Source organism: Bradyrhizobium manausense (assembly GCF_018131105.1).
Taxonomy (GTDB): domain Bacteria; phylum Pseudomonadota; class Alphaproteobacteria; order Rhizobiales; family Xanthobacteraceae; genus Bradyrhizobium; species Bradyrhizobium manausense_B.
On sequence record NZ_JAFCJI010000001.1, the window covers coordinates 3,994,714 to 4,050,747 of the forward strand.

Annotated in this window: 54 protein-coding genes (1 of these 54 only partly in view); 26 read left to right on the top strand and 28 right to left on the bottom strand. The window is 64.1% G+C overall.

The window, feature by feature from the left end; translation table 11 throughout:
- Positions 1-87: 87 nt before the first annotated feature.
- From rsmI to JQ631_RS19075, 7 genes are all read left to right on the top strand, one after another.
- Positions 88-1,038 carry a 16S rRNA (cytidine(1402)-2'-O)-methyltransferase gene (gene rsmI / locus JQ631_RS19045; RefSeq protein ID WP_212328198.1) on the top strand — a complete coding sequence of 317 codons (951 nt, stop codon included), beginning with the start codon at positions 88-90 and terminating at the stop codon, positions 1,036-1,038.
- Positions 1,025-1,423, top strand: coding sequence for a YraN family protein (locus JQ631_RS19050; protein ID WP_212328199.1), 399 nt, complete (start codon positions 1,025-1,027; stop codon positions 1,421-1,423). The genes rsmI and JQ631_RS19050 overlap by 14 nt, the downstream gene beginning before the upstream one ends.
- 10 nt (positions 1,424-1,433) lie before the next feature.
- Positions 1,434-2,378 (top strand): glutathione synthase, encoded by a 945-nt coding sequence (gshB, locus tag JQ631_RS19055; RefSeq protein ID WP_212328200.1) that lies wholly within the window; start codon positions 1,434-1,436, stop codon positions 2,376-2,378.
- Positions 2,379-2,672: 294 nt separating this feature from the next.
- A complete protein-coding gene (gene cpaB / locus JQ631_RS19060; RefSeq protein WP_212328201.1) occupies positions 2,673-3,497 on the top strand; it encodes a Flp pilus assembly protein CpaB in 825 nt (274 codons plus the stop codon).
- Positions 3,498-3,507: 10 nt separating this feature from the next.
- Positions 3,508-5,025 (top strand): type II and III secretion system protein family protein, encoded by a 1,518-nt coding sequence (locus tag JQ631_RS19065; RefSeq protein ID WP_212328202.1) that lies wholly within the window; start codon positions 3,508-3,510, stop codon positions 5,023-5,025.
- Between the two features lie 51 nt (positions 5,026-5,076).
- Positions 5,077-5,811: a CpaD family pilus assembly protein gene (locus JQ631_RS19070; protein WP_212328203.1), complete on the top strand. Its 735-nt coding sequence runs from the start codon at positions 5,077-5,079 to the stop codon at positions 5,809-5,811.
- Positions 5,808-7,097: a CpaE/TadZ family protein gene (locus tag JQ631_RS19075; protein ID WP_212328204.1), complete on the top strand. Its 1,290-nt coding sequence runs from the start codon at positions 5,808-5,810 to the stop codon at positions 7,095-7,097. Before JQ631_RS19070 ends, JQ631_RS19075 begins: the two co-directional genes overlap by 4 nt.
- 49 nt (positions 7,098-7,146) lie before the next feature.
- On the opposite strand, the gene JQ631_RS19080 is transcribed toward JQ631_RS19075, so the two are convergent.
- A complete protein-coding gene (locus JQ631_RS19080; RefSeq protein WP_212328205.1) occupies positions 7,147-7,926 on the bottom strand; it encodes a tetratricopeptide repeat protein in 780 nt (259 codons plus the stop codon).
- Positions 7,927-8,096: 170 nt separating this feature from the next.
- Positions 8,097-8,342: a PilZ domain-containing protein gene (locus JQ631_RS19085; protein ID WP_027534981.1), complete on the bottom strand. Its 246-nt coding sequence runs from the start codon at positions 8,340-8,342 to the stop codon at positions 8,097-8,099.
- Positions 8,343-8,558: 216 nt separating this feature from the next.
- Between JQ631_RS19085 and JQ631_RS19090 the strand changes: the two genes are divergently transcribed.
- The 3 genes from JQ631_RS19090 to JQ631_RS19100 all read left to right on the top strand — a co-directional run bounded on the left by JQ631_RS19090 (position 8,559) and on the right by JQ631_RS19100 (position 13,078).
- Positions 8,559-10,097: a YifB family Mg chelatase-like AAA ATPase gene (locus tag JQ631_RS19090; RefSeq protein WP_212328206.1), complete on the top strand. Its 1,539-nt coding sequence runs from the start codon at positions 8,559-8,561 to the stop codon at positions 10,095-10,097.
- 109 nt (positions 10,098-10,206) lie between these two features.
- A complete protein-coding gene (locus tag JQ631_RS19095; protein ID WP_212328207.1) occupies positions 10,207-10,677 on the top strand; it encodes a hypothetical protein in 471 nt (156 codons plus the stop codon).
- Between the two features lie 175 nt (positions 10,678-10,852).
- Entirely contained in the window at positions 10,853-13,078 is a 2,226-nt protein-coding gene (locus JQ631_RS19100; RefSeq protein WP_212328208.1) for an ATP-binding protein, read from the top strand.
- A gap of 111 nt (positions 13,079-13,189) precedes the next feature.
- On the opposite strand, the gene coaA is transcribed toward JQ631_RS19100, so the two are convergent.
- The 7 genes from coaA to hisB all read right to left on the bottom strand — a co-directional run bounded on the left by coaA (position 13,190) and on the right by hisB (position 17,913).
- Positions 13,190-14,146, bottom strand: coding sequence for a type I pantothenate kinase (gene coaA, locus JQ631_RS19105; RefSeq protein ID WP_212328209.1), 957 nt, complete (start codon positions 14,144-14,146; stop codon positions 13,190-13,192).
- Positions 14,147-14,168: 22 nt separating this feature from the next.
- Positions 14,169-14,489 carry a phosphoribosyl-ATP diphosphatase gene (locus JQ631_RS19110; protein WP_212328210.1) on the bottom strand — a complete coding sequence of 107 codons (321 nt, stop codon included), beginning with the start codon at positions 14,487-14,489 and terminating at the stop codon, positions 14,169-14,171.
- Positions 14,490-14,558: 69 nt separating this feature from the next.
- Entirely contained in the window at positions 14,559-15,335 is a 777-nt protein-coding gene (gene hisF, locus JQ631_RS19115) for an imidazole glycerol phosphate synthase subunit HisF (protein ID WP_212328211.1), read from the bottom strand.
- A gap of 3 nt (positions 15,336-15,338) precedes the next feature.
- On the bottom strand, positions 15,339-16,076 hold the full coding sequence (gene hisA / locus JQ631_RS19120) for a 1-(5-phosphoribosyl)-5-[(5-phosphoribosylamino)methylideneamino]imidazole-4-carboxamide isomerase (RefSeq protein ID WP_212328212.1): 738 nt from the start codon (positions 16,074-16,076) through the stop codon (positions 15,339-15,341).
- Positions 16,073-16,723, bottom strand: coding sequence for an imidazole glycerol phosphate synthase subunit HisH (gene hisH, locus JQ631_RS19125; protein ID WP_212328213.1), 651 nt, complete (start codon positions 16,721-16,723; stop codon positions 16,073-16,075). The genes hisA and hisH overlap by 4 nt, the downstream gene beginning before the upstream one ends.
- On the bottom strand, positions 16,720-17,250 hold the full coding sequence (locus JQ631_RS19130; protein WP_212328214.1) for a DUF2628 domain-containing protein: 531 nt from the start codon (positions 17,248-17,250) through the stop codon (positions 16,720-16,722). The genes hisH and JQ631_RS19130 overlap by 4 nt, the downstream gene beginning before the upstream one ends.
- A 69-nt stretch (positions 17,251-17,319) precedes the next feature.
- Positions 17,320-17,913 carry an imidazoleglycerol-phosphate dehydratase HisB gene (hisB, locus tag JQ631_RS19135; protein ID WP_212328215.1) on the bottom strand — a complete coding sequence of 198 codons (594 nt, stop codon included), beginning with the start codon at positions 17,911-17,913 and terminating at the stop codon, positions 17,320-17,322.
- 201 nt (positions 17,914-18,114) lie between these two features.
- On the opposite strand from hisB, the gene hslV reads away from it, so the two are divergent.
- The 4 genes from hslV (at position 18,115) to JQ631_RS19155 (ending at position 21,839) form a co-directional block, all read left to right on the top strand.
- Positions 18,115-18,675 (top strand): ATP-dependent protease subunit HslV, encoded by a 561-nt coding sequence (hslV, locus tag JQ631_RS19140; protein ID WP_092232686.1) that lies wholly within the window; start codon positions 18,115-18,117, stop codon positions 18,673-18,675.
- A gap of 3 nt (positions 18,676-18,678) precedes the next feature.
- Positions 18,679-19,287 carry a DUF2585 domain-containing protein gene (locus tag JQ631_RS19145; RefSeq protein WP_212328216.1) on the top strand — a complete coding sequence of 203 codons (609 nt, stop codon included), beginning with the start codon at positions 18,679-18,681 and terminating at the stop codon, positions 19,285-19,287.
- 52 nt (positions 19,288-19,339) lie between these two features.
- Positions 19,340-20,644 carry an ATP-dependent protease ATPase subunit HslU gene (gene hslU, locus JQ631_RS19150; protein ID WP_212328217.1) on the top strand — a complete coding sequence of 435 codons (1,305 nt, stop codon included), beginning with the start codon at positions 19,340-19,342 and terminating at the stop codon, positions 20,642-20,644.
- A 73-nt stretch (positions 20,645-20,717) separates the two neighbouring features.
- Positions 20,718-21,839: a hypothetical protein gene (locus JQ631_RS19155; RefSeq protein WP_212328218.1), complete on the top strand. Its 1,122-nt coding sequence runs from the start codon at positions 20,718-20,720 to the stop codon at positions 21,837-21,839.
- On the opposite strand, the gene JQ631_RS19160 is transcribed toward JQ631_RS19155, so the two are convergent.
- From JQ631_RS19160 to JQ631_RS19170, 3 genes are read right to left on the bottom strand one after another with little or no spacing between them, the layout of a single operon-like run.
- Positions 21,836-22,426, bottom strand: coding sequence for a Smr/MutS family protein (locus JQ631_RS19160; protein WP_212328219.1), 591 nt, complete (start codon positions 22,424-22,426; stop codon positions 21,836-21,838). The two genes, JQ631_RS19155 and JQ631_RS19160, sit on opposite strands and share 4 nt — an antisense overlap.
- Positions 22,423-23,922 (bottom strand): murein transglycosylase A, encoded by a 1,500-nt coding sequence (gene mltA / locus JQ631_RS19165; RefSeq protein ID WP_212328220.1) that lies wholly within the window; start codon positions 23,920-23,922, stop codon positions 22,423-22,425. The genes JQ631_RS19160 and mltA overlap by 4 nt, the downstream gene beginning before the upstream one ends.
- Positions 23,900-24,604, bottom strand: a complete 705-nt coding sequence (locus JQ631_RS19170) for a Tim44/TimA family putative adaptor protein (RefSeq protein WP_212328221.1) — start codon at positions 24,602-24,604, stop codon at positions 23,900-23,902. The genes mltA and JQ631_RS19170 overlap by 23 nt, the downstream gene beginning before the upstream one ends.
- Before the next feature lie 397 nt (positions 24,605-25,001).
- On the opposite strand from JQ631_RS19170, the gene secB reads away from it, so the two are divergent.
- Positions 25,002-25,487: a protein-export chaperone SecB gene (secB, locus tag JQ631_RS19175; RefSeq protein WP_212328222.1), complete on the top strand. Its 486-nt coding sequence runs from the start codon at positions 25,002-25,004 to the stop codon at positions 25,485-25,487.
- Positions 25,488-25,496: 9 nt separating this feature from the next.
- On the opposite strand, the gene dnaQ is transcribed toward secB, so the two are convergent.
- Genes dnaQ through JQ631_RS19195 form a run of 4 tightly spaced genes read right to left on the bottom strand, consistent with a single transcriptional unit; the run spans position 25,497 to position 28,332 of the window.
- A complete protein-coding gene (dnaQ, locus tag JQ631_RS19180; RefSeq protein ID WP_349645006.1) occupies positions 25,497-26,252 on the bottom strand; it encodes a DNA polymerase III subunit epsilon in 756 nt (251 codons plus the stop codon).
- Positions 26,252-26,851, bottom strand: coding sequence for a dephospho-CoA kinase (gene coaE / locus JQ631_RS19185; RefSeq protein WP_212328224.1), 600 nt, complete (start codon positions 26,849-26,851; stop codon positions 26,252-26,254). Before coaE ends, dnaQ begins: the two co-directional genes overlap by 1 nt.
- 23 nt (positions 26,852-26,874) lie before the next feature.
- Positions 26,875-27,483: a Maf family protein gene (locus JQ631_RS19190; protein ID WP_212328225.1), complete on the bottom strand. Its 609-nt coding sequence runs from the start codon at positions 27,481-27,483 to the stop codon at positions 26,875-26,877.
- Positions 27,484-27,492: 9 nt separating this feature from the next.
- On the bottom strand, positions 27,493-28,332 hold the full coding sequence (locus JQ631_RS19195) for a pyruvate, water dikinase regulatory protein (protein WP_212328226.1): 840 nt from the start codon (positions 28,330-28,332) through the stop codon (positions 27,493-27,495).
- A gap of 460 nt (positions 28,333-28,792) precedes the next feature.
- Between JQ631_RS19195 and hemJ the strand changes: the two genes are divergently transcribed.
- From hemJ to JQ631_RS19230, 7 genes are all read left to right on the top strand, one after another.
- Positions 28,793-29,227, top strand: coding sequence for a protoporphyrinogen oxidase HemJ (hemJ, locus tag JQ631_RS19200; protein WP_212328227.1), 435 nt, complete (start codon positions 28,793-28,795; stop codon positions 29,225-29,227).
- A gap of 263 nt (positions 29,228-29,490) precedes the next feature.
- Complete coding sequence (gene rho, locus JQ631_RS19205; protein ID WP_027535007.1) at positions 29,491-30,756, top strand: transcription termination factor Rho; 1,266 nt, start codon at positions 29,491-29,493, stop codon at positions 30,754-30,756.
- A 314-nt stretch (positions 30,757-31,070) separates the two neighbouring features.
- Positions 31,071-32,405 (top strand): tRNA uridine-5-carboxymethylaminomethyl(34) synthesis GTPase MnmE, encoded by a 1,335-nt coding sequence (gene mnmE / locus JQ631_RS19210; protein ID WP_212328228.1) that lies wholly within the window; start codon positions 31,071-31,073, stop codon positions 32,403-32,405.
- Positions 32,406-32,823: 418 nt separating this feature from the next.
- Positions 32,824-34,704, top strand: a complete 1,881-nt coding sequence (gene mnmG, locus JQ631_RS19215) for a tRNA uridine-5-carboxymethylaminomethyl(34) synthesis enzyme MnmG (protein WP_212328229.1) — start codon at positions 32,824-32,826, stop codon at positions 34,702-34,704.
- Positions 34,705-34,854: 150 nt separating this feature from the next.
- Positions 34,855-35,487: a 16S rRNA (guanine(527)-N(7))-methyltransferase RsmG gene (gene rsmG / locus JQ631_RS19220; protein ID WP_212328653.1), complete on the top strand. Its 633-nt coding sequence runs from the start codon at positions 34,855-34,857 to the stop codon at positions 35,485-35,487.
- Between the two features lie 30 nt (positions 35,488-35,517).
- Positions 35,518-36,384, top strand: coding sequence for a ParA family protein (locus tag JQ631_RS19225; RefSeq protein WP_212328230.1), 867 nt, complete (start codon positions 35,518-35,520; stop codon positions 36,382-36,384).
- A gap of 144 nt (positions 36,385-36,528) precedes the next feature.
- The gene (locus JQ631_RS19230; protein WP_212328231.1) at positions 36,529-37,416 is read left to right on the top strand and encodes a ParB/RepB/Spo0J family partition protein; all 888 of its coding nucleotides are present in this window, start codon (positions 36,529-36,531) and stop codon (positions 37,414-37,416) included.
- A gap of 139 nt (positions 37,417-37,555) precedes the next feature.
- On the opposite strand, the gene holA is transcribed toward JQ631_RS19230, so the two are convergent.
- The 3 genes from holA to leuS all read right to left on the bottom strand — a co-directional run bounded on the left by holA (position 37,556) and on the right by leuS (position 41,808).
- A complete protein-coding gene (holA, locus tag JQ631_RS19235; RefSeq protein ID WP_212328654.1) occupies positions 37,556-38,584 on the bottom strand; it encodes a DNA polymerase III subunit delta in 1,029 nt (342 codons plus the stop codon).
- A 61-nt stretch (positions 38,585-38,645) separates the two neighbouring features.
- A complete protein-coding gene (gene lptE, locus JQ631_RS19240; protein WP_212328232.1) occupies positions 38,646-39,197 on the bottom strand; it encodes an LPS assembly lipoprotein LptE in 552 nt (183 codons plus the stop codon).
- Positions 39,184-41,808: a leucine--tRNA ligase gene (gene leuS, locus JQ631_RS19245; protein WP_212328233.1), complete on the bottom strand. Its 2,625-nt coding sequence runs from the start codon at positions 41,806-41,808 to the stop codon at positions 39,184-39,186. The genes lptE and leuS overlap by 14 nt, the downstream gene beginning before the upstream one ends.
- 263 nt (positions 41,809-42,071) lie before the next feature.
- On the opposite strand from leuS, the gene JQ631_RS19250 reads away from it, so the two are divergent.
- Positions 42,072-43,049, top strand: coding sequence for a GGDEF domain-containing protein (locus JQ631_RS19250; RefSeq protein ID WP_249160770.1), 978 nt, complete (start codon positions 42,072-42,074; stop codon positions 43,047-43,049).
- A gap of 55 nt (positions 43,050-43,104) precedes the next feature.
- Here JQ631_RS19250 and JQ631_RS19255 read toward each other — a convergent pair whose 3' ends face one another.
- Positions 43,105-44,808, bottom strand: coding sequence for a sensor domain-containing diguanylate cyclase (locus JQ631_RS19255; protein ID WP_212328235.1), 1,704 nt, complete (start codon positions 44,806-44,808; stop codon positions 43,105-43,107).
- Positions 44,809-44,915: 107 nt separating this feature from the next.
- On the opposite strand from JQ631_RS19255, the gene JQ631_RS19260 reads away from it, so the two are divergent.
- Entirely contained in the window at positions 44,916-45,605 is a 690-nt protein-coding gene (locus tag JQ631_RS19260; RefSeq protein ID WP_212328236.1) for a YggS family pyridoxal phosphate-dependent enzyme, read from the top strand.
- A gap of 171 nt (positions 45,606-45,776) precedes the next feature.
- Here the strand turns inward: JQ631_RS19260 and JQ631_RS19265 are convergent, their stop codons facing one another.
- Both JQ631_RS19265 and JQ631_RS19270 read right to left on the bottom strand, forming a co-directional pair.
- Complete coding sequence (locus tag JQ631_RS19265) at positions 45,777-46,562, bottom strand: 2-keto-4-pentenoate hydratase (protein WP_212328237.1); 786 nt, start codon at positions 46,560-46,562, stop codon at positions 45,777-45,779.
- A 6-nt stretch (positions 46,563-46,568) separates the two neighbouring features.
- Positions 46,569-47,162 carry a L,D-transpeptidase family protein gene (locus JQ631_RS19270; RefSeq protein WP_433995511.1) on the bottom strand — a complete coding sequence of 198 codons (594 nt, stop codon included), beginning with the start codon at positions 47,160-47,162 and terminating at the stop codon, positions 46,569-46,571.
- A 179-nt stretch (positions 47,163-47,341) separates the two neighbouring features.
- Here JQ631_RS19270 and JQ631_RS19275 point away from each other — a divergent pair, with 179 nt between their 5' ends.
- Both JQ631_RS19275 and JQ631_RS19280 read left to right on the top strand, forming a co-directional pair.
- Complete coding sequence (locus tag JQ631_RS19275; RefSeq protein WP_007598630.1) at positions 47,342-48,028, top strand: response regulator transcription factor; 687 nt, start codon at positions 47,342-47,344, stop codon at positions 48,026-48,028.
- A gap of 60 nt (positions 48,029-48,088) precedes the next feature.
- A complete protein-coding gene (locus JQ631_RS19280) occupies positions 48,089-48,532 on the top strand; it encodes a cyclic nucleotide-binding domain-containing protein (RefSeq protein ID WP_212328238.1) in 444 nt (147 codons plus the stop codon).
- 19 nt (positions 48,533-48,551) lie between these two features.
- On the opposite strand, the gene xth is transcribed toward JQ631_RS19280, so the two are convergent.
- The 6 genes from xth to JQ631_RS19310 all read right to left on the bottom strand — a co-directional run.
- On the bottom strand, positions 48,552-49,367 hold the full coding sequence (xth, locus tag JQ631_RS19285; RefSeq protein WP_212328239.1) for an exodeoxyribonuclease III: 816 nt from the start codon (positions 49,365-49,367) through the stop codon (positions 48,552-48,554).
- A 78-nt stretch (positions 49,368-49,445) separates the two neighbouring features.
- Positions 49,446-50,204, bottom strand: coding sequence for an outer membrane lipoprotein carrier protein LolA (locus JQ631_RS19290; protein WP_212328240.1), 759 nt, complete (start codon positions 50,202-50,204; stop codon positions 49,446-49,448).
- Positions 50,205-50,356: 152 nt separating this feature from the next.
- Entirely contained in the window at positions 50,357-52,840 is a 2,484-nt protein-coding gene (locus tag JQ631_RS19295) for a DNA translocase FtsK (RefSeq protein WP_212328241.1), read from the bottom strand.
- Positions 52,841-52,849: 9 nt separating this feature from the next.
- Complete coding sequence (locus tag JQ631_RS19300) at positions 52,850-54,064, bottom strand: aminotransferase class I/II-fold pyridoxal phosphate-dependent enzyme (RefSeq protein WP_212328242.1); 1,215 nt, start codon at positions 54,062-54,064, stop codon at positions 52,850-52,852.
- 240 nt (positions 54,065-54,304) lie between these two features.
- Positions 54,305-54,709 (bottom strand): GFA family protein, encoded by a 405-nt coding sequence (locus tag JQ631_RS19305; protein ID WP_212328243.1) that lies wholly within the window; start codon positions 54,707-54,709, stop codon positions 54,305-54,307.
- A 202-nt stretch (positions 54,710-54,911) separates the two neighbouring features.
- A protein-coding gene (locus JQ631_RS19310) for an ammonium transporter (RefSeq protein WP_212328244.1) crosses the window boundary here: on the bottom strand, positions 54,912-56,034 show its 3' portion. The gene runs 326 nt beyond the window's last position; only the last 1,123 of its 1,449 coding nucleotides appear in the window; its start codon lies off the right edge, out of view; its stop codon occupies positions 54,912-54,914.

The following is a 56,034-nucleotide window of genomic DNA, read 5'->3' on the forward strand; positions in this document are numbered from 1 at the left end:
CCGTCCCGGTTCGGTATCGTGGCCCGCACGATCTTTTTCAGCGGACCGGTTCCCAGCCCCGGGGTTGATGCCTAAGTTCGAATCATTATGCGCGCAAAGCCGGCCTCGATAAATACGACTGAAGCTACGGACGCCGCCCCGCGCGGCTTCTCCATCGACGCTCACCGGATTGCCGCGCCGAAGCCGGCGGCCGGCCTCTATCTGGTCGCGACCCCGATCGGCAATCTCGGCGACATCACCCTGCGGGCGCTGCAGACGCTGGCCGGCGTCGATGTCATTGCCTGCGAGGACACCCGCATCACCCGTCGCCTCACCGAGCGTTACGACATCTCGGCGCAGCTCAAGCAATATCACGAGCACAATGCAGAGGCCGCCCGCCCGAAGATCCTGGAGGCGCTGGCGGCCGGCGGCTCGGTCGCGCTGGTCTCGGACGCGGGCACGCCGCTGATCTCCGATCCCGGCTACAAGCTCGTGCGCGAGGTCTGCGCCGCCGGCCATGCGGTCTATGCGCTGCCCGGCCCGTCCTCGGTGCTGGCGGCGCTGTCGGTCGCCGCGCTGCCGACCGACCGCTTTTTCTTCGAAGGGTTCCTGCCGGCGAAATCCGCGGCGCGGCGCGCGCGCCTGGCCGAGCTTGCCCGCATCGATGCAACGCTGGTGATGTTCGAATCCGGCAACCGCGTGCAGGACACGCTTGCCGAGCTCGCCGAGATCATGGGCGCGCGCGAGGCCGCGATCTGCCGCGAACTGACCAAACTGCACGAAGAGATTTCGCGCGCGACGCTGAGCGAGCTCGCGCGCGAAGCAGACACGCTGGAGACGCGCGGCGAATTCGTGCTGGTCATCGCCCCGCCTGCCGCGGATGCCGACGTGCTGACAACGGACGCGCTGGACGATCTCCTGCGCGCGCAGCTCGCCACGAATAGCGTCAAGGACGCCGTTGCGCACGCCGTCGCACTCTCCGGCCGGCAACGGCGCGAAGTCTATGCCCGCGCGCTCGAAATCGCCAAAGGTCTAAGGGGCGGCGATGGCGAAGACTAAGAGCGCGGAACCGAAGATCGCTTCGCCGGAACGCGTCGCGGCGTTCCGCACCGGCATCTCCGCCGAAAGCCGCGCCGCAGCCTATCTGATGGCGAAGGGCTACCGCATCCTGGCAAAACGCTACCGCACGGCGCATGGCGAGATCGACCTCGTCGCGCGCCGCCGTAACCTGATCGCCTTCGTCGAGGTCAAGGCGCGCGCCAGCCTCGATGAGGCCGCCTATGCGGTGACGCCGCGCCAGCAGCAGCGCATCATCGACGCCGCGCAAGGCTGGCTTGCAGCGCATCCCGAGCATGCGGAATTCGAATTGCGATTCGACGCCATGCTGATTGCGCCGCGCTCACTTCCACGCCATGTGTTGGCGGCATTCGACGCCTCGACCTGAAAGGCAGACCATGAAACTGAACGTCGCCGTCCAGATGGACCCCATCGCCCGCATCAACGTCAAGGGCGATTCCACCTTCGCGCTGCTCCTGGAAGCGCAGAAGCGCGGCCACGGCCTGTCTTATTATACGCCCGACAAGCTCTCGATGGTTGGCGACGAGATCGTCGCGCCCGTGCAGTTGCTGACCGTCCGCGACGAGCCCGGAAATCATTTCACCCTCGGCGAGCCCAGGCGCGAGGCGCTGAACGGCTTCGACGTTGTGCTGCTGCGCCAGGACCCTCCGTTCGATCTCGCCTACATCACCTCGACGCATCTGCTCGAGCGCATTCATCCGAAGACGCTGGTCGTCAACGATCCGGCTTCGGTGCGGAATGCGCCCGAAAAGCTGTTCGTGATGAATTTCCCGCAGCTGATGCCGCCGACGCTGATCTCGCGCGACCTCGACGAGATCAACGCGTTCCGCGACAAATTCGGTGCCGTGGTGATGAAGCCGCTGCACGGCCATGGCGGCGCCGCGGTGTTCCGCGTGATGCCGCAGGACATGAATTTCGGCTCGCTGTTCGACATGTTCTCGGTGACCTTCAAAGAGGCCTGGGTGATCCAGCAGTTCATCCCCGAGGTGAAGCTCGGCGACAAGCGCATCATCCTGGTCAATGGCGAGTTCGCAGGCGCCGTGAACCGCGTGCCCGCGACGGACGACCTCCGCTCCAACATGGTACGCGGCGGCGCGGCGAAGGAAACCGAGCTGACCGCGCGCGAGCGCGAGATTTGCGCCACCGTCGGCCCGGCGCTGCGCGAGCGTGGCCTCTTGTTCGTCGGCATCGACGTCATCAACGGCAACCTCACCGAGATCAACGTGACGTCGCCGACCGGCATCCGCGCCATTGCAAAGCTCGGCGGCCCTGACGTGGCGGCGAAGATCTGGGACGTGATCGAACAGAAGCGGGCGAAGTAGGCGCTGGTCCCGTATCCGGGCTACGGACACCGCTGGAAGCACTGCGCGCCCTTCGCTAACGACCCGTTCACCATGACGCCCTGCGTTTCATCCGAACGCAGGAGCGCGCTTGCGTGATTTTACGGAGAGCGGAGCCTGCCGAATAACGCGGCATTCACCATCTGCCTAAAACCCCCACCGTGACCGGCCATCACATTCGGCCTCGCAACACCCCTTATACTTTTACTCCCTACTCATCGATGCGGGGGAACCCGCCACGTGCGGTTCGAGTGCCCCGCGTAAGAGTAGAGGCGTATGAACACCGCACGCATTGTCGTTCTCGTCATCGCGCTGGGCGCCGGCGGCGTCGCTGCCTATCTGGCGAGCCATTACGACAACAAGCCCGCAGCCGCGCTCCCGGTGGCCGAGAAGCTGCCGACGGTCGAGGTGCTCGTCGCCAAGTCGGACATCCAGCTCGGCCAGGCCGTGAAGGCCGAGGATCTGCAATGGCAGGCCTGGCCGCAGGCCACCGCCAGCAGCGCCTTCATCCGCCGCGACAACCGGCCCGACGCGCAGACCCAGATCGCCGGCTCGATCGCGCGCGTGCCGTTGATGCAGGGCGAGCCGATTCGCGAGCAGAAGCTGGTGAAAGCCGACGGCTCCGGCTTCATGGCTGCGATCCTGCCGACCGGGATGCGGGCCGTGTCGACCGAGATTTCGGCCGAGACCGCCGCCGGCGGCTTCATCCTGCCGAACGACCGCGTCGACATCGTCCTGACCCGCCGCCTGAAGAATCCCGACGGCCCCAACAACAACGGCTCGACCGGCGGCAATGACCTGATCCTGTCAGAGGTCATCCTGACCAACATCCGCGTGCTCGCGATCGACCAGGCACCGAAGGAAAAGGAAGGTCAGAACGCCGTCGTCGGCAAGACCGTCACGCTCGAGCTGCGGCCCGACCAGGTCGCCGCGCTCTCGGCGGCACGCCAGGGCGGCACGCTCACACTCGCACTGCGCAGCATCGCCGATGCCAACGCCGCCGACAGCACGCCCGAGGACCAGGCGCTGAAGCGTCCCGGCAACGGCGTCAGCATCATCCGCTACGGCGTGCAGGCACGACAACTAACGTCACAGAAGTGATGGGGACAGCATGAACTATGGGGACTATCGGATGGGCCTGCGCCTTCGGGGGAAGCGCGCCGGCTCGTTCTGGGCAGGGGCAATGCTGATGCTGGGGCTGGTCGCAGCCCCCGATCTCGTTCGCGCCGCGGACGCGGCGGTAGGTGACCAGGCGCCGATGCAGGCACCGGATCTCGGCGTGTCGACGGTCGCGACCATCGCGCCGGCCCGGTCGCGTTCGTTGTCGCTCGGCGTCGGCAAGTCGGTCGTCATCGACCTGCCGCGCGAGGTCAAGGACGTGCTGGTGGCCGATCCCAAGATCGCCAACGCGGTGATCCGCTCGTCACAGCGGGCGTATATCATCGGCGCCCAGGTCGGCCAGACCAACGTGGTGTTCTTCACCGCCGACGGCCAGCAGGTGGCCTCCTACGACATCGCGGTGAAGCGCGACCTCAACGGCATGCGCGCGGCGCTGCGCCAGTCGCTGCCGGGCGTACAGATCGAAGGCGTCGGCGACAGCGTGATGCTGACCGGCTCGGTGTCGAGTCCGGTCGAAGCCCAGCAGGCCGGCGACGTCGCCGCCAAGCTGGTCGGCGGCGCAGACAAGGTCGTCAACAACATCGTCGTGCGCGGCCGCGACCAGGTGATGCTGAAGGTCGTCGTCGGCGAAGTCCGCCGCGACATCGTCAAGCAACTCGGCGTCGACCTCAGCGCCAGCCTGAATGCCGGCACTGCGGTGGTGAATTTCAACAATTCCAACCCGTTCACGGTCTCCGGCGGACCGCTCGTCAGCAGCAACGGGCTCGGCGTCGCCGGCCTCGCCAAGGGTGTCGCCACCGTCAGCGCCACCATGCGCGCGATGGAAAGCGCGGGCGTGATGCGGACGCTGGCCGAGCCGAGCCTGACCGCGATCTCGGGCGAATCCGCGACCTTCATCGCGGGCGGCGAATTCCCGATTCCGGCGGGCTATTCCTGCGATCCGACCACGCATGTCTGCACCACCCAGATCACCTACAAGAAGTTCGGCATCTCGCTGAACTTCACCCCGGTCGTGCTCAGCGAGGGCCGCATCAGCCTGCGCGTGATGACCGAAGTCTCGGAGCTGTCGAACCAGCAGGCGATCACCGTGACGCAGGCGGTGTCGTCGACCGCGAACAACTCCATCACCATTCCCTCGATCCAGACCCGTCGCGCGGAGACCACGCTGGAAATCCCGTCGGGCGGCTCGATGGCGATGGCCGGCCTGATCCAGCAGCAGACCAAGCAGGCCATCAACGGCCTGCCCGGCCTCGACCAGGTGCCGATCCTCGGCGCGCTGTTCCGCAGCCAGGACTTCGTCAACAACGAGACCGAGCTGATGGTGATCGTGACGCCCTATGTGGTGCGCGCGGTCGCCCAGAAGGAATTGGCGCGGCCCGACGACGGCTTCGCACCGTCCTCGGATGCTCAGTCGGCCCTGCTCGGCCGCATGAACCGGCTCTACGGCATCACGGCCCGCGTCGATCCGATCGACGGCGTCCGCGGCGATTTCGGCTTCATCATCGACTGAGACCAACGGTTTGGGGACCGGGGCGAAGAACGGGACAAGGGGGACCAGGCGATGACGAAGGCATCAGATCGACGTCGCAAATTGCGCATCGCGCTCGCGCTGGCGGGGCTGTCCGTCATGCTGGGAGCCTGCAACACCACGGGCGACGTCGTCACCACCCAGACGGTGCCGACCGACTATCGCCTGCGCCATCCGATCGCGGTGCAGGAAGGCAAGCGCTCGATCGTGATCTTCGTCGGCAAGGCGCGCGGCGGCCTTTCAACCCCGCAGCAGGCGGACGTGATGGGCATTGCCCGGGACTGGGTGCGCGAAGGCACCGGCTCCGTCGTCGTCGACGTTCCCATCGACACCGCGAATTCGCGCGCGGCTGCTGCGACCTATCGCGAAATCCGCGCCGTGCTCGGCAGCGGTGGCGTGCCCTCGCGCGCCATCGTCCAGCATCCCTATCGCCCCGAAGATCCCGGCCTGCTGCCGACCATCCGGCTGAGCTATTCCAAGATCACCGCGGTCGCCGGGCCCTGCGGGCTGTGGCCCGAGGACGTGGGACCGTCGATCCTCGATCCCGGCTACAACGAGAACAAGCCCTACTTCAATCTCGGCTGCGCCAGCCAGCGCAACCTGGCCGCCATGATCGACAACCCCGCCGACCTCGAGCAGCCGCGCGCGGAGACGCCGGCCTATACCGCACGGCGCGACATCGCCTTCGACCGCTACCGCAAGGGCAGCTCGACCACGACCACCTATCCCGAGTCTGACAAGGCCAAACTCAGCGACACAGGCAAATGACGGGCATTCACGACGAAGAGGCGGACGATCCGCAGCACCCCGAGGAACACATTGCGCCGGTTCCTCGTATCTCGGTGCAGGCCTTTTGCGAGACCGAGCAGACGCTCGCCGCGATAACCGCGGCCGGGCTGGACCGCCGTCTCGCCAAGGCGCATCTCACGGCGAAAAGCGGCGGCCTCAATGCCGCGATCGACGTCTACGACACGATGCCAACGCCGAACGTCATCGTGATCGAATCCGACGGCACGCGCGACATCCTCGAAGGGCTCGACGATCTCGCCGGTGTCTGCGATCCCGGCACACGCGTGGTGGTGATCGGCAATCCCAATGACACCGCTCCCTACCGCGAGCTGGTGCGCCGCGGCGTCAACGACTACGTGATCGGACCGGTCGAAACCATCGACGTGGTGCGCTCGATCTGCAGCCTGTTCTCGGCGTCCGAAGCCATCATCACCGGCCGCATCATCGCGGTGGTCGGCGCCAAGGGCGGCGTCGGCGCGTCCACGGTCGCGCACAACGTGGCCTGGACCATCGCGCGCGACCTGTCGCTCGATTCCGTCGTGATCGATCTCGACCTCGCCTTCGGTACTGCCGGCCTCGACTACAACCAGGATCCGGCGCAGGGCATCGCCAACGCGGTGCTGTCGCCTGATAGGCCCGACACGGCTCTGATAGAGCGCCTGCTCGCCAAATGCAGTGATCATCTCAGCCTGCTTGCCGCACCTGCCACGCTCGACCGCGTCTACGATTTCGGGGCAGAAGCGTTCGATGCGATCTTCGACACGCTGCGCATGACCACGCCTTGCATAGTGCTCGACGTGCCGCATCAATGGTCGGCCTGGACCAAGCGTGCGCTGGTCAATGCCGACGACATCGTCATCGTCGCCGAGCCTGATCTCGCAAACTTGCGTAACACCAAAAACATGCTGTCGGTGCTCAAGTCGGCGCGGCCCAACGACCGGCCGCCGCTCTACTGCATCAACCAGGTCGGCATGCACAAGCGCGCCGAGATCGACGTCAAGTCCTTCGCCAAGACCATGGAGAGCCAGCCACTCGCGGTGATCCCGTTCGATTCAAAGCTGTTCTCGACCGCGGCGAACAACGGCCAGATGATCGCGGAGGTCTCCAGGAGCCATCGCACCACCGAGCTGTTCCAGAACATGGCCAACCGCCTTGCCGGCCGCGGCGAGGTGAAGAAGCCCAGGCGTTCGCTGCTCGGACCGCTGCTGAAGAAGCTGAAGGGCAAGACGACGCGCGGATCGGCGCCGCATCGCAAGGCGTCTTGAAGGCGAGAATCTTTAAGGCGGAAATCGCGAAGACCGGAAAGAGGGCGGACTATTTGTCCGCCCTTTGCTGTTTCTTGGCCAGCAACTGGCGCAGCGCCGCGATCTTGGCCGCGGCCTGGTCTGGCGGCAAATCTGCCTTCACAAGGTTTTCAGCCTCGGTCTGGCGGCCTTGCAATCCCAGCACGAGCGCGAGATTGGCGCGGACCCGCGCATCGTTCTGGTTGCGCTGATAGGCGCGGCCCAGCACCTGTTCGGCCTTCGGCAGATTGTTTTGCAGCATATAGGACAGGCCGAGATTGGACAGCACCGTCGGCTCGTCGGGCACGATCTTCAGCGCTGCGGCGTAATATTGCTGCGCCTCCTCGTTGCGGCCGAGTTGATCGAGCACTGCGCCCTGTGCCGACAGGATGTGCCAGTCGGGATCTTCAGGCGTGTGCGCGCGGCTCAGCACGTCGAAGGCCTGCTGAAAGTTGCCATTGTCGGCGAGCGCGCGGCCGTAGCCGGCCAGCAACGCCTTGTTGCTGGGATGGGCGAGCACCGCCTGCTCCATCACCGCAACCGCCTGGGCGCGCTGGCCGGTCTCGCGCAACGCCTTGACGTATTCGAGGGCGACATTGGGATCGCTGGGCTTGGCGCGATAGCGCGCGTGCAAGGCGTCCATATTGGACCTGGCGTCCGCCGTGGCCGTGGGTTCGGATTTGTTGCTGGCGCCGAGCGCGCCGGTCACATCGTCCAGGCCGGTGGTCTGGCAGCCACCGAGGGCAAGGACCGCGAGCGCGGGAAGCAGGAGTCTCGCCGGGGAGGCGGCAAGGGACGAACGCTTGGACATACTCTGATCACCGCGGGCGGACTGATCAGAGATGCTTTGCCCATTAACGCTAAAGTCCGGTTAAGGACGCGTCCTTATGCGACTCAATTGTTGGCGCATGATCTCCGCGCAAACGCGTTCCGCGTTCGTCGCGAGGGGAAAGCGGCTTCACACTTTTCCGGATCAAGCGCTCAGTCGGTAAATTCCGCACCGAATTCGCAGCCGATGCGCCAGCGCAGGCGGCACTGACGGGAATAATCCGGCGCGAAGATAATGGTGAATTGCGGCGGCACCTCGAGAAACTCCGCCACCACCTTCACACCCCCGTCCGAGATATCCGTAATCGTGCAGTCCCTCGGCAGCGAGCCGGCGCCAAAATGAATCTTGGCAAGCCGGGTGCAAACCCGTCGTTCGCTTCTGCGGCGATTTGCAAGCATTTGAATTCTTCACCCGTTAGATCACGGCCCATCCCGCAACCCTAGGAGTAGCGAACATGTGTTGGGATGTGCTGAGGAGAGCCGCTCGCATTCGAGACGTAGTGTCTGGAACCCGTTTACGTTTGGTTAGGGCTTGCGGCGCCTGGTTTTCGTTCCCGTATTGTTCTTGCCAGGACGGCCGAGCTCTGCTACCCCTAATTGTGGACGAGGGCAGGCATGGTTCAGCGGGTTTCGACAGTCGCCTTTGAGGGGATCGAGGCCCGCGCGGTCGACGTGCAGGTGCAGGTCGCGCCCGGCCTGCCGGCGTTCACCATCGTCGGTCTCCCGGACAAGGCCGTCTCGGAGGCGCGCGAGCGGGTCCGCTCCGCGCTGATCGCATCCGGATTGGCACTGCCGGCACGTCGGATCACCGTCAATCTCGCACCTGCCGACGTTCCGAAGGAAGGCAGCCATTACGATCTGCCGATCGCGCTCGGGCTGATGGCGGCGATCGGTGCGATCCCGCCGGATGCGCTGACCGGCTTCACCGTGCTTGGCGAGCTCGGCCTCGACGGCTCGATCGCGGCGGTGGCCGGCGTTCTGCCTGCCGCGTTCGGCGCAAATCTTCGCGAGGAGGGCTTGATCTGCCCGGCGTCTTGCGGCTCTGAAGCGGCATGGGCGAGCCCGGACATCCAGATCATCGCCGCAACCTCACTCATTCAGATTGCCAATCATTTCAAGGGCACGCAGGTGCTGTCGCGACCGGTGCCGAAGGTGCATGAGGCCGCCGCCTCGCTGCTCGATTTGCGCGACATCAAGGGCCAGGAGAGCGCCAAGCGGGCGCTGGAGATCGCGGCGGCCGGTGGCCATCACCTCCTGATGATCGGCGCGCCCGGTGCCGGCAAATCGATGCTGGCCGCGCGCCTGCCCTCGATCCTGCCGCCGCTGTCGCCGAGCGAGCTGCTCGAGGTCTCGATGATCGCTTCCGTCGCCGGCGAGATCGAGGGCGGCGCACTGACATCGCGGCGGCCGTTTCGCTCACCGCATCACTCCGCCAGCATGGCCGCGCTCACCGGCGGCGGCGCGCGTGCAAGGCCCGGCGAGGTCTCGCTGGCGCATCAGGGCGTACTGTTCCTCGACGAGTTGCCGGAGTTCGATCCGCGCGTGCTGGATTCGCTGCGTCAGCCGCTGGAGAATGGTGAAGTCTCGGTGTCGCGCGCCAATCACCGTGTCACCTACCCTGCCCGCTTCATGCTGGTCGCGGCGATGAATCCCTGCCGCTGCGGCAACGCATTCGAGCCCGGCTATGCCTGCAAGCGCGGCCGCGTCGACCGCTGTACCGGCGACTACCAGGCGCGCATCTCCGGCCCGCTGATGGACCGCATCGACCTGCGCATCGAAGTCCCGGCCGTAACCGCGGCCGACCTGATCCTGCCACCGCCGACGGAAGGCTCCGCCGAAGTTGCCGCACGCGTCGCGGCGGCGCGCGACATCCAGCTCGCCCGCTACGCGGCTGCGGGCCTGCCCCAGGTCCGCACCAATGCAGAGGCACCGGCGTCGGTTCTGGAGGACATCGCCAAGCCGGATGCCCAGGGACAGAAGCTGCTGCGCGACGCCGCCGAGACCATGCGGCTGTCGGCACGGGGCTATCACAGGGTGCTGCGGGTGGCACGCACGCTGGCCGACCTCGACGGCGCCGAGAAGATCGGCCGGCTGCATCTGGCCGAGGCGCTGTCCTACCGCGCACTCGCAGAAGATGCACGCCAGCTGGCGTGAAGCGAACGCGCATCAACCCGGCGGTAACGAGTTTCCTTTACGCTCTGCAAACCATAAGGCCCACAAGTTCCCGTACGGGCTTTGGCGTGTTCTTGGCGAGTAGAGTGTCATGTTGCGTTTCAAGATCCTGGCCTCAGTGGTTCCCTTGTTGGCGGCCGCGGTGTTCGCCCGGGGCGAGATCGGATCGGTCTCGCATCCCTGCATCGCCATTGGCGACACCTCGGTCGAGCTCACCTCCCTGTTCTGGACGGCCGGCATCCAGATCGCCTTCACCGACGATCCCGCGCAGGCGACAGTCCGGGTGCAAATCACCGACGACGCCGACGCTGCCGACTTTGCCGTGGTCGATGACGGCGCCAGCGACGAAGAAGCCAGCGCCTGCCAGGGCAATCCGTCCACGCAACTGGTCGCGATTTCCGGGCAGGCCGGCGGTGACCGTCCGACGGTTTATCTCAGCACCGAAGGCCCGGCCGACTACCGCATCTATGTCCGCTCGAAGACGTTTTCCCAGAAGGAAGCGGCGGCTCTGATCGTTGGCGCCCGCGGCGGCCGCCGACCTCTCCAGGCCGCCTCGCTTTAAAGTTTGAGCATGATCTCTACGGAAAACCGCTGCACACTTTTCCGGATCATGCTCTGAGGCGTTAACACCTCGTCAACCCAGTTTCGAGGCGACCCGAAAGCCTCAAGCTGTTCGCAAGGTCGGCAAGACATCGTCGCGCACGGCGGTGGCAGGTTTCGAGTCGGGGTCGGTAGCGATGGGTCGGACGTTCCGGATCAAGGTGCGCATGCGCCGCTTCAGGCGACAGCACCCGAAAATCGCCTTCGCGATCCGCTCCTTCATGATCTTCTCGGCGACGTTCGGTGGCGCCTATGGCTTCGTCACCGGCAGCCGCGCGCCAAATTCCGGCTACGATCCCAACGCCTTTGCGATCGGCGCGAGCTTCCTGTTCGCGCTGGCGTGCCTTGGCCTCGCCACGCTCAGCATGCGGCTGCGCTTCGTCAACAAGCGGATGCGCAAGCTCGCCGCCCACAACGAAGCGCTGATCGACCGCAATTGGGAGCTGAAGGAAGCCGAAGAGCGTGCTCGCAGCCTGTTCGAATCCCAGGGCGACCTGATCGTGCTGCGCGACCATCACGGCCGCATCACTTTCGCCAACGACGCCTATTGCGCGCTGGCCGCTCAGGCGCGCGGCGCGCTGGTCGGCACGCGGTTTGATTTCGACGTGCTGGAGCAGGGCGACAGCGCGCGCGAAAGCAACGGCACGCGCATCCACGACCAAAGAATCTCGACCCCGCTCGGCGCGCGCTGGATCGCCTGGCGCGAAGGCTTCGTGCGGCTCGATGCCGGCCAGCCCGCCGAATTGCAGAGCGTCGGGCGCGACGTCACCGACCGCACCGAGAGCGAACGCGCGCTGTCCGATGCGCGCAACCAGGCCGACGCCGCCAACCGCGCCAAATCGCGCTTCCTCGCGATGGCCTCGCACGAGATCCGCACGCCGCTCAACGGCATCATCGGCATGGGCGGCCTCCTGCTCGACACCACGCTGACGCCGGAGCAGACGACGTACGCGAGGGCGGTGAAGACTTCAGGCGAAGCGCTGATGGCGCTGATCGAGGAGCTGCTCGACTATTCCAAGATCGAAGCCGGCAAGCTCGATCTCGACCAGCGCCCCTTTGCGCTCTCGACCCTGATCGAGGAAGTCACCGAGCTGCTGGCGCCGCGCGCGCAGGCCAGGAAGCTCGAGATCGCCGCCTATGTCGACGAGCGGCTCCCGCTCGAGGTCACCGGCGATGCCGCCCGGCTACGCCAGGTGCTGCTGAACCTCGCCGGCAACGCCATCAAGTTCACAGCTCACGGCGGCGTCGCGCTGATCGTCGAGCCCGGCATCTGGCCGAACGAGATCAGCTTCCTGGTCCGCGACACCGGCATCGGGATCGCGCCAGAGGCGCAGTCGCGCATCTTCCGCGAGTTCGAGCAGGCCGACGACCGCGTCGCCCGCACCTATGGCGGCACGGGGCTGGGCCTCGCCATCAGCGAGCGCATCGTCAAGCGCATGGGCGGTCGCATCACCCTGGAGAGCGAGCCTGGCAAGGGCTCGACCTTCGAGGTCGCAATTCCGCTCGCGCCCTCGCAAGGCGACGCCGGGCGAACGACGTTCCCGAGTCCCGATCTCGCCGGCAAGTCGATCCTGCTGGTCGCCGACGGCATCGAAGCATCTCTCATCGCGCGGCGGCTGGAGCGCTGGGGTGGCCAGACCTGCCTGGTCGCGGATGCGACCGCCGCCGAAGCGCTGCTGCCGGAGCGCTCGTGGCATGCGCTCCTCGTCGACCGTGCGCTTGGTCAGGGCATCGCAGATCGCCTGGGCGAGGCCGCCCGCGCCCATGCAACGCAGCGCCTTGTGCTGCTGACGCCGAGCTCGCGTCACGACAAGCTCTCCAGCGCCTTCACCGGCTTTCTGGTGAAGCCGCTGCGCGCAGCTTCGCTCGCTGCGCGTCTCGCGCTGACGCCGGAAGTCGCCTCGCCCGATCTCGCGCCCGAGCCTGTCGAGCCTGCTGCAGTCAGAGCGCCCACTGGCGGCCTCTCGATCCTGGTCGCCGAGGACAACGAGATCAACGCGCTGCTGATGCGGTCGCTGCTGACCAAGCTCGGCCACCGTGTCGTTATCGCCGTTCACGGTGAGGCCGCGCTGGAATCCTGGCTAGCGGCGAGCTCGGCCGGCACGCCGTATGACCTGGTTCTGATGGACATCCAGATGCCGCAGCTCGACGGCATCGAAGCAACCAAACGCATCCGCGCGCACGAGGCCGCCAAGGGCGTCCACCGCACGCCGATCCTGGCGCTGACCGCGAACACGCTGGTGGAAGATCGCTACGCCTGTTTCGAGGCGGGCATGAACGGATTCCTGATCAAGCCGCTCGATCGCGAGAAGCTGGACGAGGCGCTGGCGGGGTTGGCGGCGTCGCGGCAGCTGGCGGTGTAGGACGCGCTTTCTCCCCGTCATCGCGAGGAGCTCCTGCGACGAAGCAATCCAGAGGCCCCTTTGAAACGATCCTGAATTGCTTCGCTACGCTCGCAATGACGAGCGTGTGGACTACAACCTTCTCAGCGCCACGCTCTCCACCACGTGATCCGCACCCTTCTTCAGGATCAGCGTCGCGCGTGGGCGGGTCGGCAGAATGTTGTCCTCGAGATTGGCGAGGTTGGTGCGCTCCCAGATCGCCGTGGCGGTGGCAACGGCCTCGTCGTCCGACAACAGCGCGTAGCGGTTGAAGTAGGACTTCGGGTTGGTGAATGCGGTGTCGCGCAGCGCCAGGAAGCGCTTGATGTACCAGCGCCGGAGCGCCGCTTCGTCGGCGTCGATATAGACCGAGAAGTCGAAGAAGTCGGAGACAACGGGCACCGCCTTGCCGTCACGCGGCAGCTTGCCGGTCTGCAGAACGTTGACGCCCTCGACGATCAGGATGTCGGGCTGGTCGATCTCGACCCACTGGTTCGGCACGATGTCGTAGGTCAGATGGGAATAGACCGGCGCGCGGACGTGGCGACGCCCGGACTTGATGTCGGAGAGGAAGTTGAGCAGCAGCTGCAGATCGTAGCTTTCGGGAAAGCCCTTCTTCTGCATGATACCCTGCCGATCGAGCACGGCATTCGGATAGAGAAATCCGTCGGTGGTGATCAGCTCGACCTTCGGCCGCGGCGACCAGCGCGCCAGCAGTGCCTGCAGCACACGAGCGGTGGTGGACTTTCCGACCGCGACCGAACCGGCGACGCCGATGATATACGGCACCTTGCGATCGCGGATGTCGAGGAACTGGCGTTCCGCGTAATACAGGCGCTGCATCGCATCGACGTAGATCGAGAGCAGGCGCGACAACGGGAGATAGATATCCTCGACCTCCTGGAAGTCGAGGCGATCATGCAGCGACCGCAGCCGGTCGAACTCGCCCGGCTCCAGCGTCATCGGCGTATCGTCGCGCAGACGCGACCACTGCTCGCGCGTGTATATGCGGTATGGATTATACTGCTGCTCGGGTGCGCGGATATCCATGACGCGACCTTTCCGTTGGGGCTCAGCCCTTACGCGACGCTTTCTCTTCCAACCCAGACATGTTCGTGCGCTTGTCCAGCGCCGCTTCCACCTCTTCCAGTTTTACGCCGCGCGCCTTAAGCAGCACAAGGAAATGGTAGAGCAGGTCGGCGCTCTCGGCGATCAGATGCGCGCGATCGTTTTCGACTGCTGCGATTACGGTTTCGACTGCTTCCTCACCGAACTTCTTGGCGCAATGCTCGGCGCCCTTGTCGAGAAGCTTGCGGGTATAGGAGGCCTCGCCACCGGAAGCCGCGCGGGCATCAATGGTGTCGGCGAGATCGTGGATGGTGAAACGCGACATACGGAATACTCAGAAACATACAAGGCCAGAGGCCCAATGGCTGTTTAGCATTTTTATGAACGGGAGTCGTCAGGCATCCAGGCGCATGGGCAGTCCGCGCCGGGCCATGTGCTCCTTGGCGTCTCGGATGGTGAATTCCCCAAAGTGGAAGATCGAGGCGGCCAGCACAGCAGTGGCATGCCCGTCGCGGATACCGTCGACGAGGTGGTCGAGATTGCCGACGCCGCCCGAGGCGATCACGGGAACGGGAACGCTGTCGGCGATCGCCCGGGTGAGGGGGATGTCAAAGCCCTGCCGGGTGCCGTCCCGATCCATCGAGGTGAGCAGGATTTCGCCGGCGCCGAGCGAGACCACTTCCTGGGCATATTCGATGGCGTCGATGCCGGTCGAGTTGCGGCCGCCGTGGGTGAAGATTTCCCATCGGTCGGAGCCACCCGGGCGCTTGACCCGCTTGGCATCGATCGCGACCACCACGCACTGCCCGCCGAACTTTTCGGCAGCTTCCTTGACGAACTCGCGCCGCGACACTGCGGCGCTGTTGATCGAGACCTTGTCGGCGCCGGCGCGCAGCAGCGTCTTGATGTCCTCCACCTTGCGCACGCCACCACCGACGGTGACAGGCATGAAGCAGGCCTCCGCCGTGCGCCGGACCACGTCCAGCATGATGCCGCGGTTCTCATGGGTCGCGGTGATGTCGAGGAAGGTCAGCTCGTCGGCGCCGGCGGCGTCATAGGCGATGGCGGCTTCGACGGGATCGCCGGCATCCCTGAGATCGACGAAGTTGACGCCCTTGACGACGCGGCCGTCCTTGACGTCGAGGCAGGGGATCACGCGCACCTTGAACATGTGTCAGCTCCTGCGCGCGTCACGGATCAAGGTGAGGGCGGCAGCGGGATCGAGCCGGCCGTCATAGAGCGCACGCCCGGCGATCGCGCCGGCGAGCTTTTTTGCGCGCGGCGTCAGCATGGCTTTCACATCCTCGATCGAGGCGAGCCCGCCGGAGGCGATCACCGGAATCGAGATGGCGTCGGCGAGCGCAATGGTCGCGTCCAGGTTCAGGCCTTTGAGCAGGCCATCGCGCGCGATGTCGGTGAAGATGATGGCGGCAACGCCGGCATCCTCGAAACGCTGCGCGATCTCCAGCACCGTCACCTGCGAGGTCTCGGCCCAGCCTTCGACCGCGACCTTGCCGTCGCGCGCATCGAGCCCGACTGCGACGCGGCCGGGAAATTTCTTCGCAGCAGCCTTCACGAGGTCGGGATCGCGCACCGCAGCGGTGCCGATGATGACGCGGGTGATCCCCTTGTCGAGCCAGGCTTCGACGGTCGCAAGATCGCGAATGCCGCCACCGAGCTGCACCGGAATCTTGATCGTCTTCAGCATGGCCTCGACGGCCTGCGCATTCACCGGCTTGCCGGCGAAGGCGCCGTCGAGATCGACGACGTGGAGATATTCAAACCCCTGCTCGACGAAGCTCTGCGCCTGCGCTGCGGGATCGAGATTGAACACGGTTGCGCGCGCCATGTCGCCTTGCTCGAGGCGCACGCATTGGCCGTTCTTGAGGTCGATGGCAGGAAAGAGAATCACGGTTTCCATCGCAAAAAGTTCGAGATCAGGGCCAGGCCGAAACGCTGGCTCTTCTCGGGGTGAAACTGCGTCCCGATGGCGGTGTCCTTCGCGACGATCGCGGTGACGGGACCGCCGTAGTCGGCGCGCGCGAGCACATCCGCCTCATTGGCGGCATTGAGGTGGTAGGAGTGCACGAAATAAGCGTGCTGGCCCTTGGGGCCGAGCGGCAGCTTGTTCAGCACCGGATGCTCTTGCAACAGGTCGAGCGTATTCCAGCCCATGTGCGGGATCTTCAGGCTCTCATCGCGCGGCGTGATCTTCTCGACGTCGCCGCCGATCCAGTTCAGGCCGTCGGTCGTGACATGCTCCTTGCCCCGGCTCGCCATCAACTGCATGCCGACGCAGATGCCGAAGAACGGCCGTGCCTTCACGCGCACCGCTTCGGTGATCGCCTCCACCATGCCGTTGACCGCATTGAGCCCGCGCCTGCAATCGGCGAAGGCGCCGACACCAGGCAGCACGAGGCGATCGGCACCATAGGCCTTATCCGGATCGCTGGTGACGAACACCTTCTCACCGTTCTCCAGGCTGCGCGCGGCGCGCTCAAAGGCCTTGGCGGCGGAATGCAGATTCCCGGAACCGTAATCGATGATGGCGACGCTCACCTTGACCCTCCCGGTTCTGGAAACAACCCAATGATGCCGCCGGCCGGAAGCGGCGGCGGGCTCGAAAATTGCTGACCCGGCACGTTGCGGGTCGGCGGCGGGCCGCCGCGATCGACGGCCCATTGATCGTTGACGATGCCGCGCTGCTTCTGGCTCCAGCGCTCGAAGAAGCGGCGCTCGGCGGTGTCCTCGTCATCGGCGACAACGACATCGAGCTGACGCCAGTTGCCGCGTGAAAAAGTCCAGCGGCGCAGGCTCGACGCCTCGAAGCCCATCAGCAACGCGACGATGCAGTTGGCGAAGAAGATCGAGCCGCGGCTGAGGCCAAGGCTGTGCAGGGCGGCATCGAACGCGGCGAGAAAGACGATCCAGCCGATCAGCGCCAGCCACAGCCTGTTCCAGGCCAGCCAGAACGGGCCGAACAGCATCGCCCAGAAATGGAATCCGTCGCGCACGAACACGAACTTGTCGGTCGCGCGCAGATCGGACCCGCCGGGGGAGGGAGCATGAACTGTGTAGACAGGCATTTTCGATGCCCCGTTCTCGAGAATTCAAGTCGATGCCGCCGGCAGCGCTTGGCCGCGGAGACGGAGAGGTCAGCCGCCAAGCGAGCCCTTGGTGGAGGGGATTTCGCCCGCCGCCTTGGGATCGATTGCAACCGCGGTGCGCAGCGCCCGCGCCAGGCCCTTGAAGCAGGACTCGGCGATATGGTGGCTGTTATCGCCATATAGGGTCTCGACGTGGAGAGTCACGCCGGCGTTGATGGCGAAGGCCTGGAACCACTCCCGCACCAGCTCGGTGTCGAACTCACCGATCTTGTCGCGGGGGAAGTCGGCCTTGAACACCAGGAACGGGCGGCCCGAAATGTCGATGACGACGCGCGTCAGCGTCTCGTCCATGGGCATGTGCACGCCGGCATAGCGGGTGATGCCCGCCATGTTGCCGAGCGCCTGCTTGAGCGCCTGGCCGAGCGCGATGCCGGTGTCTTCGGTGGTATGGTGATAATCAATGTGCAGGTCACCCACCGCCTTGACCGTGAGGTCGATGCGGGAATGGCGGGCGAGGAGATCGAGCATATGGTCGAAAAAGCCGATGCCGGTCGCGATATTGGCCACGCCGGTGCCATCGAGGTTCACGGAGACCTCGATGTCGGTTTCCTTGGTCTTGCGCTTGATCGTCGCGGTGCGCATGGAAAATCGGTTTCCATTCTAGCTTTGAGCCGAAAACGCCAGTCTCTTAACAGCCAAATGACGCCTTCGCTACTGCGGGAACGGGTGGCCGGGCCTCTACTTGTGCCTATGGTGAGCGAATTCGGCCCGGAACGGTCCATTGCGCGCCAGTTGTCCCCTTGGCCGCGACCGCCTAAATCAGGCCGGACAACGAGGTATTTCATGCAGGATTCCCAGAACAGCTCGCCGGTCTGGCACGGCACCACGATTTTGACCGTCCGCAAGGGCGGCAAGGTGGTGGTCGGCGGCGACGGCCAGGTCTCGATCGGCCAGACCGTCATCAAGTCCAACGCCAAAAAGGTCCGGAAACTCGGCAAGGGCGACGTGATCGGCGGCTTTGCCGGCGCTACCGCCGACGCCTTCACCCTGTTTGAGCGGCTGGAGAGCAAGCTCGAGCAGTATCCGGGGCAGCTCACCCGGGCCGCCGTGGAGCTCGCCAAGGACTGGCGCACCGACCGTTACCTGCGCCGGCTGGAGGCCATGATGATCGTGGCCGACAAGGACGTCTCCCTGGTGCTCACGGGCACCGGCGACGTGCTCGAGCCCGAGGCCGGCGTCATGGCGATCGGCTCCGGCGGCAATTACGCGCTGGCGGCGGCCCGCGCCCTTGTTGACACCGACAAGGACGCCGAGACCATCGTCCGCCGCTCGCTCGACATCGCCGCCGACATCTGCGTCTACACCAACCGCAACGTCACCATCGAAGCGCTGACGGCCGGTTGAGCGATGACCTCGGCCCGCAGCGTCAACCCGACCCTATCAGCAATCCCGCCGCTCGCTTGGGTCGCAATCGCGCTGCTGTTGCTGGCGTCGCAGGCCTCGATTTTGTTTGCGATGGGGCGGGTGCCGATCTGCACCTGCGGCTACGTCAAGCTCTGGCACGGCGTGGTCAACAGCTCGGAGAACTCCCAGCACATCGCCGACTGGTACAGTTTTTCGCACGTGCTGCACGGCTTCCTGTTCTACGGATTGACGTGGCTCCTGTTCTCGCGCCGCCTCACCTGGCCGGCCCGGCTCATCATTGCGATGCTGATCGAGGGCGCATGGGAGATCGTCGAGAACTCACCGTTCATCATCGAGCGCTACCGCGCCGGCACGATCTCGCTGGATTATTACGGCGACAGCATCGTTAACTCGGTCTCGGACACCTTGTTCATGATGCTCGGGTTCCTCGTCGCGCGCGTGCTGCCTGTTACAGCAACCATCGCGCTCGGGCTTGCTTTCGAGATCATGCTGGCGCTGCACATTCGCGACAATCTGACGCTCAACGTCCTGATGCTCATCCATCCGGTCGAGGCCGTGAAGCAATGGCAATCCGGCCCGCCGATCATTTGACGGTCAAAAAACCGGCTTGTCCCCGCCGGTTTCTAATCCTAGCTAGGGTCCCATGACAGACTTCTCTCCCCGCGAAATCGTTTCCGAACTCGACCGTTTCATCGTCGGCCAGGCTGACGCCAAGCGCGCCGTCTCGATCGCGCTGCGCAACCGCTGGCGCCGGCAGCAGCTCGAAGGCTCCTTGCGCGAAGAGGTGCTGCCGAAGAACATCTTGATGATCGGTCCCACCGGCGTCGGCAAAACGGAAATCGCGCGGCGGCTTGCCAAGCTGGCGAATGCTCCGTTCCTGAAGGTGGAAGCGACAAAATTCACCGAGGTCGGCTATGTCGGCCGCGACGTCGAGCAGATCGTGCGCGACCTCGTCGAGGTCGCGATCGCCCAGGTGCGCGAGCGCAAGCGCAAGGACGTGCAGGCGCGCGCCCAGCTCGCCGCCGAAGAGCGCGTGCTCGATGCGCTCGTCGGTGCCAATTCCAGTCCGGCAACGCGGGAATCCTTCCGCAAGAAGCTGCGCGCCGGCGAGCTCAACGACAAGGAAATCGAGATCGAGACGCAGTCGTCGGGAAGCGGCATGCCGATGTTCGAAATTCCGGGCATGCCGGGCGCGCAGATGGGCGCGATCTCGATCGGCGACATCTTCGGCAAGATGGGCGGCCGCAGCAAGACACGCCGGCTCACGGTCGAGGGCTCGCACGAGATCCTCGTCAATGAAGAATCCGACAAGCTGCTCGACACCGACCAGCTGACGCTGGAGGCGATCAGCGCGGTCGAGAACAACGGCATCGTGTTCCTCGACGAGATCGACAAGATCTGCGCCCGCGACGGCCGCGTGGGCGGGGACGTCTCGCGCGAGGGCGTGCAGCGCGACCTGCTGCCGCTGATCGAGGGCACCACGGTCTCGACCAAGCACGGCGCGGTCAAGACCGACCACATCCTGTTCATTGCGTCCGGTGCCTTCCACGTCGCAAAACCGTCCGACCTGCTGCCGGAATTGCAGGGCCGCCTGCCGATCCGCGTCGAATTGCAGGCGCTGACCCGCGACGACATGCGCCGCATTCTCACCGAGCCCGAGGCCTCGCTGATCAAGCAATATATCGCGTTGATGCAGACCGAGGGCGTGACGCTCGACATCACCGACAGCGCCATCGACGCGCTCGCCGACGTCGCGGTGGCTGTCAATTCCACCGTCGAGAACATCGGCGCGCGGCGGCTCCAGACCGTGATGGAGCGAGTGCTGGACGAGATCTCCTTCACCGCCCCCGACCGCAACGGCGAGACCGTGCGGGTCGATGCCGAGTTCGTACAGAAGCATGTCGGCGACCTCGCCAAGAACGCCGACCTGAGCCGGTTCATTTTGTAATTCGGCTGGGCTCAGCTATTGATCGGGCCGTCGTCCCGGCGAATGTCGGGACTGGTAGCCGCGACGGTCCTCGTTGAAACACATCCTGCAAAACCCCTGGCGGCTGCTGCTCGCGATCAATGCGGCGGTCGTCGCCGGCGTGTTCGCTCACAAGATCCAGCTGCCGCCTTACGTCCCTTACATCCATCTCATCGTCGACTACCATTTCGGCTTCATCAAGCGCGCGCTGATCGGGGCGATCGTTGCGCTGTTCACCGACAAGGTGCCGGTGTGGCTGGTGTTCGCGCTCGGCGGGGTGACGTGGCTGGTGACATCGGGGCTGTACGCGAGACTGTTCCAGAAGACGTTCGGCTTCAGCGCCAGGACGCTGCCGCTGTTCGTCTTCATCGCGGGCTCGCCGTTCTTCCTGAAGAACTTCATGCACACGCTCGGCCATTTCGACATCTATGGCTGTGCGCTGGCGATCATCCTGCTGCTGATGCCGGCGGGCTCGTTGCTGTTCGTGGCGACCGCCGCGCTGTTCTCGATCATTCTCGTTCTGATCCACCACATTCATCTGCTGATGTATGTGCCGACGATCATCACCATCGTCGTGACCAGGCACTATCTCGCTTACGGCCTCAATCGTGGCAACGTCGCCTTCGGCATTATCGCTTTCGTCCTGGTCTCCGCGTTGTTCTTCGCCGCACAGTTCCTCGGGACGATGCCGATCCCGGAAGCGGATTTCGTTGCCTATCTGAAAACACGGATGGTCGATCCCTCACGCACCGATCTGCTGCAATTCGCCTATATCTGGTATCAGCCGCTGGCGAAGGAGATTTCCGACACCTGGGGCCGCCTGCCGCACAACAGCCTCGGCATTCCCGTGTTCGCCCTGCTGATCTGGTTGCACACGCCGCTGTGGCGCTATTTTGCGAGCCTGATCGGCGCGCTTGCAAACGAGATGCACCGACGCCTCGTGATCGCAGCATTGATCGGCATCAGTCTCGCCTATCTCGTGATGTTCGCGATGGTGTTCGACTATTCGCGCTGGATCTCGAACTGGGCAGTCTGCATGTTCCTGATCCTGCATGCGGTGAAGATGCTGCCGGCCAAGCAGGACACAGCGCCGATCCCCGCAGAGGACCAGAAGACCAATATCTTCGGCTTGATCATCACCCTGATCCCACGCGTCGGAATCGTGCGGCCGTTCTAAAACCTCGTCCGCCTGATCCGCACGTAGAGCGCGCCCTCGCCGCCATGGCCGATATGCGCCTCTTCGAACCCCACGACGAAAGCACGAAATTCCGGCAGGCTCAGCCATTCCGGCACCTGTCGACGCAGCACGCCGCTTTCGCCGCCGCTGCGGCCCTTGCCCGTGATGACGAGCACGAAGGTCAGGCCCTCGTGGTGGGCGCGATGCAGAAAGCCGGTCAGGGCGCGGTGCGCGCGCATCTGGGTCATGCCGTGCAGATCAAGCCGCGCCTCGATCTCGCTGCGACCGCGCGACAGTTTTGCCCGTTCGCGCTTGCCGAGCGGGGCGAGCGGCGGGATCGCCGGCTTTGACGGACGCGGGGCGGGCGTAACAGCCAATGGCCGTGGCGACAGCGCGGGTTTGGCAACGTGAGCTGTGACCGCAAGCTCAGGGCGGGGCGCAGCATGCACTTTCGTCGCGCGATGCTTCCGCAGCGGATTGACCTGCTTTGCGACGAGCTCCCACAGCTCGCGATCTTCCTCGGTGAGCACACGACGGCGCGGCGAGGGGCGCGGATCCAGCACGGGCGGACGGGACGATCGCTTCATTGCTGGTGGGAACGACTTTTCATGGGCCTGCGCGGTTCGCGCACAGGTTCTATCACAGGACGCGGCGCCGGCAGCGGCACCGGCCCGGCAATTGCGACCGTCTCGTCCTTGACAGGGGTTGAAGCGGCCGGTTGCGGAAACAGCTTTGCAATCTTCTCCGATGGCCGCGGATCCGGCACAGGCAACCTGGCGGCGCGCACGCTGGGATCGAGGCTCTTCGGCACCAGCATCACGAAATGCATGGCGTGTCGCAGCCGGCCCGAGACGCGGCCGGCATCAGCGCCCGCGCCAAAATAGAGATCGGCGCGTGCGGGACCGACGATGGCCGAGCCGGTGTCCTGCGCGATCATCAGGCGATGGAACGGCGTCTTTGATCGCTCGGACTCGATCGGCAGCTCGCCCTCGATGAAGAACGGCGTGCCGTAGACGTGGAGCGATTTGTCGACCGCAATCGAACGGCCGGCGGTCAGCGGAATGCCTTGCGCACCGACCGCCTCGTCCTTGTCGGACAGATTGACCTCGCGGAAGAAGATGTAGGAGCGGTTCTGGCGCCGCAGCTCCTTGGCGCCATCGGGGTTCTGCGCCATCCATTCCCTGATCTTCTGCATCGACATCTCTTCCTTCGGGATGATGCCGCGCTCGATCAGGACGCGCCCCACGGCGGTGTAGGGATAGCCGTTGTAGGAATCATAATTGAGCCTGACGGTGCCGCCATCATCGAACTTGATCCGCGCCGAGCCCTGGATCTGGGCGAACAGCAGATCGGTCGGGTCTTTCAGCCAGGCGATTTCCAGCCCGCGGCCGGCAATCTTGCCGTCCTCGATCTCGCCACGGTCGTAATAGGGCACGAGCTTGCGGCGGCCGATCTTGCGATAAACGGGTCCCTTGTTGGGCAGGCTGACCGAGGCCTGATTGAAGCCGCGCACGAACAGGTTCGAGGGGCGGCGATAGACCGGAACGTTGTAAACGTCTGTCTGCGTGCGCGATCCCTCGAGCACCGGCTCGTAATAGCCGGTAACGAAACCGTCGGGCTCACCAAGGCGCGAGATGCGCAGCGGCGAAAAGTTTTCCTCGAAGAAGGTCTTTGCCTTCGCGTCATCGGCCGCCTCGAGCAACTTGGCGGCGCGACAGGGTTCACTCAGCGAGCCGCCCAGAGCTTTCGACTCGGAAGCTCCGGTCTGCGCGTTGATCGACCGGCAGCTGGCGCGAAAGGTCTTGTAGGCCGCGAGATGGTCGTCGTCGGTCCAGCCCTTCACATCGGCCCAGGCCAGCGGCAGATATTGCGCACCGGGGATCTCGAACGGGAGAGGGAGCTGCGGATAGGGCAGCGCGCGCGGCGGAACCGCGGCGACTTGCGGAAGGTGATGGTAGTGGCTGCGGTAGTGACGCCGCGCAGCCTCGGCGCCAAGCGAAAACGAAGCCAGCACGACGAGACCTGCGCAAAGCGCCGTCGCGCTGTTCTTCAGAAAGATCTTAATTCGCGCTTCCGGTGCCAACCAGCTTCCAGTTCGGATCGCGAGAGGTGACGTCGCGGGCGAAAGTCCAGATGTCGGTGATGTCGGCGACCTTGTCGGCGTTGCCGTCGACGATATTGCCGGCCTTGTCGCGGGTGACCGAGATCATCTGTGAGACGAAGCGGATCGTCAGCTGCGCCGTGCGATCGCGCAGTTCGGCGCCGACCAGCTCGGCCTTGTCGATCGAGACGAAGCGCGTTTCGGTCTTCTGGTCGTTCTTCTCGCGATCCTTGATCGCGGCGTCAAAACTCTCATAGACCTCCGACGACAGGAGGTCGCGCAGCGCGCGGCGGTCGCCATTGGCAAAGGCCAGCACGATCATCTCATAGGCGCCGCGTGCCCCCGAGATGAAATGCCGCGGGTCGAAGGTGGAGTCCTTGTCGACGATGGCGTCGAGGCCCTGGGCGAGCGCGGTGCCCGGCTCGGTCAGGCCCTTCCAGCGGTCGGAGGGCGGGGTCGGCTCAGTCGTCGGCGCCGGCGGCGGCTGATCGATCACCTTGCCCGGCATGGTCACGACGTTCTTGTCGGGGGCACCCCCCAGCGCATTGCGCGCCGTGCGGTCGAACGGCGGCCGCTCATTGCCGGTTCGCTGCCCGAGCACGCTACGCAGTCTCAGGAAGATAAAGACCGCCAGCGCAAGGAAGATGATGGTGTAAATGTCCACGTCGTACCGCTTTCTGGTCTTCTTGGGGTCGCTGCCGGGAAAATCAATCCGGCCAGTAGACCGTTCCATACCCGAACGGCAAGATGACATCACCATTTTAGGCCGGCGCGTCACGTCCGCCGGATGTAGGCACGAAATTTGGCCCGGCCAATGGCGCCTTTTGGCACAGCGGGAAGTGTAGCGCGTTTTATGCTTAAGGGGAAACCCGATCCTGGGCGGAAATCGCGCATCTTCAAGCGTTTAACGTGCAATATGGTATCCGGGGCGGGTGAAACGTCGCAGTTGTCAGCGTGGGCCGGATCGACCCGCCGGGGCCGTTCGTCCTTGTGGAATGAGGCGCCCCTATGGTAGCCAACCGCCGCGAAATTCAGCCCCAATCGGGTAAGGAGACACTTCGATGACCAACGGTAACGGCACCCCTCCCGAGGCGGCCCAGGCTCCCCAGCTCAACGTGCTGGCGCAATATACCAAGGACCTCTCGTTCGAAAATCCGAACGCACCGGGCTCGCTCCAACCGCAGAGCCAGCCGCCCCAGATCAACATCCAGATCAACGTCAACGCCAACAATCTCAGCGAAAGCGAGTTTGAGGTGACGCTGTCGGTCGAAGGCAAGGCCGAGACCGCGGGCAAGGTGATGTTCTCGTTCGAACTCGCTTATGCCGGTGTGTTCCGCATCACCAACGTGCCGCAGGAGAACCTGCATCCGCTGGTCATGATCGAGTGCCCGCGCCTGCTGTTCCCGTTCGCTCGCGAGATCATTGCGACCGCCGTGCGTGACGGCGGGTTCCCGCCGCTGATGCTGGACCCGGTCGACTTCGTCGGTCTCTATCGCCAGAACATGGAGCGGCAGATGGCCGCCCAGGGTCAGACCGGCCAGGCCTGATAGGCCAGGCTAGCCGGCAGGAAGAGCGGCTGGAGCGGGGAAGTACTCGTTCCAGATCGCCTTGTCGCCCATCGTTGCGATGAAAGCCCGATGGGCCTCGCGCTCGGCGTCTGACACCCGCGGCACAAGCGGAACAGGCCGTTGCCGCCGTGGTGCATCCCCACCGGCTTTGACGTGAATCTCCTGAGCTTCCGACGCCAGCAGGAGCTGCGATTGCCGCGCTCCGACCAGATCGACATAAACCTCTGCCAGGAGCTCGGAGTCGAGCAGTGCCCCGTGCTTGGTGCGGTGTGAATTGTCGATCGAATAGCGCGAGCAGAGATCGTCAAGCCGGTTCGACACGCCGGGATGCTTGCGCCGCGCCAGCAGCAGCGTGTCAACCAGCCGCTCCCGCGGGATTGCGGCACGCTTGATCCGGTCGAGCTCGGCATTGATGAAGCTGATGTCGAACGAGGCGTTGTGGATCACCAGCGGCGCATCGCCGATGAACTCCAGAAACGCGTCGACCACCTCGTGGAACAGCGGCTTGGTCGAGAGAAACTCGGCCGACAGTCCATGCACCGCGAAGGCTTCCGCCGGCATGTCCCGTTCAGGATTGATATAGACGTGATAGGTCTGTCCCGTCGGCATACGGTTGAAGATCTCGACGCAGCCGATTTCGACCAGACGATCGCCGCGCAGGGGATCGAGGCCGGTGGTTTCGGTATCGAGAACGATTTCACGCATGTTTCTGAGAGATCTAGGACGCCGTTTGAGGCGGCGAATCAGGTCCGCCGCTGCGGCATCTTAACGACCTCGGCCAGGATATGGGTGATTTGCGCGCGCACCGGCTCGAGTCCGTGCGAGGTATCCACGACGAAATCGGCCCGCTTGCGCTTTTCGGCGTCGGGCATCTGCTTCGCAATGATGGCGTCGAGCTTGGCCTCATCCATGGTTCCACGCGACAGCACGCGCTCGCGCTGCAATTCCGGAGAGGTCGAGACCACGACAATGGCATCGACGCGTTTCTCGCCACCGGTTTCGAACAGCAGCGGGATGTCGAGAACCACGACCGGTGCCTTGGCCGCTTCCGCATCAGCAAAGAATTTCTGCCGGGAGGCGCCGAGCATGGGATGGACGATCTGCTCGAGCTGCTTGATGGCGGCGGGATCGTGCACCACGCGCGCGGACAGCTTTGGACGATCGACCTTGCCGTCGCCAGTGGTGCCGGGGAAGGCGGCTTCGATCGCCGGCGCGGCCTCGCCTTCATAGAGCTGATGGACGGCAGCGTCCGCGTCGTAGACGGGAACACCGGCCTCCGCGAACAGTTTCGCGGTGGTGGATTTACCCATTCCGATCGAGCCGGTCAGTCCGAGAATCCGCATCAGCGTAAACCAGTCCCTGTCAGTTACACCGCAACTAGCCGCTCGCGTCGCAGAAATGCAAGCAGCGGCAAGAGCGGCAGACCGAGAACGGTGAAATGGTCGCCCTCGATGCGCTCGAACAGATGGATGCCGAGGCCTTCGAGCTGATAGGCGCCGACGCTTGTGGTGACGGCGTCGCCGGCGGCATCGAGATAGGCTGAAAGCTCGGCCTCGGACATCGGCCGCATCGTCATGCGCGCGATCGAGACATCCTCGAAGACAATCTTGCCGTCATGCGCCACGGCGACGGCAGAGTTCAGCTCGTGAGTGCTGCCTGCAAGATCGTGCAACTGCGCCAACGCCTGTGCACGACCGGCGGGCTTGTTGAACAGACGGTCGCCGAGAGCCAGCGTCTGGTCGGCGCCGATCACATAGCTTCCAGGACGATTGGCAGAAACCGCCTTGGCCTTTTCCCGCGCCAGCAGCAGGCCGATCTCGCGTGGGTTTGAAAGTTTCGACGCGGCCTGAATGCCGCGTTCGTCGATGTCAGCAGTCTCTGTTTCAAATTCGAGCCCGGCATTCGCCAGCAGCATTTTTCGCGCGCCGCTCTGCGAGGCCAGGATCAACGGAGTTTTGCCACGCCACAGATCCATGTTCGAAAACTATTCCGAGGGCCGATTGCGCTGGCGATCGCTGTAGAGCTTCATGATCGCCGCCGCGGTTTCCTCGATCGAGCGCCGCGTCACGTCGAGCAGCGGCCAGTCGTGCTTGGCGCTCAGCTTGCGCGCAAACGCGACCTCTTCGGTGACCGACTGCCTGTCGGTATAGGTGTCGCTGCCGGATTCGGCACCCATGGAAAGCAGGCGATTCTGACGAATCTGGATCAGACGTTCCGGCGTCGCATGCAGGCTCACCACCAGAGGCCGGGTCAGCGTCTCCAATTGCGCCGGCACGGGAATGCCAGGAACCAGCGGCACGTTGGCGGTACGAATACCGCGGTTAGCGAGATAGATCGACGTTGGCGTCTTCGAGGTACGGGACACACCGACCAGGACGACATCGGCGTCCTCGAGCCCTTCGACGTGCTGACCATCGTCGTGGATCATCGTGTAATTCAACGCGTCGATGCGTTTGAAATATTCCGCGTTGAGGACGTGCTGTGCGCCGACGCGGCCCGTGGTCGCTGCACCGAGATAGGCTTCGAACATTTGCATGACCGGGCCGATGATCGACAGGCTCGGAACATTGATCGCCTTGCACTTGTCCTCGAGCCTGGAAACCAGGTCCTTCTCCAGCAGCGTGAACAGCACGATGCCAGGCGCTTCCTCGATCTCGTCGAGCACGCGGTCGAGCTGCTTCTGGCTGCGCACCAGCGGATAGACATGCTCGACCGGCGTGACGTTGGCATATTGCGCGGCGACGGCGCGCGCGACCGTAATCAGGGTCTCACCCGTGGAGTCGGAGACGAGGTGCAGGTGAAAATAATTGTTCGAGGTCGGCACAAAAACTCTTTGAATTTCGTTGGGACGGTTTGTGGATTTCTGTGGAGCTTAACCTCTCGGAAAGGGATGTGCGACGCCTGGGGCGGGATAAGTGCCGATTTTCTTCACACCACTGCCCATCAGAACAAGTCCGGCGCCCTGTCGCGAGGGAAGCGGGATTGCGCGGACAACCCCTTTGATAAGCTGCCGACAGATAGGCGCAAGCCTTTGAAGCGGCCGGGCTTATCCGAGGAGGCGCAGATCATTCGGGATATGTTGATGGATGTGAACAAGCGCGCGTCAACGCGCGGACGGCGTTGCGTGAGTCCAATCCACGGTCACTCAGACTCAAACCTTAAGAATCTAAGATTCTAGATTTGAGGAAGGCACTACGGACGGATATGTGTGCAGGTGAGACCTTAACGAGTTCTTACTATCCCCAGACCGCCTGATGGCTGGGTGCAAAATCGGATGCCCGGACATGTTTGAAGACGTCTATCTCTGGATCAAGGCGCTGCACGTGATCGCGGTCATCGCCTGGATGGCCGGCATGCTCTATCTGCCGCGGCTGTTCGTTTATCACTGCGAGGCCGAGATCGGGTCGAAACAGTCCGAAACCTTCAAGGTCATGGAACGCCGCCTGCTCAAGGCGATCATAAACCCGGCCATGATCGTCACCTGGCTCGCCGGGCTTTACCTCGCCTGGGCCGGCCACTGGTTCACATTCGGCTGGCTGCACGTAAAACTGGCAATGGTCCTGGCGATGTCCGCGGTCCACGGCTTTTTGTCCCGCTGGCTCAAGGACTTCGCTGCCGACCGGCGTCCCCACAGCCAGAAATTCTTCCGGATTATCAACGAGGTACCGACCGTCCTGATGATCATCATCGTCATCATGGTGATCGTGAAGCCGTTCTAGGCAAAAATTCCAGGCAAGAAACGTGAACGATCGCTCAGCGCTTCGGCTTGCGGAGTGGGAAGCGATTTTCTATATTATCGACATCCCACCCTAACGCAGGCGGATGTGGTTGTGTCTGAGCTTTCCAGAGGCCGGACACCGCATCAGGTTTGAAGCCCCCACCGGCACTTAACCTTGCCAGACCTGCGGACCTTACCTTCTCACGTCCGCATTTCAGAGCCTCCTCGCACCCCCTCTCCAGGTTACCCCACAGGACCACCCCAATGCGGGAAATTAAACTTCAGGACCTCAAGTCGAAGACGCCGGCCGAGCTCGTCTCGTTCGCGGAAGAGAATGGGGTCGAGAATGCCAGCACCATGCGCAAGCAGGAGCTGCTGTTCGCCATCCTCAAGCAGCTCGCGCTCGCCGAGACCGACATCGTCGGCGAGGGCGTCGTCGAGGTGCTCTCCGACGGCTTCGGCTTCCTCCGTTCGCCCGACGCAAACTATCTGCCGGGCCCGGACGATATCTATGTTTCGCCCTCGCAGATCCGCCGTTTCGGCTTGCGCACCGGCGACACCATCGAAGGCCACATTCGCAGCCCGAAAGAGGGCGAACGTTATTTTGCGCTGCTGAAGGTCAACACGCTCAATTTCGAGGACCCGGAAAAGGCCAAGCACAAGGTCAATTTCGACAACCTCACGCCGTTGTTTCCGAATCAGCGTTTCCGCATGGAAATCGACGATCCGACGCGGAAAGACCTGTCTGCGCGTGTGATCGACATCGTCGCGCCGATCGGCAAGGGCCAGCGCGCGCTGATCGTCGCGCCGCCGCGCACGGGTAAAACCGTGCTGATGCAGAACATCGCACACTCGATCACGCACAATCATCCGGAATGCTATCTGATCGTGCTGCTGATCGACGAACGTCCGGAAGAAGTCACGGACATGCAGCGCTCGGTGAAGGGCGAGGTCGTGTCGTCGACCTTCGACGAGCCGGCGGTGCGCCACGTCCAGGTCGCCGAGATGGTGATCGAGAAGGCAAAACGTCTGGTCGAGCATGGCCGCGACGTCGTCATCCTGCTCGATTCGATCACGCGTCTGGGTCGCGCCTACAACACCGTGGTGCCGTCATCCGGCAAGGTGCTGACCGGCGGTGTCGACGCCAACGCGTTGCAGCGCCCGAAGCGCTTCTTCGGTGCCGCCCGAAACATCGAGGAGGGCGGCTCGCTGACCATCATCGCGACCGCGTTGGTCGATACCGGCAGCCGCATGGACGAAGTCATCTTCGAAGAGTTCAAGGGCACCGGTAACTCGGAACTCATCCTCGACCGCAAGGTCTCGGACAAGCGCACCTTCCCGGCCATCGACATCTCGCGCTCCGGCACCCGCAAGGAGGAACTCATCACCGACAATCAGGTGCTGAAGAAGATGTACGTGCTCCGCCGCATCCTGAACCCGATGGGTACGATGGACGCGATCGACTTCCTGCTCGACAAGCTGCGCTCGACCAAGAGCAATTCGGAGTTCTTCGATTCCATGAACACCTGATCGAGGGTGCAGCAAGAGTTTTGAGGGCGCCTTCGGGCGCCCTTTTTCTTTTGTGCGCCTTTGCTGCGGGAAAGTGCAGCATGCCGGCGGACGTGCCATCGGAGCTGATATTCGAATAGTCCATTGATATATCTAAGTAATACTTGATTTCTCTGTAGCTCACACGGTCTGGGATCAGGATTATGCAGCAAAATGCTGCGGCTTATTTTGCGATGCAATATCGTCGATGCTGCGGATTGAGACGCAGCAAAGCAGGTCGCTGGCACCCTAGAACGAGCCGTTTGCCTTTTCCCCGCCAGGCGGACAAATAGGCCATGCACCCGCGAGACCAGACCATCTTTGCGCTGTCGTCAGGCCGTCCACCGAGTGCGATCGCCATTGTACGCGTCTCGGGTCCGCAAGCGGGCCTGGTGGTGACGACACTGGCGGGAAAGCAGCCGACGGCGCGGCAAGCCAACCGCCGGCTGCTCCATGACGGCGCGGGACAGCCGATCGATGATGCCGTCGTCCTGTGGTTTCCAGGGCCGGGCAGTGCGACCGGTGAGGACGTCGCCGAGTTTCACGTCCATGGCGGCCGCGCGGTGCTGGCCGGACTCTTCGCCGCAATTTCTAAAATTCCGAATACACGTGCAGCCGAGCCTGGCGAGTTCACCCGGCGCGCTTTCGAGAACGGCAAGCTCGATCTGACCGAAGCCGAAGGCCTCGACGATCTCATCCACGCCGACACCGAGCGGCAGCGCCGCCAGGCGTTGCGACAGTTGCAAGGCCTGCTCGGCGATCGCGCGCGTGACTGGCGCGAGCGCATCATCGAGGCCTCGGCGCTGATCGAGGCTGGCATCGATTTTTCCGACGAAGGCGATGTGCCCGCGGAATTGAGGGCGCCGGCTGTCAAGGCGATCATGGCGCTGCACGACGAAATCGAAAAAGTGCTTGCGGCACAGGGACATTCTGAACGCCTGCGGGACGGCTTGGTGGTCGCGATCGCGGGCGAGCCGAACGTCGGCAAATCGACACTGATGAATCAGCTCGCCCGGCGCGAGGTCGCGATCGTCTCGCCGCACGCCGGCACCACGCGTGACGTGATCGAGGTGCAGCTTGACCTCGACGGCTATCCCGTCACCGTCATCGACACCGCGGGCATCCGCGAGACCGACGATCCCGTCGAGCAGGAAGGCGTGCGCCGGGCGAGGGCGCGCGCGGAGGACGCCGACCTCGTGCTGTGGCTGACGGACGGAGAACGAGCCGCTGATCCGGACGCGATGAGATCCGGCGATCGCCCTGGCCGTTCTGTCTGGACCGTCCGCAACAAGATCGACCTTGGCACTGCCGCGGCCGGTCCGAGTAACGAATTCGGAATCTCGGCGAGACGGGGCGATGGCATTCCTGAGCTGGTCGAGGCTCTCGTGAAATTCGCGGCCGACTTCTTTGGAACGACCGAGGGCGCATTGGTGACCCGGGCCCGTCAGCGCGATCTGCTGGCTCGGGCTTCGGTCAGCTTGCGCCGGAGTCTGGAGCTTGTAGAAGAGGGCGAAGAGCTTGCCGCTGAAGAGCTGCGCGCCGCGGCCTATGCCCTGGGTCGGCTGTTGGGCCGGGTGGACGTCGAGGACGTCCTTGGGGCCATTTTCCAGAAATTCTGCATCGGAAAGTAGCGCTAGTTCTTCATTGTAGAACTAGCGCTTGTTCCACTATTTGCGTTTCACGTGAAACACCCCGGCTAGCCCGCTGTTTTGGGCAGAGCCAGCTGTTCGGTCGGGTCCATCCCCCGTATTGCGAGGACCTCTTGCGACGAAACAATCCAGATCGCTACCGCGGAAAGAGTCTGGATTGCTTCGCTCCGCTCGCACTGACGGAGGGAGCAGCGAGATCCCGGCAGCGGCCTTCACGCCTGTTGCCGCTCGATCTTTCCGTTTCACGTGAAACACTAAACACCCCTACATTCTTCCTACTGTGCATGGGGTTGTTTTCACGAAACGGCACGGCCGCATCCGTGCCTGCGTTTCACGTGAAACACCCGCCCCACCCAGTTTCCACTTCCGGCTTCCCCGCCTCTGAGCTAGAAGTCCGCGCATGCGACCAGAGCGAGAGAATTTCGACGTCATCGTCATTGGCGGCGGCCACGCCGGCTGTGAAGCCGCGGCTGCCGCTGCCCGGATGGGCGCGACGACCGCCCTGGTGACGCATCGTTTCTCCACTGTCGGCGCCATGTCCTGCAATCCCGCCATCGGTGGTCTCGGCAAGGGTCATCTGGTCCGCGAAGTCGACGCTCTCGATGGTCTCATGGGCCGGGTCGGCGATGCCGGCGGTATCCAGTTTCGTGTCCTGAACCGCCGGAAGGGTCCCGCTGTGCGTGGCCCCCGGGCCCAGGCCGACCGCAAGCTCTATGCAGCCGCCATGCAGGCGGCAATCACTGCGACTGAGAGTCTTTCCGTCATCGAAGGCGAAGCCGATGAGCTGACGGTGGTCGATGGCCGGGTCACCGGACTGCGCCTGGCCGATGGTCGGGTGCTTCGGGCAGGGGCCATTGTCGTCACCACCGGCACCTTCCTGCGTGGTCTGATTCATCTCGGTGAGCAGAACTGGCCCGCCGGCCGGGTCGGCGAAGCCCCCGCGATGGGTCTTTCGGCCTCCTTCGAGCGTGCCGGCTTCACCCTGGGACGGCTCAAGACCGGTACGCCGCCGCGTCTGGATGGGTCTACGATCGACTGGTCTGCGGTCGAGATGCAGCCGGGGGACGAACCGCCGGAGCCGTTCTCGGTCATGACCGAGCGGATCACGACACCGCAGATCCAGTGCGGCATCACCCGGACCACGTCGGCGACCCATGAGGTGATCCGGGCCAACGTCCATCGCTCCCCGATGTATTCCGGCCAGATCAAGAGCTCCGGTCCCCGCTATTGTCCCTCGATCGAGGACAAGATCGTCCGCTTCGGCGACCGCGATGGCCATCAGATCTTCCTTGAGCCGGAAGGTCTCGACGACAGCACGGTCTATCCCAACGGCATCTCGACCTCGCTCCCGGAGGAGGTCCAGCTCGCGATCCTTGCCACCATCCCCGGACTGGAGCGGGTGAAGATGGTTCGTCCGGGCTACGCCATCGAATACGACCATATCGACCCCCGCGAGCTCGATCCGACCCTCCAGACCAAGCGTCTGCGTGGTCTGTTCCTGGCAGGGCAGATCAACGGCACCACCGGATACGAAGAGGCCGCCGGGCAGGGCATCGTGGCCGGCCTGAATGCAGCTCTCTCCGCGAGCGGTTCCGCGCTGACGGTGTTTGATCGTGCCGACGGCTATCTCGGCGTCATGATCGACGACCTCGTCACCCGCGGCATCAGCGAGCCCTATCGGATGTTCACTTCCAGGGCCGAGTACCGGCTGACGCTGCGGGCGGACAATGCCGATCAACGCCTGACCGAGAAGGGTATCGCACTCGGCTGCGTCGGCAGTGCGCGGATCCGGCACCATCGCACAAAGATGGATGCCCTAAACGCTGCCCGGACACTCTCGAAGTCCCTGACCATTACCCCGAACGAGGCGATCAAACACGGGCTATCGCTGAATCGCGATGGCCAGCGCCGGTCAGCCTTCGAGCTGATGGCTTATCCTGACATCGGCTGGAGCCAGGTCCGCACGATCTGGCCTGAACTGGCCGCGATCGACCCTGTGATCGCGACCCATCTCGAGATCGACGCCAAGTACGACGTCTATCTGGAGCGCCAGAGCGCCGACGTCGAAGCCTTCCGGCGCGACGAGGGTATGGTGCTGTCCGAAGTCGACTACAGCCAGGTCCCAGGCCTCTCCAACGAGGTCCGCGCCAAGCTGGAGAAGGCACGGCCGTTCACGGTCGGCCAGGCCGGCCGGATCGACGGCATGACTCCGGCGGCGCTCGGCATCCTCGCGGCCTATCTCCGTCGTGAGGCACGGAAGACTTCCAAAGCAATCGCATAGGCGTTTCACGTGAAACAGCGCGGACCGGGCGGGGACAGACCGCTATCCCGACGACCCGGAGCAGGTGAGGGCGCTGCTCGTCAACCCAACCCGGCGCCGGCCAAGCCGAAGATCGACAAGTCCAGCGCCAACGATCAGGCCCTCGATTCCATGATCGCGGCGGACAAGCGCGCCGCTTTGAAGCTTGCGCCCGTTTCACAGGAAACGGAGGCACGCCTCGATCGCTACATTGCGCTGCTGCGGGAGTGGCAGGCCAAGACCAATCTGGTCGCGCCCTCGACCCTGCCAAGCCTCTGGACCCGGCACATCGCCGACTCGCTTCAGCTCGTCGATCTGGCGCCGTCAGCAAAACGCTGGGCCGACCTCGGCAGCGGTGGTGGCTTTCCCGGAGTCGTGCTGGCCTGTGCCATGGCGGGGACGCCTGATGCCAGCGTCCACCTCGTCGAGCGAATCGCCAAGAAGGCAGCGTTTTTGCGCGAGGCGATCCGCGTCACCACATCTCCGGGAGTCGTACATCTCGCTGAGATCGGGGATAATGTGGATAGAATCACCGGCCCCGTCGATTGCGTCACCGCGCGTGCGCTGGCTCCGCTACATCAACTCATCGGCTTTGCGGAGCCGCTGATGCGCCAGGGCGCAAAGGCGCTGTTTCTCAAGGGTCAAGATGTAGAGGCTGAATTGACCGAAGCCGCTAAATATTGGAGTATTCAGCCGCAGCTCCACCAAAGCCGGACGGGCGATGGCTGGATCGTCGAGTTGATTTCGGTTGAACGGCGCGGGTGAGGCGCTCAGGGGCTGAGTTGAGGAATTACGATGACCGTGATTGACGAGCCGCAGCAAGACCAGACCGCCCAAGAGACCGATCAAGTCCCGCATGGTCACCCGCGCATCCTGGCGCTGGCGAATCAGAAGGGCGGCGTGGGAAAAACAACCACAGCGATCAACCTCGGAACGGCACTCGCTGCGATTGGCGAGCGCGTCTTGATCGTCGACCTCGATCCGCAGGGCAACGCCTCGACGGGCCTCGGCATCGATCGCCGCAACCGCTCCTGTTCGACCTATGACGTGCTGATCGGTGAAGCCCCACTGCGCGAGGCCGTTGTCTCGACCGCGGTGCCGCGGCTGCATATCGCGCCGTCGACCATGGATCTCTCCGGTCTCGAGCTCGAACTCGGCACCACGGCCGGCCGCGCCTTCAAGCTGCGCGATGCGATCGGCGCGCTCAACAACAACGTCTCGCCGGAGGGCGACTACACCTATGTGCTGATCGACTGCCCGCCCTCGCTGAACCTGCTCACGGTCAATGCGATGGCCGCATCGGACGCGATCCTGGTGCCGCTGCAGTGCGAGTTCTTCGCGCTCGAAGGTCTGTCGCAATTGCTGCAGACAGTGGAGCAGGTGCGCTCGACGCTCAATCCGAACCTGTCGATCCACGGCATCGTGCTGACCATGTTCGACTCGCGCAACAACCTCTCCAACCAGGTCGTCGCCGATGTCCGCCAGTTCATGGGCGAGAAGGTCTACAAGACCATGATCCCGCGCAACGTGCGCATCTCGGAAGCGCCGTCCTACGGCAAGCCGGTCCTGGTCTACGATCTCAAATGCGTCGGCAGCGAAGCATATCTGCGGCTCGCGACCGAAGTGATCCAGCGCGAGCGCGAGCTGCGCGTCACGCATTAGCGCCGATCCGTAGGATGGGTAGAGCGCAGCGAAACCCATCACTGAACGCATCGACGGTGATGGGTCTCGCTTCGCTCTATCCATCCTACAAGTTACGACAATTCAGTTCTGGAGTGCTGCACCGTGAATCCAAGGGAGCTGGCGATGGCCGATGAAGCGCGTTCGCGACTGGGCCGGGGTCTTGCAAGTCTGATCGGTGATGTCGGCGGCGAGGCCCAGCACGTCGACCGTCCGCGTGCGCAACGCAAGGTGCCGATCGAATTCATCAAGCCCAATCCGCGCAACCCGCGCCGGACCTTTTCGGACACCGAGCTCAAGGAGCTCTCCGAGTCGATCAAGCAGCATGGTGTGATCCAACCGATCGTGGTGCGCCCCGTGAAGGGTGCGCAGGATCGCTTCGAGATCATCGCCGGCGAGCGGCGCTGGCGCGCCTCGCAAATGGCCGGCCTGCATGAAGTGCCGATCGTGCCGGTCGACATCAGCGACAGCGATGCGCTGGAATTCGCGATCGTGGAGAACGTGCAGCGCGAAGACCTCAACCCGATGGAAGAGGCGCTCGGCTATCACGCGCTTGCCAACGAGTTCAAGCGCAGCCAGGACGACATTGCGAAGGTCGTCGGCAAGAGCCGCAGCCACATCGCCAACATGATGCGGCTAACCAAGCTGCCGACCGAGGTTCAGGCCCTGATCACCGGAGGTGAGCTGACGGCTGGTCACGCCCGCGCGCTGATCGGCGTGCCCGATCCGCTGGCCGCCGCCAAGCGCATCGTCGCCGAGGGCCTCAACGTCCGCCAGGCCGAAGCGCTGGCGCACGAAGAGGGCGTCCCGGAGCGCAAGCCGCAAAAGGCGCGCGCGACCGGGGCCAAGGAGAAGGACCCCGACACGATCGATCTCGAGAAGCGCGTCAGCGATGCGCTCGGGCTCAAGGTCACCGTCAATCACCGTGATCCCGGCGGCTCGGTCCAGATCAACTACCGCAACCTTGATCAACTCGATGAGGTGATGAAGCGGCTGGCGAAGGGCGCGCTGTAGCCTGCGTTGTCCTGGCGAAGGCCGGCTCTATCCACGCGTTATTGCGAGCGCAGCGAAGCAATCCAGAATGTTTCCGCGGAGACAGTCTGGATTGCTTCGTCGCTTGCGCTCCTCGCAATGACGTGGAGAGAGCGTAGGCTTACCCCCTCCGCTTCGCGTTCGCGGCGATGGCCATCAGCGTGCGCTGGGCGATGGCGGCGGCCAGCGTCGATTGCTTGCGGGTGTCGAGCGCGGCGGTGGCGAGCTGCTCGATGACAGCGGCAAGCTTGGCTACGCTGAAATTGCGCAGCGCGGTTTCGACCGCGGGCTTTCGTGAAAAATGCAGCCGCGGATATCCGCCTTCGAGTACGGCGGAGGCCGGTGTGCCGTCGGCGATCGCGAGCGCGGATTTGTGCAGCCACGCCGCCTGGCGCTGCGCGGCCGAGATGATCACGCCGGGATAGGTGCCGGCGATCATGGCTTTTGCGAATTCCGTCTCGACGATGTCGGGCCGGCCGGCGAAGGCACCGTCGACGATCGGATCGAGCTTCAGCTCGGATGCATCGGCAACGACGGACATCACGTCATCCAGCGTGATCTCGCCTTTGCCATGGGCATAGAGCGTCAGCTTGCGGAGCTCGTTGCGCGAGGCCTGGCGATCGCCGCCGAGGAACGACATCAGCGCCGCGCGGGCATCCTGCGCGATGCGTAAGTTCGCGATGCGGAGCTCGTCCTCCATCAGCTTTGCCAAGTCGCGCTCGGTGTCGGGATAGCAGCCGATTGCCACCGCCGTCTTGGCTTTCTCGCAGGCCTTGCGCAGCGGCGATTCGGGGCGCAGCTCACCGGCCTCGATCACGATGCGGCAATCCTTCACCGACATTTCCGACAGCGTGTCGACTCCGCTGGCAAAGCTGCGCGAGCCGGCGCGGACGCGAATGGCGCGGCGGCCGCCGAACAGCGGCACGGTCATGGCTTCGTCGACCAGGCGCGAGGGTTCGGCGGAGAGCTCGTCGCCGTCGAGTTTGACAAGCGAGAAGGGATCGTTGGGGTCGTCGACGGCTGATGCGATCAGCGCGTCGGCGCGTTCGCGCACGAGGCCGGCATCGGGACCATAGAGCAGGATGATCGGACGGCCCGCATCGGGGCGGGCGAGGAAGGCGTCGATCTCTTTTCCGCGCAGCGCGACCATCGGGCCCAAATGGATCGAGATTCCGGAGGCGCCCCTAAGGCACCCGTATTGACAGATGACGTCAGGTGCCGGCGGTGAAGAAGGCGGCGAGCCGGGTGTTGATGTTCTCGGCGATCTCGTTGGCGGCACGATCCTCGGCATCACGCACCGCGCGGTTGCGGGCGAAGCGCTGGTAGGAGCCGGGCAGGTCATAGGACACGCGCGAGAACGTGGTGCCGGTCATCACCGACTTGCCGGTCGCGACCTCGATCAGATTGTACTGGCAGTCGATGCCGTAGTTTTCGGTGTTCGGCAGGCCGGTATTGGGATCGACGATCAGGGACGTCTTGCTGGAGTTGAAACGGATATCCAGCCGGTGGGTCGGCGGCATGCCCGTCGCCGAGCCGTAAAGCTTGAAGGCGAGGGCGTTGCGGACCTCGACGCCGACGCGGGCTTCGCGCGAGGCGTTGGCTTTGGCGATCGGAGGAAGCTCGACCCCCATCAACTTTTCACGCAAGCCGGGGGTGCCGTCGGTATGCTCGGCATACATCGGCTGGAAGCAGCCGGCCGTCGTCGCCGCCAAAGCGGCGACCGCGAGCAGGCGGGCTGCGATGCGGATCCTAGCCGACAACATTCACGATCCTCTTGGGGACGATGATCACCTTGCGGACGGGCTTGCCGTCCAGGGCCAGCTTTACAGCATCGAGGGCCAAAGCGGCAGCCTCGATTTCCGGATTCTGGGCCGCTGTTGCAACCGTGACCTCACCCCGCTTCTTGCCGTTGACCTGGACGACCAGGGTCACACTGTCTTCAACCAGCAGATCGCGTTCGATTTGGGGCCAATTAGCCTCGGAAACCAGCCCGGGTTGGCCCAGAACCTGCCAGCACTCCTCGGCCAGATGGGGCATCATCGGGGAGAACAGCTGGACCAGGATCTGGCTGGCCTCCCGGATCGCCCATGCCAAATCAGCGGCAGGCTGGCTGGGACGCTGGAGTACCTCCGAAAACGTATTGGTGAATTCGCGGATATGGGCGAGGCAGACGTTGAAGTGCAGCCGCTCGACGCCTGATGTGACCTTGTCGAGCGCGCCATGCGCGGCCTTGCGCAAGGCCATCGCATCGTCGCCAAACGAGGCCGGACGGGCCGCGGGGGCAGCCTTGCCGAGTTCCACGGCATCGTTCACCAGCCGCCACAGCCGCTGCACGAAGCGCGAGGCTCCCTGGACGCGTTCGTCGCTCCAGATCACGTCGCGGTCGGGCGGAGAGTCGGACAGCATGAACCAGCGGGCGACGTCGGCACCATAGGTCGCGATGATGTCGTCGGGGTCGACGGTGTTCTTCTTTGACTTCGACATCTTCTCGATCGGACCGATCGTGATGTCCTCGCCTGTGGCGAGCAGCGTCGCGTGCCGGTCGTTGGCGGCGCCTTCGACCTTCACCTCGGCAGGCTGCACCCAGGTGCCGTCGGCCTTCTGATAGGTCTCGTGCACCACCATGCCCTGCGTGAACATGCCGGCGAACGGCTCGTCCAGTGCGAGGTGCCCGGTCGCCTTCATCGCGCGTGTGAAGAAGCGACTGTAGAGCAGATGCAGGATCGCGTGCTCGACGCCGCCGATATATTGGTCGACCGGCAGCATCCGGTTGGCGACCGCGGGCGTCGTCGGCGCGTTCTCGTTCCAGGGATCGGTGAAGCGCGCAAAATACCAGGACGAATCCACGAAGGTGTCCATGGTGTCTGTTTCGCGCTGCGCCTTGCCGCCGCACTTGGGGCACGTAACGTGCTTCCAGGTCGGGTGATGGTCGAGCGCGTTGCCCGGCTTGTCGAAGCTCACATCCTCCGGCAGCACCACCGGCAGGTCGGCATCCGGCACCGGCACCACGTCGCATTTCGGACAGTGGATGACGGGAATCGGGCAGCCCCAATAGCGCTGGCGCGAAATGCCCCAGTCGCGCAGGCGGAAATTGACCTGGCGCTCGCCGACCGGCGCATTGCCGCGCAGCTCGGCTTCGAGACGTTTTGCGACTTCGTCCTTGGCCTGCTCGATGGTCATGCCGTCGAGGAAGCGCGAATTGATCATGCGGCCGTCACCGTCATAGGCGGTGTCGGTGATGACGAACGTCTTCGGGTCCTGGCCCTCGGGACACACCACCGGCGTGTTGCCGAGCTTGTACTTGTTGACGAAGTCGAGGTCGCGCTGGTCGTGCGCGGGGCAGCCGAAGATCGCGCCCGTGCCGTATTCCATCAGCACGAAGTTGGCGACATAGACCGGCAGCTTCCAGCTCGGATCGAACGGATGCACCGCGCGGATGCCGGTGTCGAAACCCTGCTTCTCCGCGGTGTCGATGATCGACTGCGCGGTGCCGATCTTCTTGATGTCGGCGATGAACTCCGCAAGCTTCGGGTTCTTCGCGGCGGCAGCCTGCGCCAGCGGATGATCCGCCGAGATCGCCATGAACTTCGCGCCGAACAACGTGTCGGGACGCGTGGTGAAAATCTTCAGCTCGCTTTCGCCGGCGGGCGTGGTCGCCTGATCCAGCGCGAAGCGGACCAGCAGACCTTCCGAGCGGCCGATCCAGTTGCGCTGCATCAGCCGCACCTTGTCGGGCCAGCGATCGAGCCCATCCAGCGCGGACAGCAATTCCTGCGAGTACTTCGTGATCTTGAAGACCCACTGGCTCATCTCGCGCTGCTCGACAACAGCACCAGAGCGCCAGCCGCGGCCGTCAATCACCTGCTCGTTGGCGAGCACGGTCATGTCGACCGGATCCCAGTTCAGCTTGCGCTTCTCACGCTCGGCGAGGCCCGCGGCGAGCATGTCCAGGAACATCTTCTGCTGATGCTTGTAGTAGCTGGGGTCGCAGGTCGCGAATTCGCGGCTCCAATCCAGCGACAGCCCGATCGAGCGGAGCTGCTTCTTCATCGCTGCGATGTTGTCGTAGGTCCAGGCTTTCGGCGCGACCTTGCGCTCGATGGCGGCGTTCTCGGCCGGCAGGCCGAAGGCATCCCAGCCCATCGGATGCAGCACGTTGAACCCCTTGGCGCGCATGAAGCGGGCCAGCACGTCGCCGAGGGTGTAGTTGCGGACATGGCCGATATGGATGCGCCCCGACGGGTACGGGAACATCTCCAGCACATAATATTTCGGCCGCGAATCATCGTTCTTCGAGACGAAGATCGCCTGTTCGTCCCATTGGCGTTGCCAGCGCGGTTCGGCGTCGCGGGCGTTGTAGCGTTCGGAGGTCATGGAATCGTTTGCGTTTTCGTGGTTTCGGCGGCCTGAAGAGGCCGGACTAGGCCATAGAAGTCCTCGGGGGGTCAATGGGTTGCCGCTCCCTGCGACGCCCCGCAATGCTGCTCCGCAGAAGTACGGATGAGGCTATTGGGATCGGATTAAGGGGTCGGTGCGAATTTGGCCGCCAACAGCACTTGCGCCAGGCGATGGTATCCAGTTTCGACGATCCCGATTACGACTATGCCGCGTCCCTCGCCGGACGGGCGATGCGGAGCATGGCCGAACAGCGGATTCCGGCGACGCCGACCAATTTCGCGGTTTGGTATCAATATTACGCCGGCGGCCATGACGATTTGCGCAACGCCATCGATCTCCTGATCGACCACAATCGTCCCTTCGACAGCAGGACCAATCGCGACCTGTTCGAGACCTATATCGCGCCCCATGTGAGTGCCGTCGTGGTCGATACGTCCGAGAGGCTTCGTATCCTGATGGGGGCGGCGAAGGAGTTCCTGGTCACTGCAATCGCCGACAACCGTTCCCAGATGCAGGTCATCAGCCAGGTGGCCGACCAGGGCCAGGCCGGCGTCGATCCGAAGGCGCTGGTCGCCCAGCTCATGAACGAGCTGGCGCGGGCCGCTTCGCGAACGACGCGGCTCGAGGCCGGATTTGCCGAAAAGACCCGCGAGCTCGACGTTATCAGGGATTCGCTCTCCAAATCCGAGGAGCGCGCCCGGACCGACACGCTGACCGGGCTGGCGAACCGGCGGGCGCTGGATGAATTCCTGCGCAAGGCGCAGACGACGGCGGATTGGGGCGAGCCGCTCAGCGTGCTCCTGCTCGACATCGATCACTTCAAGACCTTCAACGACAATTTCGGCCACGGTGTCGGCGACCAGGTGCTGCGCCTGATGGCCAGGGTGCTGCGCGAAAAGGTGCGTCCGCAGGATCTGCCGGCACGCTACGGTGGCGAGGAGCTGATCGCGGTGCTGCCGGATGCCGATCTTGCCGCCTGCATCGAGACGGCCGAGCGTATCAGGCGCGCGATCGGAGAGTGCACCATCACGCGCCGTTCGACCGGCGAGGCGTTGCCGAACATCACGGTATCAATTGGCGTGGCGCAGTATCGACCGGGTGAAAGCACGGCCGATCTGATCGAGCGCTGCGATCGCGCGCTCTATCTCGCCAAGGGCGGTGGCCGCAATCGCGTGGTGACCGAAAGCGAGCTCGATCGCGCCGAGGCTGCGGGTTAGCGTTTCCGAGCGAAGCGGACACCGGTTCGCATAAAGAAAACGCGTCAACAACAAGCTAGGCGCTGGCCGCCATCTTCATATCAGCGGTGCCGCTCTCGATCGTTTGCACGCCGTGCTCGACGACATTGTTGCGGCCGCGATGCTTGGCGGCGTAGAGCGCGGCGTCGGCGGCTTCGATCAGATCGCCCGGGCGCAACGCCTCGTTCGGCCGCGCCGCAGCGACGCCAATCGACACCGTGACCACCATGTGGGCCGATGTGATGTGCGGCAGGCAGAGTTTCAGCACGGCCGCGCGCACCTGCTCGCCGATCTCGACGGCCCGCATCACGTCGGTGTTCGGCAGCAGCAGGCAGAATTCCTCGCCGCCATAGCGCGCCGCAAAGCCCATCGTGTCTGCGGCGATGCCGGACAGCGATTCGCCGAGCCGGGTCAGGCAGGAATCGCCTTCGAGATGGCCGTAGGTGTCGTTGAACAGCTTGAAATGGTCGACGTCGATCATCAGCAGCGCGAGCTCGCTGCCATATTGCTGCGCGCGCATCCATTCGAAGTCGAGCCGGCTCTGGAAGCCGCGGCGGTTGGCGAGACCCGACAGCATGTCGATCGACGCCATTACCGTCAGCCGGTCGTTGGATGCAATCAGCTCGCGTTCGCGCTGGCTGAGCTGGGCGGCCATCGCGTTGAAGGCGCGTGCCAGCGGCACGAATTCGGACGGCAGCCGGTTGCGCGCAGCGCGGGCCGACAGATCGCCCTCCCCGAGACGTTTGGCCATATCAGCGAGCATTTCGATCGGCTTGATCACGAGCTTTTCAGCGGCGATCAGCGCGCCGAGCAGCACGAACATCACGACGAAAGCGAGCTGGAGATAGGCGGTGCGGATGTCGCGGCTCACGGCCGCGGACACCTTGTCCTCGTCGATGCTGGCGATCAGGCGGGCATTGGTGCCGGCGATGCGTATGAAGCTGACCGCGCGGCGCGATCCGTCGGCGGCGAGAAAGGACAGCGAGCCTTCATCCTGATCGGAGCGCAAGGCCATGTCGGCGATCGCCGACATCAGCGGCATGTTGTCGAGCGGACGACCGACCGCGCTGCGCTGGTCGGCGGGCGCCGCCAGCACGGTGCCAGCGCTGTCGACCAGCACCGCCGTGATACCGGCGCGGCCGCCCAGATTGTTCATCACCTTCGACATCCAGTCGAGGTTGACGGTTGCGAGCACGACCGCGTCAGGGACCCCGCTGAACGCGGAGACCGGATAGACCGCCATGACGGTCGGCGACTGTACCGGCCGCGACAGGATGAAGTCGGACAGCACGAAGCGGCCGGTCTCCTGCGCCTGCTGGAAATACGGCCGATCGGAAAGGTCGAGGCCGACATACATGTTGTTGGTCGCGCACTGGATGCGGCCGTCCTGGCCGGCGATCAGGAGCGTGCGGATCCAGGGCAGGCTCGTCGGCAGGCTGGCGCGCAGCACGTCGCAACTCTTGCTGACGCCACCGGCGGAGGCGCGGATGAAGGCTTCCGATTTCAGAATGGTCTCGACCGACGAAATCACCTCGCGCTGCGCGTCGGCGCTGTGCCGTGCGACGGTGGTGAACTCGGCGGCGGCCTGTGCAATCTGCTTGGTGCGGGTATCTTCGAGCGAGCGAATGCGCTCGAGCATCAAGGGCGCGACCAGAATCACCGCGAGCAATGCAAGCCGGGCCCTGATGCCGAGGGCCTGCTTGAGTTTTGCTCGCTTGCGGTTGAAACTGACGTTTGCCATCTTCGCTGCCCACCCCGCGGGCAAGGTAAAGCGAAGGGTTCAAAAACTCTTTCTTGAACTCGGTAAAAATGGAACTACCTCCGTTACTCCTGCAATCGATCGACGTCATGACAGAAGCCAATGCCGCGCCGGTAACCGGCGATTCACCAAATGCGCTTGCCGCGGTCGAAGCGGAGATTGCACGCGCCTGCAAGGATGCGCGGCGCGATCGCGCCTCCGTCACGTTGATCGCGGTGTCCAAGACTTTCGCGGCGGATGCAATTATCCCGATAATCGGCGCCGGACAGCGCGTGTTCGGCGAGAATCGCGTGCAGGAGGCCAAAGGCAAGTGGCCGGCGTTAACGTCCGATTACCCTGACGTCGCGCTGCACCTGATCGGGCCGCTGCAATCCAACAAGGCGAAAGAGGCCGTCGCGCTGTTCGATGCCATCCATTCGGTCGACCGTCCGAGCATTTGTCAGGCGTTAGCCAAAGAAATCGAATCCCAGAACAAGCACCCGCAACTCTTCGTCCAGATCAATGTCGGCGAGGAACCGCAGAAGGCTGGCGTCGCGCCTGACGAGGCCGACGCCTTCCTCAAGAGCTGCCGCGACACCTATGGTCTGACGATCTCCGGCCTGATGTGCATCCCGCCGGTGGACGAACCGCCGGCCGCACATTTCGCGCTGACTGCCAAGATCGCCGCGCGCAACGGACTAAAGAACCTGTCGATGGGCATGAGCGCGGACTATGCGACCGCCATCATGCTGGGCGCCACGCATGTGCGCGTGGGAAGTGCGATCTTCGGGCACCGGTAGTCTTGTCGTCCCGGCGCAGGCCGGGACCCATACCGCGTGATCTCTCGATGATCGGTGGTCTTAGTACCGACGAGCGCCTGGTAACCCCTGATCTTCGCCAAACGTCTCCCTGGGTTATGGGTCCCGGATCTGCGCTTCGCTTGTCCGGGACGACAGCGCATGTGAGGCCGCCTACGCAAACCTCACCGACACCTTCCCCAACACACCAAAATCCACAGCGAAATGATCGCCGGCCTGGATCGGCAGCGGCGGATGGCAGGTGCCTGTCGTTACCACCTCCCCTGCCCGCAGGGTGATGCCGAGGCCACGCAGCTCGTTGGCGAGCCAGGTCAGTGCCATCAGGGGATCGCCCAGCACGTTCTTGCCGTGACCGAGATAGCGCTCGCCGCGCAGCGTGATCTGCGGCCGCTCCTCGACGAGATCCATCGCGCGCCAATTGGCTGATGTTGCGGCACCCAGCACGAACAGATGCGCGCAGGCGTTATCGGCGATGAGTTGCGCTTCGCCGGCGCGGGCGAAATCGGTGAAGCGGGAATCCGGAATTTCGATCGCGGGGTGCAAGCTGTCGACGGCGGCCAGCACCTCGTCGACGCCGAAGGGCGTTGGTCGCGGCGCCAGATCGCGTCCCATGCGGAAGCAGAATTCCGGCTCGCCGACGCGCATCGCGTTGCCCTTCATCGACGCGGTGCCGCCGTCTGCGATGACGGTATCGCTCATGATGCGGCCGGCAAGCGGTCCCGCGACATTGATATGCTTCTGTCCGGCTTCGCTCGTTGCCGCAATCTTCCAGCCAAACAGTTTTCCGAGCGACTGGTTTTCGAGCACGGCCTGCACGGCGTAACCATCAGCGCGGTCCTGCGGTCGCAACTGCGTCTCGAGCGCGTCGAACTTGTTGCCGTCGCGCCAATGTTGAACGAGGACGCGCGAAGCGGCGGCGATCTGATCCTTGTCGAGCATGTGTCCTCACCCGATGATGATTTTTGTTCTTGGTCCTATCTGCCGCAGCAGATGTAGCATCGCCGCCTTGGTCATCGAGACGCAGCCCGCGGTCGGGCCGAAATTGTCGCGTGCCAGATGCAGAAACACGGCGCTGCCGCGACCGGCGGTGCGCGGCCTGGTGTTGTGGTCGATCTCGATGATGAAGTCATAGAGATGGTCGGCGCGCTTCAGCCGGTCGCCGCCTTCACCCTCCCCGCGCCGGATCCATTTGTTGTAGTGGCGATCGCCGGGATCCTCGCACCAGGCGTCTGAGCCGGTGATGATCCGGGTCGGCAGAAAGGTCTTGGGGCGGCTGTGGCGGTCTCCTCGCCACCACAATTGCCTGGGGAGAAAAGTGCCCCTGGGGGTGCCGCCATCGCCTTCGCGCTTGTTGGCCAGAATGCCGCCGCGTCCCAACGCCACCGGAATTGTCTGGCTGCCCGCCGTCAGCCAGCCCCGGCGCGAATTCCCGGCGGCAGGCTTAACGCGGATCGCGGACAGCGGTCCGGAGCGGCGATTTTTGGTATAACTAACTGACACAGCTTTGTTTTTCATGTGAACGGGCGATGTCGAATTCATTACAGGACATTCATCAAACGGCCCTGCTATTCTGGGTTAGAGTAATTCCGGCTTGTGAATCGGTAACAGCCCACTACTTCAACACGAACAACAATAAGAACAGCGACCCCTAAACTATCCCATCACGGCTGGGTGCGGCATGCATGCGCGCCTGGTCGACCCCAAAAGGATGATCCCCTATGGCCAATGCCCGCAAGATCCTGATCGTGGATGACGATACCGATCTGCGCGATACGTTGGTGGAGCAATTATCGCTACACGAAGAATTTGAAGCCTCCGCCGTCGATACTGGCGCCAAGGGCGCCAGCGCCGCAAAGGCCAACGCCCCCGATCTCGTCCTGATGGATGTCGGCCTCCCCGACACCGATGGTCGCGAGGTGGTCCGCTCCCTGCGCAAGGGTGGCTTCAAGGCTCCCATCATCATGCTGACGGGGCACGACACCGATTCCGACACGATTTTGGGCCTGGAATCCGGGGCCAACGACTACGTCGCAAAGCCCTTCCGTTTCGCCGTGCTGCTCGCCCGCATCCGCGCCCAGCTTCGCCAGCACGAGGCGAGCGAAGACGCTGTGTTCTCGGTCGGCCCCTACTCGTTCCGCCCCGGCTCCAAGATGCTGACCGCGGCCAATGCCCGCAAGGTTCGCCTCACCGAGAAGGAAACCGCGATCCTGCGCTTCCTCTACCGTGCCGGCCAGATGCCGGTCTCGCGCGAGACCCTGCTCCAGGAGGTCTGGGGCTATAATTCCGGCGTCACCACCCACACGCTGGAAACCCACATCTACCGCCTCCGCCAGAAGATCGAAAAGGACGCCGCCAACCCGGAAATCCTGGTGACGGAAGCCGGTGGCTACAAGCTGGTGCCGTGATACGTTCCAGGAACGCGCGATTCGTCGTAAATTAGCGCGTTTCACGAGCCACGGACCGGAATGTCGATCGACGATGACGTAGCGCTGCTCGAGCGTGTCCCGACACTGCGCCTGTTGGGAGACGCCTCGTTGCGCATGCTGGCGATCGGCTCCGAGCAGCGCGATTTCGTCCGTGGCGATATCCTGTTCAATCTCGGTGACGATGCCGACGCCGGCTTCGTGGTCCAGCGCGGCGCCTTTCGCGTCGATGACGGCGCCGGCGCCGAGATGATCGCAGGCCCCGGCACGCTGATCGGCGAGCTCGCGCTGGTGGTGCCGATGAAGCGGCCGTCCGGTGCGGTCGCGCTGGAGCATTCCTCCGTCATCCGCGTCGCGCGCAGCCTGTTTCAGCGCGTGCTCGAGAGTGACCCCGCCGCGGCGGTTCGCCTCCGCGATGAATTCGCTGTTCGCTCCAGCCAGATCGCGAGCGATATTTTGATGGCCGGCGCGAAGCTGACCAGCTGAAGGTGTTGGCTAAGGGACGTCAAACGTCCAGGGTCACCGTGACAGGCACATGGTCCGACGGCCGCTCCCAGCTGCGGGCATCGCGCAGAATCCTGAAATCCTGCACCGCATCCTTCAGTGCGCGCGAGACCCAGATGTGGTCGAGCCGCCGGCCGCGGTCGCCGACGGTCCAGTCTGCGGAGCGATAGCTCCACCAGGTGTAGACCTTTTCCGACATCGGAATGCGGTCGCGCGCGACGTCGACCCATTCGCCGGCTTCGAGCGCGGCCTTCAGCTTCTCGGTTTCGACAGGTGTGTGCGAGACCACTTTGAGAAGCTGCTTGTGCGACCACACGTCGTTCTCGTGCGGCGCGACGTTGAGGTCACCGACCAGGATGTGGCGGTCCTCTCCGCGCGGATGCAGCGGCTCGCAGGCCTTCATCTCGTCGAGGAAGCGAAGCTTGTGGTCGAATTTCTCGTTCAACGCGGGATCGGGGATGTCGCCGCCGGCGGGCACGTAGAAATTATGCACGACCAGCGGCTTTGCGATGCTGGCTTTCTCGCCGAACGAAACCGAGATGTGGCGCGAATCCACCTTGTCGCAGAAGGTGCGGATGTCGGTCGACTCGAACGGAATCTTCGAGACGATGGCGACGCCGTGATAGCCCTTCTGCCCGTTCAGCGCGACGTGCTCGTAGCCGAGCCGCTTGAAGCGCTTCAGCGGAAACGCGTCGTCGATGCACTTGGTCTCCTGGAGACACAGCACGTCCGGCCGCGCGCTCTTGAGAAACTTCGCGACCAGATCGATGCGCAGCCGCACCGAGTTGATGTTCCAGGTTGTCAGGGAAAGACGCATGAGGAATGCGTCTTAGCAAGCTCTCGGAGGGTGGGCAAAGGCGCAAAGCGCCGTGCCCACCGTCTTTTCGAATTGGACCTAGCCCGGCGACGGGATGTTGTAATTGGTGAAGTCGATCTTGAACATGTTGGGATCGAGCTTCTTGCTCGCATCGAGATTGTAGACTGCGACCGTGGTGTCGTAGCCCTGCGGGTCAGTGACGGTCCATTGCTTCAGCTGACCGTCCTTGGCGCCGATCATCAGCAGCAGGCGGCTGGTACCGACCAGGGCCTGCTTCTCTTCGATGGTCACGCTGATGAAGAGATCGTCGGCGGTGACGTTGACGACGTTGGTATCCTTCATCAGGTCGATGCGGTCGGACAACAGGAAGCGCAGCGGCGTCTGCGACAGCGGATAGACGTCCTGCGTCGCCAGCTTGCGGTCGCGCACCACCACCGAGGATCCGTCGGCGATGATGTCGATCGGGCTCGGCGGATCATATTCGAAGCGGACCTTGCCCGGCTTCTGGATGTAGAAATCGCCCTGCGTCTTGCTGCCGTCGGGGCCGACCTGGACGAAATTGCCGACCAGCGTCGACAGCGACGACAGGTAGGCGCTGACCTTGGCGGCCTGCGCTTTCTGGTTCGCATCGAACGTCTGGAAGATGCTGCTCGGCACGTTGCGGCGCGGATCGGGAATGACCGGATTCGGTGGCGCCTGGGTTGCGCCCGTGATCGACGGTCCTGCCGCGGGCGCGGCATTGTCGCGGCCCTTCGGCGCCGGCTTCGGCACGGGCACGTTCTGCGCAAACGACGCTGCGGTCACCATCGCGGCGGTGACGAGAAGCACGCCCGCCACGCGCGCGCACCGCGCGGCGAGAGGGGCAGCGAATCCAATGTTCGGATGTCTGGTCAACGCGTCGTCCTGTGTGGCTGGGCGTCGTTTTAGCGTGATTTCGGGCAAAAGCAGAGATCGATTTTGCGTGAAAAGAGCATTCCGAGGCTGATGCCTCACATGTGGCTGTCTTCTTCCTCGACCAGAATCTCGCGCTTGCCGGCGTGATTGGCGGGTCCGACAATGCCTTCCAGTTCCATGCGCTCCATCAGCGATGCGGCGCGGTTATAGCCGATTTGCAGGCGCCGCTGGATGTAGCTGGTCGAGGCCTTGCGGTCACGTTTGACGATCGCAACGGCCTGCTGGAACAGATCGCCGCCGCCATCCGCGCCCATTCCACTGGCGTCGAACACGGCGCCGCCATCCTCGTCCTCGGTCGGCTCTTCGGCCGTGACGGCTTCCAGATATTCCGGCTGACCCTGTGTCTTGAGGTGGCGCACCACCTTCTCGACCTCATCGTCGGACGCGAAAGGTCCGTGCACGCGGCTGATGCGGCCGCCGCCGGCCATGTAGAGCATGTCGCCCTGGCCGAGCAGCTGCTCGGCGCCCATCTCGCCCAAAATGGTGCGGCTGTCGATCTTTGAGGTGACCTGGAAGGCGATGCGGGTCGGGAAGTTCGCCTTGATGGTGCCGGTGATGACGTCCACCGACGGGCGCTGCGTCGCGAGGATTACGTGCAGGCCAGCAGCGCGCGCCATCTGCGCGAGGCGCTGCACCGCGCCTTCGATGTCCTTGCCGGCGACCATCATCAGGTCGGCCATTTCGTCGACGATGATGACGATGTAGGGAAGCGGATCGAGCGAGAGCTTCTCTTCCTCGTAGATCGCCTTGCCGTTTTCCTTGTCGAAGCCGGTATGCACGGTGCGCGTCGGCTCTTCGCCCTTGGCTTTCAATTCGCCCAGGCGCGTGTTGTAGCCGTCGATGTTGCGCACACCGAGCTTGGCCATGTTCTTGTAGCGCTCTTCCATCTCGCGCACGGCCCATTTCAACGCGACCACCGCCTTCTTCGGATCGGTCACGACGGGGGTGAGCAGATGGGGGATGCCGTCGTAGACGGACAGTTCGAGCATCTTCGGATCGACCATGATCAAACGGCACTGATCGGGGCGCAGCCGGTAGACCAGGCTCAGGATCATGGTGTTGATCGCAACCGACTTGCCCGAGCCGGTGGTGCCGGCGATCAGCATGTGCGGTGTGCGTGCGAGGTCGATGATGACGGGATCGCCGCCAATGGTCTTGCCGAGGCACAGCGGCAGTTTCGCCACCGTGTCGACGGTTTCCTTGGCGACCAGCAGTTCGCGCAGATAGACTTTTTCGCGATGCGCGTTCGGCAGCTCGATGCCGATGGCATTGCGGCCGGGGACGACGGCGACGCGCGCCGACAGCGCGCTCATCGAACGCGCGATGTCGTCGGCAAGACCGATCACGCGCGACGACTTGATGCCGGGGGCAGGCTCCAGCTCGTACAGTGTGACGACGGGGCCCGGATTGGCTTTCACGATCTCGCCGCGGACGCCGAAGTCCTGCAGCACGCCCTCGAGCGAACGCGAATTGGCCTCCAGCTCGGCCTTGCTGAGCGGCTGCCGATCGCCGGCCTTGGGCGCAGCCAGCACGGATACGGACGGAAGCTCGAACTTGTCGGAGGATTTCCTGGAAGCGGCTTTCGGTGCAGCCTTCTTGCGTGGCGCACGTGCGACCGGCTCTTCCTCTTCTTCCTCCTCCTCTTCCTCTGCTTCCTCGTGCTCGTCTTCGTAGTCCTCGTCCTCGGACTGCGGCGAGATCGAAGGCGCGGCGCGGCCGCCGCCAAGATTGGGCTCCTGCCTGCTGAACGATACCGGCTTGGCCTTCGGTCCGCTCGAGACCAGCGAGCGATAGGCCGCACCGAACAGCCAGATCAGTCGCGCCTTGGTGCTCATTAGCGCGTGGAACAGCCAGCCCAGCGACACCGAACCGCGATCGCTCTCCTCGTCTTCATCGAGCGGCTTGTCGTCGTCCTCGATCTCCGCGAGCTCGTCGTCATGCGCGCGCGCGCCGAGTCCGCACGCGATCAGGAAGGTCGCGGCCAGCGCGACGAACAGGATGGCGCCGAGCACCATGCGATAGATCGCGCCGGGCGGTCCGAAGATTACCGCGGGTGCGCGCACCAGCGCATCGCCGACCACGCCGCCGAGCCCGGTCGGCAGCGGCCAGGCGCCGCCATGCGGCCAGCAGCTGACGAAGCCGGCCGTGATCACCGTGCAGAGAATCCAGGAGCCGAGCCGCAGCGCCTCGCGATCGAACGGACGGTGGGTCATCATGCGCCAACCCCACACCGCGACGGTGAGGATCAGCATGATCGCGCCGAGCCCGAGGATCTGCATCGCGAGGTCGGCGCCGATGGCGCCGGCATAGCCGAGGATGTTGTGGATCGGCCGCGAGGTCGCGTGGCTGAGGCTCGGGTCCTGCACCGACCAGGTCATCAGCGCGGCGGATGCGACGCCCGAGAGCGTGACCAGACCGAGACCGGTGAGCTCGCGCACGCGCCGGCTCAGCGCCTCGCGGATCGAGGGCGGCAGATGGCCGACCAGGGGAATCACACGTTCGATCGTCGACATGCTCATGGGCCCCGCCTAACCCAGAGTTTCGACCAGCCGGTGCAGCGCCTGCGCCGTGGTCTCACCATCCTGAACCAGCGCGAGGCGAATGTAGCCCGCACCGGGATTGAAGCCATCGGGCTGAAGCCGCGCCAGATAGGAGCCGGGCACCACGCGCACGCCGGCTTCCTTGAAAAGCTTGAGAGTCACCGAGACATCGTCGCCGATCTCGGACGTGTTGAGCCAGACGCAGAAGCCGGCGTCGGGCCGGCGATAGCCGTAGCGATTTCCGATGATCTGGTCGGCGAGATCGAACTTGATCCGGTAGAGTCTGCGGTTCTCCTCGACATGCGCTTCGTCGCCATAGGCAACGGTCGCGACATGCTGGAGCGGCACCGGCACCTGAGGTGCCGCGATGTTGCGCAGCTCCAGGAACATGCCGATAAATGTCTTGTCGCCGGCGGCGAAGCCGACGCGCAGGCCCGGCAGGTTGGAGCGCTTCGACAGCGACTGGAACGCAGCCACGCGGGTGAAATCGGGGCCCGCGCATTCGAGCGCGCTGCCCGGTGCCTCGCGGGTGTAGATCTCGGAGTAGCACTCGTCGCTGAGGATCATGAAGTTATAGCGATCGGCGAGGCTCTTCAGGCGCGTGAAATAATCGCGTGAAGCAACTGAGCCCTGCGGATTGGCGGGCGAGGCAAGGTAGAACGCCACGGTGCGCGCGAGCGTCGCCTCGTCGATGGCGTCGAGATCGGGAAGGAAGCCGTTGTCGACGGTGGTCGGCAGATAGACCTGCTCGCAGGCCGCGGCACCGGCGCCGGCGCCATAGACCGGATAGAACGGGTTCGGCATCAGGATCGCGGGCTTGCCGGGCTTCGGCCCGACATAGCGCGCGGCAGCAATCGCGGCGAGGAACAGCCCTTCCCGGCTGCCATTGAGGACCAGAATCTCGCTCTTGGGGTCGAGCGGTCGCGGCAGCCTGAAGCGCGACGATAGCCAGGTGCTCGCTGCCTGGCGGAACGGCTCCATGCCCTGGTTCATCGGGTAGCGCCCGAAATCGGCAATGTGCTTGGCCAGCACCGGGCCGACGAAGTCAGGTACCGGATGCTGGGGCTCGCCGACAGCGAGCGAAATCAAGGGCTTGCCGGGCTGATGCGGCGCCAGCAGCTCGTTCAGCCGGACGAAGGGCGAGCGTTCGTTGTTGGAGCTTCCACTGGCCTGCGGCGCACGGGTTGAAGCGGTCATGACCATTCTGGGCGCCAGTACTCTCGGAACAGCCGGTCGCGCGCGGGCGCCGGCGGGAAAGCGGTTCAGTTCACCATAGATAGGGCGAGGTTAAGACGCGATTAACCATCGGCCGGCCGGCCCGTCCAGAGCGGGAATAATGAGGCCGGATAACAACGGGATGCATGGGCTGCAGAGCCGGGCCGGTTCCTCGACCTCTCCCGGCGCGTAAGCGCCGGGAGAGGGAGTTCACTCCCGCGATGCCGTTCAATGCCCCGGCAGCTTGTCGAACGTCGTCATGCCTGCCGGGATCGCGTGGAACTCCTGCTTGTCGCAGGTGTAGATCGCCATCTGCGGATGGAATTGTTCTGGTTCGTCCAGCGTGCCGACCTTCACGATCGCGGCCGGCAGTCCCGGCACCTTGGTCACCAGATGGGTGCCGCACTCGGCGCAGAATTCCCGCGTCACGGCGCGGGCGAGGTCCTTGCGCGTGAATTGCTTGGGCTGTCCGGTGATGTAGGTGAAGCCGCCCGCCGGCATCGCGATGAAGGTGTTGGGCGCGCCGCCCGAGATGTACTGGCACTCGCGGCAGTGACATTGGGCCTGCATCATCGGATCGCCCTCGGCCACATAGCGCACTTCGCCGCAATAGCATCCGCCTTCCAAACGCATGACGACCTCCCGGCTTGTTGTTCTTGAGGTCATCATTTCTGCGCCGGCAATCCGGAATGGCAATCCTTTTCTTCTGTGTGCGGCCAAAAGAAAGGGGCTCCAACTTGCGCTGGAGCCCCTCAACGGTCAGGGCATTGCCGGGTATGTGCCCGAACCGTAGGTGTGGACGCGATCCCGAAGAAGATCGCGCCCGGGAGAACAGTTACATGTTGTAGGCGCGCTCGGTGTGGTCGGTGATGTCAAGACCTTCACGCTCGCTCTCGACATTGGCGCGGAGGCCGACGATCACATCGACGACCTTGTAGAGGATCGCCGAACCGACGCCGGACCACACCAGCGTGGTGCAGACGGCTTCGATCTGGGAGAGCATCTGCGCGGCGAAGTCGTAATCGGCAACCTTGGGCGGGATCGCGGTGTAGTCCATGATGCCCGCACCACCGAGCGCCGGATTGACCAGGATGCCGGTGCCGAGGGCACCGATGATGCCGCCGACGCAGTGCACGCCGAACACGTCGAGCGAGTCGTCGTAGCCGAGCGCGTTCTTCACGACGGTGCAGAAGAACAGGCAGGCCACGCCGACCACGAGGCCGAGGGCGATCGCACCCATCACGCCGGAGTAGCCGGCGGCAGGCGTGACGGCCACGAGGCCCGCGACAGCGCCTGAGATGATGCCGAGCACCGACGGATGGCCCTTCATGATCCACTCCGCGAACATCCACGACAGCGCGGCGGCTGCGGTGGCGACGAAGGAGTTGGTCATGGCGAGGGCTGCGCCACCGTTGGCCTCGAGGTTGGAGCCGGCATTGAAGCCGAACCAGCCGACCCAGAGCAGCGAGGCGCCGATCATCGACATCGTCAGCGAGTGCGGAGCCATCAGCTCCTTGCCGTAACCGACGCGCTTGCCGATCAGGAGAGCGCCGACGAGGCCTGCGATGCCGGCGTTGATGTGCACCACGGTGCCACCGGCGAAGTCGATCGCGCCCTTCTTGAAGATCCAGCCGGCGTCGGCGTTGATCTCGTCGAGCTTGGCCTGGGCCGCGGTCTTCGCCGCCGCATCAGTCGCGGCAGCCAGAGCCTTGGCAGCGTCCTGGATCGCGTCCGGGCCGGGCCAGTACCAGACCATGTGCGCGATCGGGAAGTAGATCAGCGTGACCCAGAGCGGGATGAACAGGGCGATTGCCGAGAATTTCATGCGCTCGGCGAAGGCGCCGACGATGAGGGCGGGCGTGATTGCCGCGAAGGTCATCTGGAAGCACATGTAAATGAGCTCCGAGATGTTGGCATCGACCGAGAAGGTCGCGACCTTCGAATCGGTGGTGACGCCC

What these genes read in the sequence shown, in the direction of transcription:
- rsmI (WP_212328198.1), top strand. Translation starts at nt 88, where the DNA reads ATGCGCGCAAAGCCGGCCTCGATAAATACGACTGAAGCTACGGACGCC.
- JQ631_RS19050 (WP_212328199.1), top strand. Translation starts at nt 1,025, where the DNA reads ATGGCGAAGACTAAGAGCGCGGAACCGAAGATCGCTTCGCCGGAACGC.
- gshB (WP_212328200.1), top strand. Translation starts at nt 1,434, where the DNA reads ATGAAACTGAACGTCGCCGTCCAGATGGACCCCATCGCCCGCATCAAC.
- cpaB (WP_212328201.1), top strand. Translation starts at nt 2,673, where the DNA reads ATGAACACCGCACGCATTGTCGTTCTCGTCATCGCGCTGGGCGCCGGC.
- JQ631_RS19065 (WP_212328202.1), top strand. Translation starts at nt 3,508, where the DNA reads ATGAACTATGGGGACTATCGGATGGGCCTGCGCCTTCGGGGGAAGCGC.
- JQ631_RS19070 (WP_212328203.1), top strand. Translation starts at nt 5,077, where the DNA reads ATGACGAAGGCATCAGATCGACGTCGCAAATTGCGCATCGCGCTCGCG.
- JQ631_RS19075 (WP_212328204.1), top strand. Translation starts at nt 5,808, where the DNA reads ATGACGGGCATTCACGACGAAGAGGCGGACGATCCGCAGCACCCCGAG.
- JQ631_RS19080 (WP_212328205.1), bottom strand. Translation starts at nt 7,926, where the DNA reads ATGTCCAAGCGTTCGTCCCTTGCCGCCTCCCCGGCGAGACTCCTGCTT.
- JQ631_RS19085 (WP_027534981.1), bottom strand. Translation starts at nt 8,342, where the DNA reads ATGCTTGCAAATCGCCGCAGAAGCGAACGACGGGTTTGCACCCGGCTT.
- JQ631_RS19090 (WP_212328206.1), top strand. Translation starts at nt 8,559, where the DNA reads ATGGTTCAGCGGGTTTCGACAGTCGCCTTTGAGGGGATCGAGGCCCGC.
- JQ631_RS19095 (WP_212328207.1), top strand. Translation starts at nt 10,207, where the DNA reads ATGTTGCGTTTCAAGATCCTGGCCTCAGTGGTTCCCTTGTTGGCGGCC.
- JQ631_RS19100 (WP_212328208.1), top strand. Translation starts at nt 10,853, where the DNA reads ATGGGTCGGACGTTCCGGATCAAGGTGCGCATGCGCCGCTTCAGGCGA.
- coaA (WP_212328209.1), bottom strand. Translation starts at nt 14,146, where the DNA reads ATGGATATCCGCGCACCCGAGCAGCAGTATAATCCATACCGCATATAC.
- JQ631_RS19110 (WP_212328210.1), bottom strand. Translation starts at nt 14,489, where the DNA reads ATGTCGCGTTTCACCATCCACGATCTCGCCGACACCATTGATGCCCGC.
- hisF (WP_212328211.1), bottom strand. Translation starts at nt 15,335, where the DNA reads ATGTTCAAGGTGCGCGTGATCCCCTGCCTCGACGTCAAGGACGGCCGC.
- JQ631_RS19130 (WP_212328214.1), bottom strand. Translation starts at nt 17,250, where the DNA reads ATGCCTGTCTACACAGTTCATGCTCCCTCCCCCGGCGGGTCCGATCTG.
- hisB (WP_212328215.1), bottom strand. Translation starts at nt 17,913, where the DNA reads ATGCGCACCGCGACGATCAAGCGCAAGACCAAGGAAACCGACATCGAG.
- hslV (WP_092232686.1), top strand. Translation starts at nt 18,115, where the DNA reads ATGCAGGATTCCCAGAACAGCTCGCCGGTCTGGCACGGCACCACGATT.
- JQ631_RS19145 (WP_212328216.1), top strand. Translation starts at nt 18,679, where the DNA reads ATGACCTCGGCCCGCAGCGTCAACCCGACCCTATCAGCAATCCCGCCG.
- hslU (WP_212328217.1), top strand. Translation starts at nt 19,340, where the DNA reads ATGACAGACTTCTCTCCCCGCGAAATCGTTTCCGAACTCGACCGTTTC.
- JQ631_RS19160 (WP_212328219.1), bottom strand. Translation starts at nt 22,426, where the DNA reads ATGAAGCGATCGTCCCGTCCGCCCGTGCTGGATCCGCGCCCCTCGCCG.
- secB (WP_212328222.1), top strand. Translation starts at nt 25,002, where the DNA reads ATGACCAACGGTAACGGCACCCCTCCCGAGGCGGCCCAGGCTCCCCAG.
- coaE (WP_212328224.1), bottom strand. Translation starts at nt 26,851, where the DNA reads ATGCGGATTCTCGGACTGACCGGCTCGATCGGAATGGGTAAATCCACC.
- JQ631_RS19190 (WP_212328225.1), bottom strand. Translation starts at nt 27,483, where the DNA reads ATGGATCTGTGGCGTGGCAAAACTCCGTTGATCCTGGCCTCGCAGAGC.
- hemJ (WP_212328227.1), top strand. Translation starts at nt 28,793, where the DNA reads ATGTTTGAAGACGTCTATCTCTGGATCAAGGCGCTGCACGTGATCGCG.
- rho (WP_027535007.1), top strand. Translation starts at nt 29,491, where the DNA reads ATGCGGGAAATTAAACTTCAGGACCTCAAGTCGAAGACGCCGGCCGAG.
- mnmE (WP_212328228.1), top strand. Translation starts at nt 31,071, where the DNA reads ATGCACCCGCGAGACCAGACCATCTTTGCGCTGTCGTCAGGCCGTCCA.
- mnmG (WP_212328229.1), top strand. Translation starts at nt 32,824, where the DNA reads ATGCGACCAGAGCGAGAGAATTTCGACGTCATCGTCATTGGCGGCGGC.
- rsmG (WP_212328653.1), top strand. Translation starts at nt 34,855, where the DNA reads ATGATCGCGGCGGACAAGCGCGCCGCTTTGAAGCTTGCGCCCGTTTCA.
- JQ631_RS19225 (WP_212328230.1), top strand. Translation starts at nt 35,518, where the DNA reads ATGACCGTGATTGACGAGCCGCAGCAAGACCAGACCGCCCAAGAGACC.
- JQ631_RS19230 (WP_212328231.1), top strand. Translation starts at nt 36,529, where the DNA reads ATGGCCGATGAAGCGCGTTCGCGACTGGGCCGGGGTCTTGCAAGTCTG.
- holA (WP_212328654.1), bottom strand. Translation starts at nt 38,584, where the DNA reads ATGGTCGCGCTGCGCGGAAAAGAGATCGACGCCTTCCTCGCCCGCCCC.
- lptE (WP_212328232.1), bottom strand. Translation starts at nt 39,197, where the DNA reads ATGTTGTCGGCTAGGATCCGCATCGCAGCCCGCCTGCTCGCGGTCGCC.
- leuS (WP_212328233.1), bottom strand. Translation starts at nt 41,808, where the DNA reads ATGACCTCCGAACGCTACAACGCCCGCGACGCCGAACCGCGCTGGCAA.
- JQ631_RS19250 (WP_249160770.1), top strand. Translation starts at nt 42,072, where the DNA reads ATGGCCGAACAGCGGATTCCGGCGACGCCGACCAATTTCGCGGTTTGG.
- JQ631_RS19255 (WP_212328235.1), bottom strand. Translation starts at nt 44,808, where the DNA reads ATGGCAAACGTCAGTTTCAACCGCAAGCGAGCAAAACTCAAGCAGGCC.
- JQ631_RS19260 (WP_212328236.1), top strand. Translation starts at nt 44,916, where the DNA reads ATGACAGAAGCCAATGCCGCGCCGGTAACCGGCGATTCACCAAATGCG.
- JQ631_RS19265 (WP_212328237.1), bottom strand. Translation starts at nt 46,562, where the DNA reads ATGCTCGACAAGGATCAGATCGCCGCCGCTTCGCGCGTCCTCGTTCAA.
- JQ631_RS19270 (WP_433995511.1), bottom strand. Translation starts at nt 47,162, where the DNA reads ATGAATTCGACATCGCCCGTTCACATGAAAAACAAAGCTGTGTCAGTT.
- JQ631_RS19275 (WP_007598630.1), top strand. Translation starts at nt 47,342, where the DNA reads ATGGCCAATGCCCGCAAGATCCTGATCGTGGATGACGATACCGATCTG.
- JQ631_RS19280 (WP_212328238.1), top strand. Translation starts at nt 48,089, where the DNA reads ATGTCGATCGACGATGACGTAGCGCTGCTCGAGCGTGTCCCGACACTG.
- xth (WP_212328239.1), bottom strand. Translation starts at nt 49,367, where the DNA reads ATGCGTCTTTCCCTGACAACCTGGAACATCAACTCGGTGCGGCTGCGC.
- JQ631_RS19295 (WP_212328241.1), bottom strand. Translation starts at nt 52,840, where the DNA reads ATGAGCATGTCGACGATCGAACGTGTGATTCCCCTGGTCGGCCATCTG.
- JQ631_RS19300 (WP_212328242.1), bottom strand. Translation starts at nt 54,064, where the DNA reads ATGGTCATGACCGCTTCAACCCGTGCGCCGCAGGCCAGTGGAAGCTCC.
- JQ631_RS19305 (WP_212328243.1), bottom strand. Translation starts at nt 54,709, where the DNA reads ATGCGTTTGGAAGGCGGATGCTATTGCGGCGAAGTGCGCTATGTGGCC.